Source organism: Bacillus sp. FSL K6-1106 (assembly GCF_038005245.1).
In the GTDB taxonomy this organism is placed as follows: Bacteria; Bacillota; Bacilli; order Bacillales; family Bacillaceae; genus Bacillus; species Bacillus altitudinis.
This window is the reverse complement of the sequence record NZ_JBBOSV010000001.1, coordinates 2420316-2477986: the sequence shown is the minus strand read 5'-3', so window position 1 is coordinate 2477986 and position 57671 is coordinate 2420316. Positions and strand designations below refer to the sequence as shown.

The window sequence follows — 57671 nt, the reverse complement described above, 5'->3', positions numbered from 1 at the left end:
TGGGTTTACCAATTGCCGGCCCGCTATTCTCTTGATGTGCTGTGACATTTTCCATCGTAGACCAGATCGTCGTTTCTGTAGGTCCGTACAAATTGGTAATGTCGCATTGAAGAGATTGCAGTGTGTGCAAAAGGGAGGCAGGAAGTGCTTCTCCTCCAACAAGAACACGCATACCTGTGATCACGTCAGGGTATTCATCTGCCAATGCATGCCACAACGTTGGTGTTGCCTGCATGATTGTGACATGATGAGAACGAATCATGTTTGAAAGCTTTGCTGGTTCTTGTATCGTTTCTTTTTTTGCCAATAAAATAGCAGCCCCATGTAAGAGTGGGAGGAACATTTCTAGCCCGGAAATATCAAAGGCTATGGTCGTTACCGCTAAAAGCTGGTCTCCTTGATCTAATAAAAATGCATCTTGCATGGACAATATAAAGTTAATTACATTTCGCTTTGTTACAACAACACCCTTTGGTTTGCCTGTCGATCCTGAGGTGTATAGGATGTAGGCGGGGTGATGTGGAGAGCCCTCGCTCCAGGTAGGATTGAGATGCGGACTGCCTGCTATCTCCTGATGAACAGTTGCATCATCCAGCTGAACGATGTGTGGATAGTCCAAACCGTCTGCTGTCTCATTGATTGTGAGCAAGCACGCTGGTTTGGCATCTTCTAGCATATAGGCGACACGATCGTTAGGATAATCAGGGTCTAGTGGCAGATATGCGGCTCCCGTTTTGACGACGGCTAATAGACTTACGACCATATCGATGGATCGAGGCAGAGCGATTGCGACGAATTGTTCTGGTCCAATGCCACGATTTTTCAAATAATGAGCTAACTGATTTGCCCGCTGATTCAACTCTTCATAGGTCAAAATGATTCCTTCAAACTGTAATGCTTTTGCTTGCGGCGTTTTGCTCACTTGTTTTTCAAATAGTTCCCGTAATGATTCTTTTGGTAATTCTCGTTTTGTATCATTCCAGTGCTTGAGAATGTTCTCTTTTTCTTCAGACAAAAGAAGGTTGAATTGACTGATTGTCTGATCTTGCTCTAGTCCGGTTATTTCCTCCAGCAATTGAAGAAAACGATGTTGATGAGCGTCAACGGCTGTCTCTTTGTAAACAGCAGGGTTTGCATCAAAGTCGATTTGAAATCCGTTTCCATCCGCACGGTCGTATATGTTGATCGATAAATCATCTACCGGTCCTGCTGAGAGATTGTGTGCTCGACCAATGCTCTGATCGAACTTGAGATCATAATCAAATGGCATGATATTGATCTGTGGACCGAATAATCGTTGATTTCTTCCGATGAGCTTAAAGTCTCTCCGCATGTCTTCATGACGATATCGTTGATGAGGACGAATGGCTTTCAGTTCATCAGATACTTGACGAACAAGTGCTGAGAGCGTCATTTCTGGTTTGCATGTTAAACGAAGCGGTACCAGGTTCATGACCATTCCAGGTGTTTGCAAGGCGCACGATCCAAGGCGCATCATCACAGGTAATCCTAAAACAATATCATGTGCACCCGTCATACGATGCATATAGAGTGCGGATGCGGCAAGAATCATTTCATGCCACGTACTACCGAAGGCTTGGGCGTTTTTTTTCATTTTGCTTACCTTTTCGGCATCGTATCTAGCCGTTTTCCGGATAAAATGATCCGACGTTCTTGGGGCAAGCTCAGCAAGGCTGACAATTTCCGGTTGATCAGCAAAACGATTTTTCCAAAATGCTCGATCATCTTCAAATCGATTGGACTGTTGATAAGTGATCTCTTCTTGGACTACATCATGTAAAGCTCCAAATGTTTGAGGAGGCACAGGTGTCCCTTGCGATAGGGCTGAATAGACCTCAGCAACACGACGTGCAATGAGCGAAAAGGCGAATCCATCAATGGCAATATGATGAATGCGCTGATACCAAATAAATTGGTCGTCAGCAAGTTGAAAAAGCACTTCACGGAATAATACATCTTTCTCTAAAGAGACTGGTGTGGAAAGGTCGGCTTTCATCCATGCTTTAGCTGCATCAAACGGCTGTTTTTCATTTTGTAAATTGACATATTGAAATGGGATCTCTTTCTTAGATGTCATCCATTGCTTTGGACCGTCAGTATCCTCAACGAATTGCATATACAAGGAATCTGCTTCTAAGACAGTCTTTCGAATGGCTGCTTCAAAGTGTATGGGATCAATAGGACCTTTAATCTCTATATACTCAGCTGTATTGAAAATAGGGTTAGATGGATCAAGCTGCTGCGCATACCAAATGCCTGATTGGGCACCGGTTAGTGGGAATGAATCGACGGACTGGATCGACAAGGGCTTAAACCTCCTTTACAAGTAATCGATATTTGGGATAGATGGCTGTTTTTCTGGGAAAAGAAGAGTCCGCCAAGACATGAGCGTTGGATTTGCTGCAAGCTCAACGAAATTGACTGTTGCTCCTTGCTGTCTCCACTTTTCCGCTAGGCTCATCATTCTAATTGAATCAAGGCCAAGGTAGACGAGATTCTCGTCAAGCGGTATTTCATTTGGATTGATTTGAAGATACTCAGCTACTTGGTGAACGATGGCATCAAAGGATAGGTCATCACTGTTTGCTTCTTGTCCTGTTAAACGACTGATGATTTGGTTTGTCGTTGTGGTGACTGCACAGCGTTCAGCTGCATAGGTCATTGCCATTTTGTGATGCTTAAGTGAAAAGTCAGCGACGGCATCGGCGACAAAAAAGGTTTCAATATCGAACATGAATGCTTCTGCGGCTGTCAGCATACATCCAATATGTGCATATACGCCAGTAATGATCAGTTGATCACGTCCGCCTTCGTGAAGAAGATCTAAAAAGTTGGATTTTTTGAATGCGCTATAACGCCATTTTGTCAGCATTGTATCTGATTCAGATGGAGCAAGCTGATCAATGATTTTTGTCAATGCTTCATCATCACCAAGACCAGGTCCCCAAAAATCTGTTAATAAGGCACGATCCTTCGGGTCTTGATCACCAGGTTGAGCTGTATAGACGACTGGAATGCCGAGTTCTTTGCATGTATCACGTAATTGTTCAATATGCTGCACTAACTCTGTAATCGGTGAAGTATCTTGTTGAAATGCATTTAAAAAATATTGCTGCATGTCATGTATCAGCAAGACAGCACGTTTCGGATCAGGGATCCAGTTCACTTTATTTTCGGGTAAATCATGTATGCTTGGCATTGGATACGAAGGAATAGTAGGGATTGCCATGGTTTTCACTCCTCTTTTTTATACGTTGGCAGTATGGATTGCAGCTAATTCTCTTAATGCTTTTTTACTGATTTTGCCTACACCTGTTTGTGGGAACGCATCAATCCATTCAATGCGGTCAGGAATTTTATAGGCAGCGAGCCCACGTTCTCTTAGAAATAACTTTAAGACATGCGGTGCTGGTTTGTTGTTTCCTTTCGCAATAACAAAGGCACATGAGCGTTCGCCAAGAAATGGATCTGGCATGGACACCATGGCGGCATCATGAATGTCAGGATGCGCAAGTAAATGGTTTTCACCTTCTTCAGCAGCAACCTTTTCGCCACCACGATTGATTTGATCCTTGTCTCTGCCTTCTACAACAACATTTCCTTCTTTGGTTAATCGCACGATGTCACCTGTTCTGTAGAAGCCATCGGGTGTAAATGCTTTTTTGTTTTGTTCATCGGCTTTATAGTAGCCGCGAATCGTATAAGGTCCTCTTGTTAAAAGGTGTCCAGCCACTTCATTCGGGACGGGCTTGTCCTCATCGTCTACCACTAGTACCTCATCATATTCAGACATCGGGCGTCCTTGTGTATGGATAATGACATGTTCAGGATCATCCAATCTGGTATAGTTGACCAGACCTTCTGCCATGCCAAAAACTTGCTGTAACTTACACCCAAGGGCAGGCATCACTCGTTTTGCTGCCTCAGCACTTAATTTAGCACCACCGACTTGTAAGACCTCAAGACTCGATAAGTCATCTGATCGATGAGGAGCGGCTTCGAGCCAAATCAATGCAATTGGTGGAACGACAGCGGTAATAGTCGCCCGTTCTTTTTCAATGAGTGGAAAGACGACATCAGGGCTTGATCCAGGTGCAAGAACGACTCTTCCACCAGCGTATAATGTCCCAAGAACACCAGGCGAGCTTAATGGATAGTTGTGTGCAACTGGAAGTGTAGCTAGATACACACTATGTTGTGTGAGCTCGCACACCTCATTGCTTTTCCAAAGACTATAAATATAGTCATCATGTGTACGAGGTATGAGCTTAGAAAGGCCTGTGCTTCCTCCAGATAACTGAAGAAACGCAATGTCGCTTGCCTCTACATGTATTTGTGGATCGAGCGCTGGGTCCTTGCGCAAATCATCCAAGTCTAGGAATTCCTCAGCTTCTCCTGCAACAATGACATGAGGTAATGAGGGAAGTTTTTCTTTCACTTGACGTGCGAGTGATCGATAATCAAAGCCGCCATCGATATCTGTTATGACATATGCGTCTGCTTCGGCAAATTCAATAAAATAAGTGATTTCACTGCTTCTATGAGATGGCAGTGAGAAGACGGGTAAAGCACCGATACGAAATAAAGCGAAAACGACTTCAAAAAAAGCAGGAATGTTAGGAAGCTGCACGACAACTCGACTTCCCTTTTGAATTCCAAGCTGATGAAAACCGGCGGCAAGACTGCTGACGCGCTCATCAAGTTCTTGATAGCTCATGTGTGTATCAGCGTATGTAATCGCTGTTTTATTCCCTAACGATACGGCGCGTTCACGAAGCATCCCGCTAAAGGTTTCTCCACGCCAACAGCCGTTTTCACGGTAGCGTTTTGCAAATTCTTCTGGCCATGTAGGTGGTTGAACAAACATGTCTTTTGTCATCTCCTATGTATTTTTATAGCTGATGGATGCCCATCGCATGAAGCATCGTGTTGAATTTTGCAGATGTTTCGGCTAGCTCTTCTTCTGCCTTTGATCCTTTGACCACTCCTGCACCAGCAAAGAGGCGAAGGGAGTGACCTTCAGCTTCTGCACAGCGAATGGTGACAATCCAATCTCCATCACCATTTGCATCTGCCCAACCGACCATTCCTGTGAAAAATCCTCGATCGAAGGGTTCAATCGCTTGAATGGCTTCACGTGCATCTGCTGTAGGTGTTCCGCATACTGCGGGTGTTGGATGGAGGCTAAGCGCTAAATCAATGGAGGACACATTGGAATCTGTTAATTCACCTTTGACCACAGTAGATAAATGCCACATCGTTTCTGTCTGTATGACGGATGGTGATGCAGGTACATCTAACGTATGACAGTAAGGAGCAAGCGCTTTAGTGACAGCATCGACAACTACTGCATGCTCGTGTAAATCCTTTGCAGAAGTAAGAAGTTCATCGTGACGACGCTGGTCTTCTACGGGGTCTGAACTGCGTGGCCGAGAACCAGCGAGTGGATTGGAAATCACAGATGAACCAGTTTTTGAAAGAAGCAGCTCAGGGCTTGCCCCAAGAAGTGTGCGCTTTTGGGAAGATTTCGGATCAGCTACGTTTGCAGCAAACGTATAACCAGTTGTATTATGACGAGCCAGTCGTTCGAGTATTGTTTTCGTATGAATGTCTTGATTTGATTTGAGATGGAGAGATCGAGAAATGACGATTTTGCTAAGCTCTCCTTTTTCAATTTTAGCTAACCCTTCGTTCACACCATTCATGTAGACTTCAGGAGAAGGGACAGGTGTCACCTCATAGGATGGTGATGTCACTTCTGATTCCTCATCACCTTGATGAAATTCGAGTGGATCACTAAACTGTACATGGACTGGCACATTTAAACGAACGGGTTGCGCCGGATCAAACGGAACAGCACCAGCAACAATCGGTGCTTGAATACCAGCTTGTTTGGCAGTCTCAAAAACATGGGCTACCTTTGTGGATAGTTCATCGAGTTGATTGGTTTTAATATGCTGGAATATCCCCTCTGCAAGTAACGCTCGTTTAGGAGAAGCAAGGAAAAATGCGCCTGGCTGATAGTCTTGGATCAGCTGTACTTTTTCTTCTGTCGACAATAATGAATGTTTCATGAAAAGGCCTCCTTTTTGATAAAATGTTAAATTCCGAGTGTTGCACCACCATCAATTGTGAGATTCTGCATCGTAATATGACTGGATTGCTCAGATGCAAAGAAGATGACTGCATCAGCAATCTGTTGAGGGTCAGCGATTTTTTGTAAAGGAATACCGGTTTTATACGTCTCTAACGAACCTTTAATCACCTGATCTGCTCCTTGCTCATCAGACCATAAAGCCCATTGCATAGGTGTTGCGGTAGAGCCGGGCGAGACGACGTTGCATCTAATGCCATAGGTAGCCAGCTCTAATCCAAGCGTTTTTGTAAAAGAAGTAGCTGCTGCTTTTGAAGCAGCATAGGCAGCCATATTCATTCTAGGAATGGCACCTGCGTTAGAACTGACAGTCACAATGACCCCTTCTGATCTTTTCATCATGTATTTGGAGACAGCTTGGGATATGTAAAAGAGACCATGTGTATTGACTGCGAAGGTTTGGTGCCAATCATCTGCACTAATCTGATCAATCGAACTAATCCGAAGAATGCCTGCTACATTGACCAGTAAATAAATGGGGCCAAGCTGCTTTTCAATTTGATCGACAATGTGCTGAACAGATGCTTGATCGGTAATGTCACCTGGATAGGCAAAGGCACGTATGCCTTTATCATTCAACTTCTGCACGTTGCTTTGCAGCTGATCTTCATTTGTGTCAACTGCTGCAATGATCGCACCTTCATCTGCTAGTCTTTTGGCGACTGCTTGTCCGATACCTTGCCCTCCGCCTGTAATAAGGGCAATTTTATGAGACAGACTACTCTGTTTCATGCGTTCACTACCTTTCTTTCAAGTCTGTAGTTGTTAAAGGGTCTTGATGATAAAATGCAAAACGAAAAGCGTCATTCATCAGCACCGGTAAAACAGACGTATGTCCTTCTTCAGGAAATTCGTGATAGGTCGTATGCAAGCCATACGAGGATAAAGGCAGCATACGATTGGCTAGAGACTTTGCATGAGCATTCATTTGACATGGATGATGTTTTTCTAACTCACCTACACCTACAAGTAGCCTTACATCCATAGGCACTTGACGGATGCGGTTGGTAAATTGGTGTTCTTTTTCTAGAAATAATTCTTTGTTCCAGTGGATAGAAGGACTGCCCGCAATATATGTCTGATAAGCGTCAGGGTGCTCAAATAGTGTGTGTAATACAAAAAGCCCGCCAAGAGAATGGCCAAATAGTGTTTGACGACTCTGATTAATCGGAAAGCGCTGCTCAATGTATGGCTTAACCGTCTTTTCTAAAAAAGAAAAGAAAGCAGAGGCGCCGCCATATGTATGGATGGAGAAGTCCTTTCTTTTACCCCCAATGGAAACGTCAGGGCCGGTAAGAGTGAGATCATAATGCCTAAGCGGATGATAGGGCGCTTCTGTCTGATAGCCAATTCCAACAATAATAGCAGGTACGACACCTGTTTTTTCAGGTCTTCTTGACTGTAAACGTATAGCTTCGACCATTGTGCCAAAAAGTGAATTCCCATCAAGCACGTACATGACTGGAAAACCAGTTTCGGGAGGAGTGGTATTCGGTTTAAATATAAAAAGTCTGTATGGGTGTGTTGTGATATCTAGTTGCTCCGTCCCAGGTATAAAAAAAGGACGGCTTTCTCCAAAAAGTGAATCATCAGTACCCATTCCTTCAGTGCGTTTGGCCATATGTGAAAAATCCCCTTTCTCAAATTGACCTCATATGATGATAAAAGCAGGCTTGCGGATAGTGGATGAGTGTAGTAATAAAAATTTAAATGAAAATGATTCTCAATTATCACGCAAGCAAATCAAATGATAATGTTTATCAATTAGGAAGTCAAATGTTCATAAAGTGGTATAATCGATAATTTGATCTAAATATTCAGAAAATAAAGGACTAACTAACTACCAAATGATTGGAAATAGAGAATGCCGGATTGTGTCATTAAAACAGAGTAAAAATGCCAAAAAACCTTGGCGATCTCAAAATATTTACCATTTTCTTCTGTTTGAATCATGATTAAATATAGGTTTTTCTTCTTGAAATAATTTTGAGAAAAATAAGTCTATAGACCTTCTTGTGTTTTTAGAAAAAAAGAGGTGGATTTTGGGGGAAGTTAGTGTTCTTAATTCACAACTTATTCAATATCATGCTTAAATTCATAGAAAATCTCTATGGAAGACAAGATCGTAGGGGATGTAGGCAGAATGATACCCCCATTAGGAAAACTGAGGCTAAATCTGCTTGAAAATCAGCTCAAGCTGAAAAATACGTTTACAGTGGAGGAATATCATGCAGTGAAGCAATCATGACAAGCACTGTAGAGTGGCGAAATAACATATAACATCAAAAATGAGACAATAAAAAAAGTAAGGGATGTGCCCTTACTTTTTGATCAATTGGTGTACATATCTGTCAACATCATTCACTTAAAATCCATCTGTGACATCATATTCGTAACGGATATCGGCTTTGACATTGCTCATAGTAGATCTCGCCGTAGCTTTTGCGTTGTACTTAAAGCTCCATTTTTGAGCGACTCTTAATTGATCATCCAGAGATATACGATAAGAACCACTTGTTGCAGAGGAGAAAAGTGATTGATACCAAGTGTTACTATCACTAGCCATCAGTTTGTGTGTGACATTCCCTTGGTTGGGTGTTTGAGTGCTAGTTGTCGTAATTGATTTAACTACAGCGCGTTTAGGAACTGTGGAATTATTCGTTAAATCCATTGTAATGACTGAAGAGTCAACTCCTAAAAAATTTAAAGAAGAATTCCCCAAGTTCGTAGCAGTCCCTGTAAAATTGAATGTCCCATTTCCAGATTTAATACGATCTTCAATGGAAACAGTAAAATACATGTTACCGGTATATGTACCACGGGTTACTTTCACAAAATAAGTTTCTGAAGTTGAAGTCACGTCACCAGTATTTGCAAAAATAAAAGGCGTTACTGAATCAGGATTTATAACTTCGGATCCTGTCCTAGAATATTTCGAATTATACACCTCGATGTTCATCCCTGTATATTGCTTATTATATGAACTTCTGACATAAACTCTTTCACCTTTATTGATTGTAAACTGATAATACGCTTCATTTTCACCTTCAGGTAAGATTGTCGTGTCTGAACGACTATTTTTCCAATATCCCATTGAACTTGCAGTGTTAGGGCTGTTATTCCCCGTAATTGCTGCTTCCGCTGAAGTAGGTGCAAAAAAACTAGTAACAAGCGCCAATAATAATGCTGGTAATAATAAACGTTTAAAGATAGTATTTGTCATATATTAACCCTCCTTGTAATAATTACTATATCGACATTGAACTAACAAATTTTAACTGAAATGCCGATATATTTAATAATCACTATTTTCTTAAAAAAGGAGAATCAAAATGAATATTAATACGTCATATACAGCCCGTGCTTCGAACAATTTGAACCAAATAGACGCTAAAGGTCAATCAGCTATTAAAAGTACAAACGAAGTGATGACCGAATCTGATAGACGAATGAAAATATTAGATGAAAAATACGAAAAAATAAATGAACAAAATAAACGATTCAAAGATCCTCAGAGTCATATATATGATAAGTATCGAAATCCATACTCTTCTTATTTCAGAAGTGATCTAACTAAAGTGGAGAGAGAAGCTGCTTATACGATGGAAATGAGTTGGGCAAGGAATAATAAAGGTGGACAATATGACTTCAATGATGCTATTTTCCGTAATGAAAAACGGTACGATCCTACCCAAGAAAGTGTAGAAAAGAAACTATTAAATCGTCAGAAGGTAAACGAACAACTGCAAGCTTTGTTTTCTACCAATGGTTTGAACATTCCTAAAAACGCCAATTTAACTTTTACCATTGATCCGAATCATTTTAAATTAGTGGTGAGTGGATCAACTGACGAGTCGCTGGTCAAACAAATAGAAGACATATTGAATACAAGCAACAATACAAGAGAACTATTTTTTCATATTATGAAAAGTAGAAATGATGATTCGACTCAATTCACGCCGGATTCACTTGCAAAGTTCCACCTTGTCAATCAAATCAAAACGGTGACAGGCTTCAATTTAAAAGATTTAAGCATTGTAAACGGTCAATTTGTAACGGATACCGGAGCGAATATTTTTGATATCTACAAAGAAGAACTCCTGAAAAACCCATACACAGCAGAAAATGCCCGTATTGCTGCATCACATTATGGTGCGCAGCTCTTTGATCTAGCGAAGAACGGGTATGATTCTATTCCCGATTTGGTGCTATCTATTGGGTATGAAAACGGGTCTTTATATGACATTGGACAAAAGGTGAATTACGGAGTTAAGAAAACGATAGATTAAAAAACGCACCTGATATTTTCAATATTTGATCATGGGCGTGTACATGCCATGTTGGAGTATCGATCACATGTGTGAACAACAACAGCTACAAATCCCATTAGCGATACAAAGGACTCTATAACAATTTATGTTACAGAGTCTTTTCTATTTGAAGTGTGTTGTGTCGCTGTTCAACGAAACATCGACATGGTAATTTTGACTATAGTTGATGTTTTTCACTTTTTTATTGATGAAAATGTTAAAATGATGAGTAGCGTATTTTTTTATGAAAGGACGGTGCTTGGCATGACGGAACTTCTCGATGACCGGCTGCCGCCGCAAAATATAGAAGCCGAGCAGGCCGTATTAGGTGCTGTTTTTTTAGAACCATCTGCGCTAACGCTCGCTTCTGAGGTATTAATTCCAGAGGATTTCTATAGAATGTCGCATCAAAAGATTTACAATGCGATGCTTGTACTTGGTGATAGAGGGGAACCGGTTGACCTTGTCACGGTGACATCAGAACTTGCCAATACAGACTTACTAGAAGAGGTAGGCGGGATTTCGTATTTAACAGATATTGCGAACTCTGTCCCAACTGCCGCAAACATTGAATATTATGCAAAAATTGTAGAAGAAAAATCCATTTTAAGACGTCTGATCCGTACAGCGACAACCATTGCACAGGATGGATATACGCGTGAGGATGAAGTAGAAGATCTATTGAGTGATGCTGAAAAAACCATTATGGAAGTGGCTCAGCGTAAAAACTCAGGAGCTTTCCAAAACATTAAAGACGTTCTTGTTCAGACATATGATAATATTGAACAGCTTCATAATCGAAAAGGTGATATCACTGGGATTCCAACGGGTTTCTCAGAGCTTGACCGGATGACAGCTGGCTTCCAGCGAAATGACCTGATTATTGTAGCGGCTCGTCCGTCCGTAGGGAAAACAGCCTTCGCGTTAAATATTGCACAAAACGTTGCGACCAAGACAGATGAAAGTGTCGCCATCTTTAGTTTAGAGATGGGCGCTGAGCAGCTGGTCATGCGTATGCTTTGTGCCGAGGGAAATATCAATGCACAAAACCTAAGAACCGGTAATCTCACAGAAGAGGACTGGGGTAAGCTGACAATGGCGATGGGTTCGTTATCAAACAGTGGGATTTTCATTGATGATACACCTGGCATTAGAGTCAGTGAAATTCGCTCGAAATGCCGCCGTTTGAAGCAAGAAAACGGGCTTGGCATGATCCTGATTGACTACTTACAGCTCATCCAAGGGAGTGGACGGTCAAGCGATAACCGTCAGCAAGAGGTATCTGAAATTTCTAGGGCTTTAAAGTCACTAGCAAGAGAACTTGAAGTGCCGGTCATTGCCTTATCACAGCTTTCTCGTGGGGTAGAGCAGCGTCAGGACAAACGTCCGATGATGTCTGATATTCGTGAATCAGGAAGTATTGAGCAGGATGCCGACATTGTGGCGTTCCTTTATCGTGATGATTACTATGACAAAGAATCAGAGAATAAGAACATTATTGAAATTATTATTGCGAAACAGCGTAACGGTCCAGTTGGAACGGTATCACTGGCTTTCGTGAAAGAATATAACAAATTCGTCAATTTAGAAAGAAGATTTGACGATGCGGGTGTTCCGCCCGGTGCTTAAAGCCCAGCTCAAGAAGCTGGGCTTTTTTTTTGATTCATCTACATCGAAAGAATGACTGAAAAACAGTCGAAATGAGGAGGAGTGGGAGAAAAAGAGAGCGTATACTAAAGGGAGAGAAAAGGAGTGATGACTGATGAAGTTTCAACAATTCGAAGCCGCTCAATTACGCATCGCACGTCCGACCGTCAACATGAAAGAGGTTGTTTCTTTTTATGAAGAAGGTTTAGGGCTGAAACGAATAGGCTCATTTGATCAGCATGAAGGGTATGATGGGGTCATGCTTGGGCTTCCTCACCAGCATGTTCATCTGGAAATCACCAAACATGAAGAAGACGAAAGCTTGCCTGTTCCCCACCCAGAGCAACTGCTTGTATTCTATATTCCGGCTGAAGAAGAATTTCAGCAGATGAAAAAGAGACTGATCGCATTTGGCGGACGGCAAGTCACCTCTACAAACCCGTACTGGGATCGAGGAGGCGTGACGATTGAAGATCCAGATGGATATCGAGTGGTGCTCATGAATACAGAAGGAATTACACCTGATTAAGAAAGACTCCCATCTCGTGGGAGTCCCAGCCTGTAGACAAACCCTCGCATTCGGTGTCAGTCCTGCGTGCTGGTGCTCACGAATGATAAATTCGCTCCGCGCCAGTACTCGTCCTTCCTAGGGCTGCAAAGGTTTTCTATCACGCTGAAAAAGAAGACAAAGGGCTAAAATCAAGTTCATTTTAGCCCTTTGTCAACAATCTGATACTCCCATCTTGTGAGAGTCTCAGATTGTTAGCAACGAGGCGTGACACGGAGCTTCAGTGATTTTAGTCCATACATACCGCTGCTTGTCATTGGGACGTAAGAGAGAAGCTCTAGTGATTCATATCGTGACTGTATGGCTTTGATGGCAGTGCAGGCTTCCAGGCGAGCAAGTGGTGCGCCTAGGCAGAAATGAATGCCGTGGCCGAAGCCAATATGAGGATTAGGGTGCCGGTGTATATCGTACTCATGTGCGTTTGGAAATTGACGCTCATCCCGGTTCGCAGACGCAAGAAAGACAATCACACTGTCTCCCTTTTTCAAGACTTTCCCTCCAAGTTCGGTGTCTTCTGTGACATACCGGACAATGGTAGGCGCAGGGGCACGGAAACGGACAGCCTCCTCCACAGCACGAGGAATGAGGTCAGGTGATTGAGCGAGCGCTTCATACGACCCCGGATTTTCTAACAAACTAAAGATCATATTGGAGATCAGGTTGGTGGTCGTTTCGTTGCCTGCTAACAGGAGAAGATTGCAGAAAGGAATTAATTCGTCTGCGGACAGCTTGTCTCCCTCTTCCTCCGCTTGAATTAAAAGCGAAATCAAATCATCACTAAGGTTCTGCCGCTTCTCTTCAATGATGTCAGCAAAAAACGCCATCATGTCCGCTTCGCCTTGATCCCGTGTTTTTTGCCATTCAACGACATCTCTTTCTTCTTCACTTTTAGGCATGCTGACGAGAATATCGGACCATTCTTTAAAGGATTGTTTATGTTCTGTTGGCACACCTAAAAGCTCTGCAATGACAATCACAGGAAGCGGATAGGAGATGTCTTGAACCAGATCAATCTCTTCCTTACCTTCTATTTGTGCAATGAGATCATCCATTAACTCTTGAATGCGTGGTTCCCACAATTTCATCACCCGGGGTGTAAAGGCTTTGCTCACAATGGAGCGGATTCGTGTATGTTTTGGCGGGTCCATCATGACCATTGTTTTCATCAGTGAATGTTTCCGGTGGTCTTGAGGAGGTTGACTAGAAAAGGTATCTTTATCGATGGTGACGCGCTTTGCTTCTTCATAGGTGAAGACACTCCATGTTTGGCTGTGTTCATCAAAATAAACAGGAGATTCTTGACGCATTTTGGCGTACCAATCAAATGGGTGATACGGGTCCTGCTTATTTTTCCCTCTTAATAACGCTTTCTGAACGGCACTAGGTGTTGTTGTTTCCATGATCATCACTCCTTATGGGTTGTCAGATGATTCCTTTTTTTCACTGTGTTAGATTTAAAGGTAATTCATCAGGAGAAAGGATTCAACCAACAGAAAAGCGAAATCTGTTGAAGAAAATGGGAAGGGGAGAGCGGCTTGTGGCGGACTGCTACAGAGGGGATAAGCGCGCAACTGAATCAAAGCAACAATTAAGAAAAGCGTTATTTCAGTTATTAAAGGAGAAGGAATGGGGGAAGATTTCTGTACAAGATTTGACGAACAAGGCAGGAATCCATCGCACCACCTTCTATCAGCATTATGAGGATAAGTTTGACTTAGCTCAGCAGGTCATGGATGAGATGTTTGATGTCATGAAAACCGCTATTTTTGCTCCTGTACATGAAAGTGAGTGGAAGAGCGATCATGCAGCATATGTGTATATTTATCGCTTTTATCAGCATTTGCAGGAACATGAAGAGGAGTATCAGATTCTCTTGAAAAGGGGAAGAGAGCTTAATATTCATCAGACGGCCAGTGCTTTTTTTGAAGAAAGCTTTACTTTAGGGCTAGAAGAAGTCACAGGTTCACCACCTGATCCACAACACGTTCCTCTCGAGATGCAGAAGCAATTTGTCATTTCTGCTTATGTTGGAACAGCTGAGTGGTGGCTGAGAAAAGGTAGACCATATTCACCCGACTTTATGGCAAGTTCGATGATTCAATTGATTGAAAATCACTGAACAAACGGTAATGAGAAAAACAGTAATTTTGATCGAAATCTTCTTGTTTAAGCGTAGAATGAGCAATTAAAGCGCTTTTCCTCACATGTAAAACGAACAAAATTTGATTTCGAGATATTAATGTTCGGATTTCACGTTGACTTTTTCATTGTGCATTGATAAAATAAATGTGTTTGAAAGAGATAACGTTTTGAAAGGTTAACGGAGGTGCACGATATGTCTTCAGTAGTCGTAGTAGGTACGCAGTGGGGTGACGAAGGGAAAGGGAAAATTACCGATTTCCTTTCAGAAAATGCAGAGGTGATTGCCCGTTATCAAGGGGGAAACAATGCAGGTCACACAATCAAATTTGATGGAGTGACTTACAAGCTACACCTCATTCCGTCCGGTATTTTTTACAAAGAGAAAACTTGTGTCATCGGTAATGGAATGGTGGTTGATCCTAAAGCGTTGGTCACTGAGCTTGCGTATCTTCACGAACGGAATGTGAGTACAGATAACCTCAGAATCAGCAATAGAGCCCATGTCATTCTGCCTTATCACTTAAAATTGGACGAGGTAGAAGAAGAGCGGAAAGGGGCTAACAAGATCGGTACGACGAAAAAAGGAATCGGACCAGCTTATATGGACAAAGCTGCCCGCGTCGGAATCCGTATCGCAGATTTATTAGATCGTGAAGTATTTGAAGAGAAGCTTGCCCGTAATCTAGAAGAGAAAAATCGTCTTTTAGAGAAAATGTACGACACAGAAGGCTTCAAAATTGAAGATATTTTAGATGAGTATTATGAATATGGTCAGCAAGTGAAAAAATATGTCGTGGACACATCTGTTGTATTGAACGATGCTCTAGATGAAGGCCGCCGTGTTCTTTTTGAAGGGGCACAAGGCGTTATGCTTGATATCGATCAAGGGACATATCCGTTCGTGACGTCATCTAACCCAGTGGCTGGAGGCGTGACGATTGGTTCTGGTGTAGGTCCTACGAAAATTCAACATGTGGTCGGCGTATCAAAAGCTTACACAACTCGTGTAGGTGATGGCCCATTCCCGACAGAACTCCATGATGAAATTGGCGATCAAATCCGTGAAGTTGGCCGTGAATACGGTACGACAACTGGCCGCCCGCGCCGTGTTGGCTGGTTTGACAGTGTTGTTGTCCGTCATGCACGCCGTGTGAGCGGAATTACAGATTTATCTCTTAACTCCATCGATGTACTGACAGGGATTGAGAAATTGAAAATCTGTGTTGCTTATAAATTGAACGGAGAAATCACTGAAGAATTCCCAGCAAGTCTAAATGAATTAGCGAAATGTGAACCTGTCTACGAAGAAATGCCAGGTTGGACAGAGGATATTACAGGCGTGAAGAATTTAAGTGAACTGCCTGCAAATGCCCGTCATTACTTAGAGCGCATTTCACAATTAACAGGTATTCCACTTTCTATTTTCTCAGTCGGACCAGACCGTTCCCAAACGAACGTTGTCCGCAGCGTGTACCGTCCATCATTATAGACTGATCAGACACCAGTAAAATGACACATTTTACTGGTGTTTTTTTTGTTTAAATATTCCTTAATTTCTACGGAACGCTCTTCCTGTCATTACCAAAATATGATAACTGTATAAAAGGGAAGGAGCGTTCTAGTGAAAGAAAGAATACGATTATTAGATATTTTACGAGGTTTTGCGATATTAGGTACATTGGGTACAAACGTCTGGTTTTTTGCATACGCAGGGGATACCTTTGTGACAGATCAGATTGCGGATGAATATGAAAATGGTAGTTTTCTTGAAAGTCTTGTCTCTATGTTCGTTTATGGCAAAATGTTATCGCTGCTCACAATCATGTTTGGCGTAGGGCTAGAGCTGAAATACCAGCAGGCGAAAAGAAAAAATATGACTTGGCCGGGTACATATTTATGGATTCTTTTATTCTTATTGATTGAAGGCTTTGTCCATTTTGCGCTAGTGATGGAATATGATGTGCTCATGAGTTACGCCGTCACGGGTTTGCTTGTGGCGTTTATTGTCCGTGGAGGAAGTCGGCGCATCAAAAAAGGCATGATTGTCTCGGGTGTCATTCATTTGTTGGTGACGGCTTTTCTCGTTGTATTTTCTTTCTCTGAATTGGAAACTGAATCCTATGACGAGAGCAGTGAACCAGCGTACGAAGAACAACTGCCGGAGACATGGATATCTCAAGTTCAAGACCGATTACAGCACTTTTTGATGTATCGAGAAGAAGCGATCTTTATTATCCCAATGAATACCTTTTTGTTTTTATTAGGTGTGCGGATGATGAGAGCCGGTGTATTTTATGCAAATGAGCGTGGGCAATCTCTGCGGAAAACATTGTTCCGAATGGGTTTGTGGATTGGACTGCCGCTGAATGCGCTCGTCTTCGTACCAAATGACATAGTAGAATTTGTGGTGCGCTATGTGTTTTCGCCATTCCTCTCTATTTTCTATATTGCTGTCGTGGCGAAGCTTCTAGCACGCACGGAGTCATGGTTCATGTGGACTTGGTTTGAATATGTAGGGAAAATGGCGCTTAGCTGCTATATCCTGCAAAATGTCATCTGCTCGCTTCTTTTTTACAGCTGGGGATTGGGTCTTGGCGGTCAAATCAATGCGCCCCTTATCGTCTTGTCATGGTTGTTGATCTCCCTGCTGCAAATCGCCATTTCAGCCCTTTGCTTACACGTCTGGCGAATTGGGCCAATGGAGTATATCCGATCACGGGCACTTCGCCGTGTGACAATGAAGAAAGCATCTTAAAGGGGAATAGATACAATGTTTTTCAAAAAAACGACGAAAAGAGAACAAGCCAATGCACAAAAAGCAGCAGGATCGGCGTTTGTTTTTTATCTTCTAGCATTAGGAGGACATGCGTCTTACGCTTTTTTTCAAGGTGAGAGTACACCTGTGACTTTCGTGATTTTAATGACAGGTCTTCTTGTGTTTTTCACCGCAGATTGGCTATACAATAAAAAACATTCATAAAAAAAAGCTCTCCGATGAGAGCTTCAGATTGTAGAGAAACTCATGTTTTTCTACAATCTTTTTTATTTTCATCGTAATGATGATGGATGAGATTGAATGAAAAAGGCCTCCCACACACCTAACCTAGCTTCGCTAGATGTGTGGCAATCTTCTTCATGTTCTGACAGGCAGCTGTGAGAAGAACTTGCTCACTCACATTTTGTTTTCCCCTCAACCGGCAGTAGCGAAGCCCGTGCAGTTGTTTTGAATCTGCAAAGCTTCGCTCTATTTTTTCTTTTCTTTTTTTATATAGCTCTTTTCCAGAGACAGATAGACGATTTTGTCTGATCTTTTCTTTATGTTCTTCCCATATGTGTCTTGAGATGACTTTTTGATGATTTTTCGACCTTGTGCATCTTTCAAGGAAAGAACACGATGCACATTTTTTAGGATCTGATTTGTAGAATCGATAACCCTTTCGATCAGTTGTTGTATATAATAGCTTCTCACCATTTGGGCATATGTAATGATCATGTTCAGAGTCATACTTGAATTTCCACTTCTCAAATAAACCTCTTGTTGGATGAAAGCGTCTATGTGCGATGACACCAAAAATACGGCGATCTGATAAACCTTTACAGATTGGGGTCGTCAAATAACCAGAATCAAGGGCAACAGCTTCTACTTGAAAACCAAATCGTGCGATTTGGTGATCCAACCGATCAAGATACGGAACAGAATCATGGACATTACCGGGCGTGATGTGGGCATCCGTGATGATATTGTACTTCATATCCGTTGTACGGTGGTCTAGGTAGAAAAAGCCTTCCGGTTTGTTTTCACGATAAAGATAGCCACTTTCAGGATCAGTCGTACTTTGACGAATGTCTTTTTCCGTTTTCACCTCCTCTTTTACCTTTAAGGGCTTTTTTCCGTGTGCCACCCGATCTTCTTGGATCGCTTCTTCTAAATCATTTATATAGTTCTGGGTATCTTGTTCAATCGTTTTTCTCATATATTTATGTTTATTGGCATTGGCTTTAAGATGAGTTGAATCAGTAAAAAGAACGCGGCCTCCTACCATATCATGATTGATAGCTTGAAGCACAATCTCGTCGAAAATGTCTTGAAAAATCGTTGTATCTTTGAATCGAGTACGACGATTCCAGCTAATGGTCGAGTGATGAGGAACGGGGTCATTGATGTTCAAACCTAAAAACCATCTATACGCCATGTTATAGTAAATTTCTTTTTCAAGTTGTCTTTCAGAACGGATACCGTACAGGTATCCGATAAACATCATTTTGAACAAAATAAGTGGATCAAGAGAAGGACGACCTTTATTCTCGCTATAATACGGTCTTACTTTATCTACGATAAATGAAAAATCAATGTACTGATCAATTTTACGAAGCAGGTGATCCTCTTCGACCAGTTGATCTAGCAATACAAATTCAGCTTCGTGCTGAGAAGAATTTCTAGTGTGGAACATGAGAAAAACACCTTCCTTTAGTGGGCTTTTCTCTATTATAAAATGAGGAGATGTAAATTTTAAGGAAAAAAATAAAGCTGTCGAGATTTTCTCGACAGCCTGAAGCTCTCCGATGAGAGCTTCTTTTTTATTTTAGGCTTTTATATTGGCCTTTTAAATTTTTACGAATGTATTGAATGATTTTGCGTAGTTCGTTGGCATGCGGTCTGCCAAATGGACTTGTTTGTCTTTGCTGATAGAGGACTTGGCCTTTTTCATTTAATAAGAAATAAGCAGGTTCTCCGTGCACCCCGTGGTCTTCATATGGGGCATCTTCCCCGTGATAGAAGACTTCATAGGCTTTCAATGATGTGAGGTCTTGGTCAGACATGATGGGGAAAGAAAGTCCCTCTTTGTCTGCAAATTCTTTTAAGTCTTCAGGATTATCCGTTGAGATCGTCATTAAGTGAATATCCTTGTCTTGAAAATAGGATTGCTGTTTTTCCAGCTCTTTTAATTCCTCGACACATACTGGGCACCATGATCCTCTAAAGAAAACGATGAGGTGCCAGCTTTGATGCTCCTCTAAATGTTTGTAAAACTCAATGTGATCGCCCTGCACTGTTGGCAGTGAAAAATCGGGCATTTTATCTCCTAATTTAAATGAACTCATCCTATGCTTCCTCCTTTTTCAATCACCATGCTGTTTGTTTCTTGTATAACCAATATTGGTCGAAATAAAACGTTTCTGTGTGCTGGATTGGGCAGTAGCCATTGATTGAATGAAGGCGCTTTCGGATTTAGGCGATGTAACAGAAGATATCAAATCCGACACTTTTTTTAAAAAAATGTCGAAAAACGTATTGCCATATGTAATTACTCTATGATATTATAAATCTCGTTGTTGCAAAGGTCTCTGAAACTTGTTAAGATGCGATTTTCCAGCTTTTAAAGCGATTGGTTTGACGCAATACAGCTTCTTCAGATTCACTTTTCACAAACCGAGAGCCATTAGCTCAGTTGGTAGAGCATCTGACTTTTAATCAGAGGGTCGAAGGTTCGAGTCCTTCATGGCTCACCATGTTTTGGCCCGTTGGTCAAGCGGTTAAGACACCGCCCTTTCACGGCGGTAACACGGGTTCGAATCCCGTACGGGTCATTGATTTACTTTAGCGTTAAGCTAATTTTTCCTCACTTGCTTGAAGGAGCACCACGATTGCTTTTTCGGGCAAGTTACTGAGGTCCGGTAGTTCAGTTGGTTAGAATGCCTGCCTGTCACGCAGGAGGTCGCGGGTTCGAGTCCCGTCCGGACCGCCATTTATACATATTCATCTTTTGATGATGGCTCGGTAGCTCAGTTGGTAGAGCAACGGACTGAAAATCCGTGTGTCGGCGGTTCGATTCCGTCCCGAGCCACTTCCAAACGCATCTGCAATCGCAGGTGCGTTTTTATTATGAAAAGAAGGCATAAAAAGGGAGAAGCCGGACCTAGGTAGGGCCCGGCTCCATAAGAAGAAGACGTTACATGTATATAGACGTTTGGTGACTGGAAAAGTTTCAATAAAAAAGGAAAAAGTCATCAAATCTTTTGGGTGAAGTTCTTCTATCCAACGTTTACTAGCAAAGAAAGCCGTTATTATTTTTATCTTTGCCTCGTAAAACGTTATAATAGACAGTGAGCCTTTTTTTCGTAAATGAAAAAGGCGTAATGAGACATGCAAAATGGAATGACATAGATGCTAAAAATGCAGGAGGAAATCACAATGGAAAAAAAGATTCTTGTCGTAGATGATGAAAAGCCGATTGCGGATATATTGGAATTTAACTTAAGAAAAGAGGGCTACGAGGTTCATTGTGCGTATGATGGAAATGAGGCCCTTGAAATGGTAGAAGAAATTAAGCCAGACATTATTTTGCTCGACATTATGCTGCCGAACAAAGATGGCGTTGAAGTATGCCGTGAAGTGAGAAAGAAATATGACATGCCGATTATCATGCTGACAGCAAAAGACTCTGAAATCGATAAAGTCATTGGTCTTGAGCTTGGCGCAGACGATTATGTCACAAAGCCATTCAGTACACGCGAGCTGCTTGCACGTGTAAAAGCAAATTTAAGAAGACAGACGGCTACTCCGCAATCAGAGGAAGAATCTGAATCAAATGATATCGAGATTGGTTCACTTGTGATCTACCCAGATGCGTATGTCGTGTCTAAGCGTGACGAAACGATTGAGTTAACGCATCGTGAGTTCGAATTGCTTCATTACTTAGCGAAACATATTGGACAAGTCATGACACGTGAGCACTTACTGCAAACGGTTTGGGGCTACGATTACTTCGGAGATGTCCGTACAGTAGACGTGACAGTCCGCCGTCTTCGTGAAAAAATTGAAGACAACCCTAGCCACCCGAGCTGGATCGTAACAAGACGAGGCGTCGGCTACTATTTAAGAAACCCAGAGCAGGACTAAGATTCTTATGAGTAAAGTAGGTTTTTTTCGCTCGATTCACTTTAAATTGACCTTGATTTATGTGCTGCTGATCATTGTCGCCATGCAGATCATTGGCGTGTACTTTGTGAAGCAGCTAGAGCAGTCCTTAATTAATTCCTATGATAATTCCTTGAATCAGCGAATCTACTCGTTATCGTATTACCTAGAACAAGATTCATCGAAAAGCAAGGCAGAATTAAAAGAGGATGCTCAAAAGATATTAAACGATTTTAACAACAAAGATGAGTCTAATGAAATTTCTGAAGTCAGCTATATTGACGAAAGCAGAGAGGTCATTGCCTCTGTGAATAATGGCAGTCAAGAGATTGCCGGGAAGAAAATCACAGATCAAATCATTAGCCGTATTTTCGCGGTTGGCAAAGACTACGAGAAAAAATTCTATGACCCAGAATCGAATAAACGAGTCCGCATATCAGCGACAGCCGTGAAAAATGAGAACCAAGAAACTGTTGGTGTCATTTATGTGGTCTCATCCATGGAAAGTGTTTTTAACCAAATGCGAACGATCAACACCATTTTGGCGACGGGTACACTCATCGCACTTGGGACGACCGCTCTACTTGGTATATTCATATTCAGAACCATTACACACCCAATTTCGGATATGAGAAAGCAAGCGATCGAGCTCGCCAAAGGGAACTTTTCCAGAAAGGTCCGAAAGTATGGACATGATGAGATTGGTCAGCTAGCGACGACATTTAACCATCTGACGAGAGAGCTGGAGGAAGCGCAGCTGATGACAGAGGGTGAGAGGAAAAAGCTTTCTTCTGTTATCGCCTATATGACCGATGGCGTCATTGCCACGAATCAAAACGGGGCCATTATTCTATTAAACAGCCCGGCACTAGAGCTTTTGAATGTTTCACGTGAAACAGCTCTAGAGATGCCGATCACATCCTTGCTTGGCTTAGAAGAAACTCATACATTTGAAGATTTAGTCGAAAATCAAGACTCCATGCTGCTAGAAATTGAACGCGAAGATCAGCTGTCTGTTTTGCGTGTCAATTTCTCAGTGATTCAGAAAGAGCATGGGAAAATTGATGGTTTAATTGCAGTCATTTATGACGTAACCGAGCAGGAAAAAATTGATGCGGAACGTCGTGAATTCGTGGCGAACGTATCGCATGAGTTGCGCACACCGCTTACGACGATGCGAAGCTATCTTGAGGCACTCGCTGAAGGTGCGATTGGTGATAAAGAGCTTGCGCCAAGGTTCCTCAGTGTCACGCAAAATGAAACAGAGCGCATGATTAGACTTGTGAATGACCTGCTCCAGCTGTCTAAGTTCGACAGCAAGGATTATCAATTCAATCGTGAGTGGACGAATTTTATCAGGTTTATCTCGCTCGTCATTGATCGTTTTGAAATGACGAAGGAGCAGCATGTCGATTTCATCCGCAACTTGCCGCAGCGTGAAATATATGTGGAAATTGATCAAGATAAAATCACTCAGGTGCTCGATAATATCATTTCCAATGCTATGAAATACTCGCCAGAGGGTGGACACATTACGTTCACTGTCGATTTGGATGAGGAGCAAGGTCTTGTGTTATTCAGTGTCAAAGATGAAGGAATCGGTATTCCGAAGAAGGATATGGATAAAATCTTTGAACGTTTTTATCGAGTGGATAAGGCAAGAACAAGAAAGCTTGGCGGAACCGGCCTAGGCCTTGCGATTGCAAAAGAAATGGTTCAGGCTCATGGCGGAGATATTTGGGCTGACAGCATTGAAGGAAAAGGAACAACGGTAACCTTTACCCTTCCGTACAATGAAGAACAAGAGGATGATTGGGATGAAGCGTGAGACCTTTAAAACCATTATATTGACAATCCTAATTGCGATCAGTCTTGTGTTTACGTGGAATATTTGGATGTTCCAGCCCGTCATGCAGGATCAGGCGGATGCCGGCACACAGGTCGTGGAAACGAAGAAGATTTCAAGCGACGAGCCTCGGAGTCTCATTGATGTCGTGAAGCCGCGTGAGATGTTCATCCATTCCAATGGAGAGCATTTCAAAGTGGATCAAAAGGAACTCTTCCAAAACTTTTGGAATGATGTGAGCCTGTGGGATGTCAAAGAGATTGCTGATGTGTCGGACCAATATTCCGAGCAGAAATTTAAGAATTTCTTCTATGGACGCGAGGGGCAAGGCAAAACATTGGATCTTGTGTTCAATGATCCGATTCCGATTGATATTTTCCAAGCGCTGTTTAAATGGCCGAATAAATCCATTGAATACAACTCGTTTGACCGGATGATTGTGCCGTTCGCTCAGCCGGATAAGGCCAATAAGAAAGTTTATTTGGTTTCATACAGCAAGGAATCGGTGCTTGAGCTGACGATTGAATCTGCCAACTATCGTAATCTGATGGATAGTATTGCAGCCGCTCAAAACGAGATGCCGCGCTATGATCTATATACTTTCTCTACGAATTCAAAACGAGATTTCCTTCTGCCGCAGAAGCAAAAGCAGCTTGAAGCGAAAATGTTCTTTATCGAAACGATTAAGACAAGCAAATTCAAGGACGCTTTGTTTACAGACCCAAGTCTAGTTGGGGAGGAGTCTAATTTAAACCGGACGGTATATACAGATGGAACGAGTCGTCTTGAAGCAAATCAAAAAGACCACCGCATCCAATATCAGCATCGTAATATCAATTCTAGTACCGTATTCCAAACGGGGGATTTGATCAAGCGAAGCGTGAAGTATTTCAATGATACCGGAAGTTTTACCGATAATTATCAATACTTCGGCATCAACAGCAACCAGCAGCTGTCCTTTAATATGTTTATGGATGGACTGCCGATCGTCAACAGCACAAAACATCCATTTGGTATGACATCACTTGAAGTACAATGGGCGAATGATGACATCTTGAGTTATAAGCGTCCAAACTACATTCTCGGCAACAAAGCGAGTCAGAGTGAACAGGTCAAACTGATGAATGGGACAGAGCTGAAAAACTTGATCATCAAGCAGACGAAGTATGATGATTTAGAGAAAATTGAACAGATTTTCCCTGCTTATCAAGCGACATCCACGGCATCAGATCAGGATCAAGCGATGTTTGTCTGGCTAGAGCCGGTATGGTGTATGAAATATAACGGAAAAACCGTCATTTTATCGAATGATTTGCTGACAGAGGGGAGCGAGAATCATGGAGTGGAATAAGACCAAAACGATCTTTATCCTAGCCTTTCTCGTTCTCGATATCTTTCTAGGTTTTCAATACTTTGAAAAGCGATCGACCGATCATTTTGCGATTATCGAAAAAACAGATACGCTGGAAGAAATGAAGGCAGACGGAATCAAATATGGCAATCTATCAGATGAAGCGAAGATTGGATACCGCATTACAGCTGAGAAAAAGCAATATACGAAAAAGGATGTCGACGGATTAGCTGATCAAAAGACGAAAAGCACATTCCCGAAAACCGAGAAAGATGATCCTGTCACCCTGCTTGAAATGACCTTCAATAAACCAGTCGCATTGCCGAAAAAAGATATGAAAACAGCAGCGACCAATCTTGTGAGCCAGCGTTTACTGGATGGCAAGAATTATAAGCTCTGGAGCATCGATGAAGAAACAGGTGAAATCGTCTTTTTCCAAACGTATAAAGGAAAATACATCTTCCAAGAAGGTCTTGATGACACCGAAACCATTGGAAAGATCACATTGGATGTGAACGATCAAAACGAGGTCGTCTCGTATCGGCAGTCGATGGTGACATCGATTAATGAAGTGAGAAAAGAAACCCTTGTCCCGGCGCTTGAAACGGTGAAGGACTTATATACACAAAATATGCTGAGCCAAAACACGACAGTGAAAAAAGTGGAGCTTGGCTACTACACGCAATACCCAGGTGCAAGCACTCAAGTAATGGTTCCTGTATGGCGAGTAGAGATTGAAGGCGTGGCAACTGGTTCAAAGAAAAAGACAGAAGAAGAATATTTGATCAATGCCATTGATGGCTCAACACTTGATCATATAGAGAAAGAAGACAAATCTTCATTGGAGTGAGAGAACATGAGCTTGCAGTTCAGTGTACTAGCGAGCGGAAGTACGGGGAACGCTTTTTATTTAGAAACCGATGAGCATGCTTTTTTAGTAGATGCAGGCTTAAGCGGCAAACAGATGGTGGAGCTGCTTGGTCAAATCGATCGCAAGCCGGAAGACTTGGACGGAATTTTTGTCACACACGAGCACTCAGATCATATTAAAGGACTCGGTGTGATGGCAAGAAAGTACAAGCTTCCTGTCTATGCAAATGCAAAAACATGGAAGGCGATGGAGTCACATATTGGGAAAGTGGATACGGAGCAGAAATTCCACTTTGATATGGAGACGGTTCAATCATTCGGCGGTCTCGATGTTGAATCATTTGGCGTATCACATGATGCGGCAGAGCCCATGTTTTACGTATTCCATTATGGCGGGCGTAAACTTGCCCTTATGACGGATACAGGCTATGTGAGTGACCGGATGAAAGGGATTATTAAATCAGCCAATACGTTCGTATTTGAGAGCAACCATGATGTCGGCATGCTGCAAATGGGGCGCTACCCATGGAGTATTAAACGCAGAATTTTGAGCGATGTCGGACACGTATCCAATGAAGATGCAGCTCTTGCTATGACAGACGTGATTGGAGACGCCACCTCACGCATTTATTTGGCCCACTTGAGTCAAGACAACAACATGAAGGACTTAGCCCGTATGGCGGTCCAGCAGACGCTTGAAATGAAGGGCTTTGTTGTAGGGGACGGCTTTGATTTATATGATACGGACCCGAAAAAAGCAACCCCGCTTTGCGCCGTATGATTTTTACAATCGTATGATTAAGATAAGAGCTTCTTACCAACACTATATACATCATCTATTCACTGAAAGGAAGGAAACATAGTGGATTATCGCGATGTAGAGTGGAAGCCGAGACGAAGCAGAAAAGGATATTTCCTATCTGGTCTGATCGGTGTATTGGTAGGAGCTTTTTTAATGGGATTCTTTTTCCCCTATGTGTCTGGACAAAGCGGCAGCCCCTTTGGCTGGCAGTCAGCTGGAGATCATCAGGCATCAGATGGCCCTTTAAAGACCGTCAATGTGAACGTGAATGATGCGGTCACAAAAGTGGTATCGAGTATGTCAGATACAGTTGTCGGCGTCATTAACATTCAAAAGTCGAGCTTTTGGGAAGAAGGCGGTGAAGCAGGCAGCGGGTCAGGTGTGATTTATAAAAAAAAGGGTGACACCTTTTATATTGTGACCAACCATCATGTCATCAAAGGCGCAAACCAGCTTGAAGTGAGCCTTCAGGACGGGACAAGGATCGGGGCAAATCTTGTCGGCAGTGATCAGCTTATGGATTTAGCGGTACTCACGGTCAAAAGTGATAAGATCAAGAAAACCGCCGCCTTCGGCAATTCAGACCATGTCAAACCAGGTGAGCCTGTCATCGCCATTGGAAATCCATTAGGCCTTGAATTTGCTGGCTCCGTCACACAAGGTGTGATTTCTGGAACGGAGCGTGCGATCCCTGTTGATTCTAATGGTGATGGACAGACGGATTGGAATGCGGAAGTTTTGCAAACGGATGCCGCCATTAATCCTGGGAACAGCGGCGGAGCCTTGATTAATATGGACGGGAAAGTGATCGGCATCAATTCAATGAAGATTGCTGAGTCAGAGGTGGAAGGGATTGGGCTGTCTATTCCTGCGAATCTGGTGATCCCTGTCATAGAGGATTTAGAGCGCTATGGAGAGGTGAAGCGTCCGTACCTTGGCGTTGGGATGAAATCACTAGCAGATATTGCGAGCTATCATTGGCAGGAAACGTTAAAACTGCCATCAAAGGTCACAACCGGAGTCGTTGTGATGAGTGTCGAGCCTTTGTCTCCAGCAGGAAAAGCGGGGTTAAAAGAGCTGGATGTCGTGACGTCATTTGACGGCAAGGAAGTACAAAATATCGTCGATCTGCGTAAATATCTTTATCAAAAGAAAGTAGGCGACAAGGTAAAGGTGCAATTTTACCGAAGCGGAAAGAAAAAATCAGTCGAGATCAAACTCTCCCAAACCGATCAGTTCGGTGGCTAGCCAGTTCCTATAAGGGACTGGCTTTTTTTACATGCCCGGCATATGATAAAGAAAAGGGGGAGATACGATTGGTCACATTACTACCAATGTCGCAAACAGATTATGACGTCTTGATAGAGAAGGCCATTAAGCGGTACGCAGAAGAAAAGGTACACGCAGGGACATGGAATCAGGAAGAAGCGCAAAAGAACGCAGAGGAACAATTTGACCGGCTGCTTCCTGAAGGACTTCAGACAGAAGATCATGAGTTGTGGAACATCTTACATGGAGAAGAAGCCATTGGATGGGTATGGCTTTGCTATGATCCAGATCATCCCCAGCATGAAGGATTTATTTATAATTTTATTTTGTTTGAAGCGTATCGAGGAAAAGGATTGGCAAAACAGGCCATGACGGCATTAGAAGAGCAGGCAAAGTCATTAGGTGTGAAGAAACTATCGCTGCATGTCTTTGCCCATAATCAAATCGCCCGCTCACTTTATGAGAAAACGGGATTTGCTGAGACTGGGATTTACATGAGCAAACCTTTATAAAAAAAGAGAAGTACCGTGCAGTGGGGACTGACCCCCGTTTTTGAGACAGGAATCAAAACACCTTTATACAGCCAATTGCCGATAGTTTATCGGTGATTGGTTGTTTAGTTTCGTTTGAATACGAATGTTGTTATAATAATAAATGTATTCTTTGACAGTGCGTTCTACGATGGTGGTCGTAGTGCGATCAATCCTGTTAAGATAGAACGTTTCGGACTTTAGTGAGGAATGAAACGATTCGATGGAGGCATTATCAGCGGGCGTCCCTTTGCGGGACATGCTCATGGTAATGCCTTTTATATGAACAGCTTTCTGATACTCGTAAGATGTATACACAGAACCTTGATCGCTATGTAACACGCAATTCTCAGGCAGTGCTGGGAGCTGATTAAGTGTGTTTAAGATAAAGTCTGTGTCCTGCTTATCACCAATCGTAAAAGCAATCACTTCTCCATTATATAAATCCAATATACTGGAAAGGTACAATTGTTTCTGTCCATAAGGCAAATACGTGATGTCCGTGACTAGTTTTTCAAGAGGGCGATCAGACTGAAAATTCCGATCCAGTATATTACCGGCTACGGCATAAGGCTGCCCACTCTTCTTACGCTTTTTCATTTTAACCCGGCATTGCCACTGGTTTTTCTGCATGATACGTTGAACAGTTTTATGGTTAATACGCATTCTCATTTTTAGTATGGCTGTGATTTTCCGATAACCATATCGATATTTGTGCTTTCGGCACAACGTGCCGATCTGTTTCTCTAGTTGTCTTTTAGAATGAGTCTGAGTCAAATTCTTTTTCCATCTATAATACGAAGTACGTAAGATGCCTAAATGGACACAGATGTCCTGTACCGTCATCGTTTTGCACAATTCTTCTACCAGTTTGATTGACGTTTCCTTATCAACTTCCTTTCCAATTCGTTGTACTTTTTTAAAACTTCATTCTGTTGACTCAAATAGCGATTTTCTGCCCGCAGTCTCTCTAATTCAGAAGAGTACTCTGGACCCTTTCCATAGGTATATTGTTTTCCAACAGGTTGTTCGAACCTGTGTGTATCCCCAGTTTTATGCCATCTCACCCATGTCTGAACCTGCGTCTTATTCTTGATATTCAATTCCTGCATGATCTCTTTCATAGGTACGCCTGCCAATCTCATTTCCACAGCCTTCTGTTTAACTTCAACCGGATAACTCACTCTTGTCCCCATAGAAAAAACACCTCCATGTTTTATTTCGGATCACAACGATCCGTTTTCAAACTTGAAGGTGTTTTTTATTTGTCTCATCTTAGGGGGTCAGTCCCGTGAGCGTACGGTACTTTTTTATGTGGACATCATGGCATCTTGCGCCGTGACTCGGTATAGGTCGACTTTGCATTTCACAAACGCACGGATGATGGCTGGGACTTGAGCTTCTGAACGAATCAACAATGAGGTCTCGTCATCTCTGATCACAAGGTCTGTTCCCACACTTTGTAAGTACTGCGTGAGAACAGGCTTCACCTCATCATCAATCCATGCATGCTTGAAGGTGGCACGAATGGTTGAGGACGTGATGGTTTTCTCTTGAGGATGAGTACTTGAGGACACGATTTTTCCTTCAGATATGAAAGCTGTTTTGGTACAAATAGGCTGGGTGAACCTTGGCTCGTCTGCTGTTAAGAAGACGGTTTTTCCTTCAAATTTTAACGATTCAATCACCCGCTGGATATGTAAGATAGAATCTGCATCAATATCCGCAAAAGGCTCATCAAGTAAAATAAAGTCAGGCCGATGAGCGATGGCCTGAGCCATTCCGAGCCGCTTCTTCATCCCAGGTGTAAAGGCACCGACTTTCTCTTGATGATAACGATGTAAGCCAACAAATTCGAGTAATTCTTCATAATAGCTCGTTTTCTGGCGAGTACCCGTAATTTTCGATAAATAGGCAATATGCTCAATAGCAGTCAGCCCTTCATATAAATCTGTATATTCAGGCAGAACACCGATATGATGACGTACTTTTTTTAACGACGTCATGTTCATCATGATAAACGTGCCAGAGGTGGGGCGGGAGATCCCTGTAATGATATTAAAGAAGGTTGTCTTACCAGCACCCTTCGGTCCAATGAGGCCGAAGATATCCCCTTGATGGATATCAAGATCAATATGATCTATTGCGACTTTTGTCCGATATTTTTTTGTCAGCCCTTTTGTGTGAAGCACTTAGACATCCCTCCTCTGAAACAGTAGTGCAGTTCCAACGAGTAAGACAACAGTCAATGCGGCATTCATCAGCACATAGGTCAGCGGTTCACTCCTGCGCGCATAATAATAAGGCGTCACGTATTGGAACCAGTGAATCAACCGTTCTGAAGAAAGAACAGACATCATGCTCATGATCGGAAATAGAAAGGAAAACAACATGCCAACAAACATCGATTTCTGTGGTGTTGGAAAGAGCATGGATAAAAACAAAGCACAGGAGATGCCGACACTGATAAACGTTAATATTTTTAAGGCATCAGAGAACAGAAAACGATGTGAAATCACCATATTTAATATATATGTGGTCATAATGCAACTGAGCCAAAACAGCATCAGCCCAAGATATTTCCCGATGACAATGTTTAAACGGGTCGTTTTGCTGACGAGAAAACGAATGGTTTTCAAATGAATTTCGCGGCTCAAAATATCATGAGATAATAAAAAAATAAGGAAGAAACCAAATAACGACATTACTAGTTCATTCCCAATGGAATAAGGGTCCTTTGCCTGTTCCCACTTCCCTTGATAAGCAGCTATAAATGGAAGACTTGATACAAAAGTAGATAAAATGAAAATAATAACAATAGTTAAGATGGATTTTGTGCTTTTGAAGAGCTGCTTAAATTCATTCATACAGATGGTCCACACACACTGTACCTCCCTTCATCTTTATTATACCGCTAGAAAAGAAAGACACCATATCTCGCTCTTTAACATTTGCTTAAATTTTATAAAAAAGAAGACTCTTCCAGAACAGTTAACTCATTTTTAAAAATGTTCAGAAAAATATCTTGATTTATCAAAAAACATCATGTATGATAGCTTTAATTCAAGATAGTTAAACAGGCAATGACGAGAGAAAGTACAATCATCAATTTTTCCACAGAGAGCTTCGGCAGCTGAAAAGAAGCAAAAATAATGATTCGAAAAATGGTCTCTGAGCCTCGTGCTGAACATATCCATGATATTAGTAGGTGACGACGAGAGTTGGTACTCGTTATCAAAACCACAGTATATGAGCCAAATTGGAGCTTTGTACTTGTAGAGGCTGTTTAGCGCGAGCAAACAGTAAATAAAGGTGGTACCACGAGACAAATACCTCGTCCTTATGATTCATAGATAAGGATGGGGTATTTTTTATTGTCCACTTTTTTTCATACAAATGTTCAAATGTTCCACGTGAAACACCACAACCATTTTTTCAAATGAAAGGGAGATTAACATGAGTGAACATGCATTGGTTTTGCAATCAGATTTCGGTATTGATGATGGAGCGGTCAGCGCAATGTACGGCGTAGCCAATACAGTGAGCAGCGGCATCCGCATTTTTGATTTAACTCACAACATTCCCCAATACGACATTTGGGAAGCGTCTTATCGCTTGCTTCAGACGGTCACATATTGGCCGGAAGAAACGGTATTTGTCTCCGTTGTTGATCCAGGCGTTGGATCAGAGCGAAAGAGCCTTGTCGTCAAAACAACAAGCTCACACTACATCATCACACCTGATAATGGGACACTTACGCATGTCGCACAGGATATTGGCATCGTGGAGGCTCGGTATTTAGATGAAACCATCAATCGTCTGCCGAAGTCAGGAAAATCACATACATTCCATGGTAGAGACATTTACGCCTATACAGGCGCGAGAATTGCTTCAGGTGTGATTTCTTTTGAAGAGGTCGGGCCAAAGGCGAATATAGAGGACATTATTCACCTTCCAGTCGTACAAGCTTATGCGGAAGAAGAAGTGATCACAGGGACGATTGATATTTTAGATGTGCGGTTCGGAAACCTATGGACAAACATTCATCATACGTTATTTGAACAGCTTTCAATCAATTATGGGGATGCAATAGAAGTTACCATTGCCAACGGGCCAAAAAATGTGTATAAAAATATCATGACCTATGGACGATCTTTTGCCGATTTAAAGGTAGGCGAACCACTCGTATATGTCAATTCACTCGATCATTTAGGCGTGGCGATCAATCAAGGGTCATTTGCAAAGGCTTATAACATCGGTACAGGCACAGGCTGGCGCCTTTCGATTCGCAAAGCTCCGCGCATTATATATGAATAAGAGGAGGAAACATCATGGCAGGTAAACAACTTTCAACGAAAACTGTCGTTGCCATCGGAATTGGCGCAGCCGTCTTTGTCATTTTAGGACGCTTCGTCTCCATTCCAACTGGGATTCCGAATACACAAATTGAAACATCGTACGCGTTCCTTGCGTTAATGGCCGTGCTATTTGGTCCTATTGCAGGCGCATTGATTGGATTTATTGGTCATCTCATTAAAGATGCCACCACATTTGGACCTTGGTGGAGCTGGATTATCGTTTCGGGTGTTGTTGGTTTATTGATCGGCCTCATTTCGAACCGTTTAAAAGTAGAAGAGGGCGACTTTGGCTGGAAAAAAATCACGCTCTTCAACGCCGTCCAAGCCGGCGCACAAGCATTAGGCTGGTTTGTCATTGCGCCGGTACTCGACATTGTGATCTATGCAGAACCTGCAAATAAAGTGTTTGTTCAAGGCATCGTAGCAGGAATCTCAAACATCATCACAGTCGGTGTACTAGGCACCATCATTATTGCAGCTTATGCGAAAACAAGAAGCAAAAGCGGCAGTCTATCGAAAGAAACATCATGAAGCAAGGTGGAACACATAAATGAAGAAACCGATGATTCAATTCGAACATTTCGGATTCAAGTATCGCAGTCAGGCAGAACCGACATTGAAAGATATCAACCTGACCATCTACGAAGGAGAAAAAGTCCTCATCGCAGGCCCGTCTGGATCGGGAAAAAGCACACTAGCCCATTGTATCAATGGGCTAGTTCCTGCGTCTTATAAAGGTTCTATGGAAGGAAGTCTTCACATCGGCGGGAAAAATGCAAAGAAAGAGAACATTTTCTCCCTCTCACAGCTCGTCGGAACGGTGCTGCAAGATCCTGATGGACAATTTATCGGGCTGACCGTTGGAGAAGATATCGCGTTCACACTTGAAAATGATCAAGTCACACGCGAAGAAATGAAAACACGTGTCGAGAAAGCGGCAAAATTAACAGAGGTAGACGGCAAACTGGCATCATCCGTTCATGAGCTGTCAGGCGGTCAAAAACAACGTGTCGCCATCGCAGGCGTACTTGTCAACGATGTCGACATTTTGCTGTTTGATGAACCACTGGCAAGCCTTGATCCCGCAACAGGTAAAGAAGTGATCGATCTCATTGACCGTCTGCAAAAAGAAACGAAAAAAACGGTCGTGATGGTGGAACATCGATTGGAAGACGTCCTCTTCCGCCATGTCGACCGCATCATCGTTGTCAATGACGGCACGATTGCAGCGGATATGACACCAGATGAATTGCTCGCCTCAAATGTATTAGAAGCGGCGTATTTACGTGAGCCTTTATATGTGAGAGCGATGAAATATGCAGGTATTCCGATTGCAGCAGGAGATCAGATCGCTAATTTACAGCATCTCACCTTAAATGACGAGGCAAAAGAGAAAATCGAACAATGGATGGAAGCATCTGAGCCATCAGTCGAGCAGAATGCAGCGCCGGATTTACTAGAAGTGCGTGAGCTGAGCTTTGATTATCCGACAAGACCAAACACGCTGAGCAACATCTCTTTTACCGTCAAAAAAGGAGAAATGATCAGCATCGCCGGTGCCAATGGCGCAGGCAAGACGACACTATCCAAGGTGCTCTGTGCATTTGAAAAGCCAACAAAAGGGACAATCCTTTTAAATGGCAATGACATCACCGGAGACACCATCAAACAGCGCTCCGAACGAATCGGTGTCGTCATGCAAAACCCGAATCAAATGATTTCAAAACAAATGATTTTTGATGAAGTAGCACTCGGTCTCGTTTTAAGAGGCGTGAAGGAAGACGACATCAAGGAACGAGTGGAGCGAGTCTTAAAAGTATGCGGACTGTATCCATTTCGAAATTGGCCGATCTCAGCCCTCAGCTTTGGACAGAAAAAACGCGTCACCATTGCATCCATTCTTGTGTTAGAGCCAGAAATCATCATTTTAGATGAGCCAACGGCCGGTCAAGATTTTAGACATTACACAGAGATGATGACGTTTTTAGAGCAATTAAATCAACAGGGCGTCACGATTTTGATGATCACCCATGATATGCATCTCATGCTCGAATACACAACAAGAACCATCGTCATTTCAGATGGAGAAAAAATCGCAGATGATACACCAGCCAAAGTGCTGACAGATCAGCTGCTAGTCCAAAAGGCGAGCTTAAAAGAAACGTCGCTCTATGAACTGGCGCTAAAAGCAGACTGGCCGAATCCAAATGAACTCGTGGATCGCTTCATTGAGGTTGACAGAAAGGAACGAATGACATGGCTGTAGACATGCTGTCTTATATCGATCGCCCGTCGCCAATTCACCGGCTGACAGGCGCCACCAAACTCATTTGCTTTATCCTCTGGTCATCCGCAGCGATGCTCACATATGATACAGGCGTATTAGTGTTTATGCTAGTTGCCAGTATCATGTTCTTTCAGCTATCAAACGTACGATTTCGTGATATCTCTTTCGTAGTGATTGTCTTGGCGATTTTCCTTGTCATCAATAACATCGCCATTTACGTCTTTGCGCCTCAGCAAGGTGTCGCCATCTATGGAGCGAAGCACGAGCTGTTTCACATTGCAGGCTGGTACAATGTCACACTTGAACAGCTTTTCTATCAATTGAACATTACACTGAAATACGTTACTGTGATGCCAGCGGCGCTTTTATTTATCGTGACAACAAATCCAAGTGAATTCGCCTCATCGCTCAGCAGAATCGGGGTCAGCTACCGGATTTCGTATGCGGTAGCGATTGCTCTGCGCTACATTCCAGATATTCAGCGTGATTTTCGAACGATCGCGATTTCTCAGCAAGCAAGAGGCATTGATTTATCGAAGAATGAAAAACTGGGAAAACGGATTAAAAATGCGCTGTCGATTGTGATGCCGCTGATTTTCTCCAGCCTAGAGCGGATTGAAACGATCAGCAATGCGATGGAACTGCGCGGGTTTGGAAAGCATAAAAAGCGCACATGGTTTACGGCGAAAGACTTTCAAAAAGCAGATTATGCGGCGTTAATCTTTGTTGGAGCGGTACTGATTGTGTCGCTAGTAATTACATTTGTTAGAGGAACGAGATTTTACAATCCGTTTTGATAGAAGGAAGCCTTCACAGGAGTGGAGGCTTTTTTATTTGGTTTGTGGATAAAAGGTGTGGAAAATGGTAAAAGACTATTAACATGTGAATAAATCGGTTATATTGAACAATGAGCGAAACACTTGTGAATAACCAAACAACATATTGGAGGAATTAGAAACTTATGAACAAATCACTTTATGCTTGTGCAGAACATATAGAAACCGTACTAGACATGTACATAGATGATCACGAAACACCGCCAGAATTCAGAAAAATCGAACATACACACAGCTTATCCACAACCTGTGAATTGTGCGATGAACCTGCAATATATATAGTGGGGAACGAATGATCGGACACAAAATACACAAATTTTATCCACAATTGTTGATAACTTATATGAATAACTTGTTCTTAAGGTGGGGATGACCTGTGAATATATCAATTATCACAGTAGGAAAACTAAAAGAGAAATATTTAAAGCAAGGCATAGCCGAATACACAAAACGATTACAGGCATACGCAAAAATCGAGATCATTGAGCTCGCAGACGAAAAAGCACCCGAGAATCTCAGCGAGCAAGACATGAAAATCATCAAAGACAAAGAAGGCGAACGCATCCTAAGCAAAATCAACCCAGACGCCCACGTCATCGCCCTCGCCATCGAAGGAAAAATGAAAAGTTCCGAAGAATTAGCCGATACAATAGATAAGCTGGCAACATACGGAAAAAGTAAGGTGTGTTTCGTCATAGGCGGATCCCTTGGGTTAAGCGATGCTGTCATGCAGCGCGCGAATGAGAAACTGTCATTTTCGAGGATGACGTTCCCGCATCAGTTGATGAGGTTGGTGTTGGTGGAGCAGATTTATCGGGCGTTTCGGATTGTTCGGGGGGAGCCGTATCATAAGTAGATGAGGTTTTTTTAATCATTCCTACCATAATTAATAGTATCTTGATGTAAAAGGTTCAGCTTAATGTTCTATAAAAGATGTCTTTGCTAGACATTGTAAACTTAAATCTTATGAGTATCTGATAATGATACATTAAACTTTCCATTCGCTGTCTTCTCTGTTTTATCTTTTGTTGATGCATCATAGGAAAATCATTGAATTTTTCAATAACCAATATTTTTTCTTTTTAAAATCGCTAGGTTTATTCTTACTGTTAATTTTTTATGTCTAATTCCATAACTTATTTAAACAATAGTGAGTAGAAGAATATGAATGATAATGAACCTATTTTGTGAAATCGTAGAGACTAACAATTTCTGTTAAAATATTATTCGATTGAATGAAGCTTTATTGAAATTAGGTAATGGAAAATTAAATAATAGGAGACACAACTTGAAAAAATAAAATATTAAATAGATATGGATATCGCACTTGAACAAGCATTAAAAATATCTGGTGTAAAGATAGAAAGAGAAAGCTTTCTGACCAATACCTTTTCAGAACTTGTATCTCCAGCACATTATCCATATTGATTTACAAGATAGCATACTAGTAAAAAATTAATAATTCTAATTATTAATCGGTAGTATAAAGTAAATGTATTAAAAGAAAGGAGAATAAATAATGGCTACATCTATAGAAGTAAATAAACAGAGTGTAAAGCAACTATTAGAAACAGGAAAAGTAAATAAATTTATTATTCCTGAATATCAACGTCCGTATGCATGGACTGACGAACAGATTCAAACGCTTTTTGAAGACTTAACAGAGTATACAGAAAATGATAATGGAAGCACTTATTTTCTAGGAACGATTGTTTCTTATGAAAATGATAGTGGTGAACAAGAAATTATAGACGGTCAGCAGCGAATCACGTCTTTATTCTTATTGTTACGAGCGCTTTACTTCAAACTTAATTCAATGAAAGAAACAAAGGAAGTAGCAAACTTTAAAGCACAAATAGAATCAGCATTGTGGGAACAAGATGAATTAACAGCTGAGGTTAACTTTGAAAAAGCTCTAATTGAATCTAGAGTTATAAGTGATGAGGGAAACAAAATTTTTGGTCAGATTCTTGTTAACGGGACTACTAAAGAAACTGCAAAAGATAACTATTCACTTAACTATAAATTATTTACAGAGTTAATTGAGAATTATGCTTCAAATGAACCGGAGTTATTTTTTTGGTTTATTAGGAATGTTTTAAACAAGGCAATCTTATTACCAATCACAGCTGATTCCCAAGATACAGCTTTAACGATCTTTTCAACTCTTAACGATAGAGGACTAGCTTTATCCGATGCTGATATTTTTAAAGCGAAAATCTATAATAATTTAAGTGTTGATATTAGAGCTGTTTTCATTGAGCAATGGCAACAACTTGATGATGAAGCGAAAGATGCTGGTGAAAGCATTCAAAAACTATTCTATTATTATATGTTCTATTTAAGAGCCTTAGAAAATGATCGAAATACTACAACTCCAGGTCTAAGAAAGTATTATTCAAGAAATAATTTTGAACAGTTATATAAAACTGATATTATTACAAACTTAAATTCAATGCTGAATTTATGGAGGGTGGTTAACAATCGTGTGGAAATAGAAGATGAGAATTGGTCTAAAAATATCGAGATTAAACAAATACTTGATGGGTTATCTTCGTATCCAAATGAATTTTGGAAGTATCCAGTAGTTATTTATTATCTTAATTATTATAATTTACCAAATTTCGAAAACCTTTTTTTACGGTTTCTTAAAAATTTACTTGCTGTTTTGGCAGCGCGTTACATAGTTACGCCAACTATTAATGTAGTCAAGCGAGGGATTTTAAATCTAAACTCTGAAATTATTAATTCGCCTACACCTATATTTAATTTTAATAAGTTGGATGAACAAGAGCTAAAAATTAAGATTAAAACTGCGCATCGTAATACTGTTCGGATGATTTTAAAGATACTTGCATATCAAAAGCAGGAGGAACTCCTTCCTGATAAATGGGAAATAGAGCATATACTACCTAGAAAATGGCAATCCAGTTATTTTCCAAATAATTCTGAGGAAGAGATAAAAGAACTTGTGGAGCATTTGGGAAATAAAATACCTTTTGAAAAAAAGCTTAATATCATTGCAAGTAATGGATATTTTAAAAAGAAACAAGACAGCTACAATAAGTCTAAAGTTCAAATCTTATTAAATTTATCTAGCGAACATAAAGACTGGGGAATGAATGAAATTCGAGAAAGAGACATACGAATTTCTGACGAGCTATTAAATGTATTTAATGATTGGGGATTAAATCAACCCGATTTTCTAAGTAAAAGTGAAGAACAACCAACCCCAACCCCTGAAGATTTAAGAGCAATAAGGGAATTAAAAAGAAAAGGTCTAATTTAAAATTTATTTTTTAGAAGCTATGAATTTGAGTGACTTGTGTTAATTTCATAGCTTTAAATATACTTAAAACCGCACTTAGATACGTCACGGAATTAAAAACATCAAATTAAATGAACAGTTAATAGAAATTAATTTTAAAAACTCTTAAAGGAGAACAAGATAATTAAATCATTTATTATTACTTTTATTATATTACCTTTAATATTAGGAGCTGCAATGGCATTCACTGTAGAAATACTTCCCTTTATATGGAGTATCATTACACAAAAAGGGACAAGCTTGGCATTTAAAGATTTAGTAATTACATTTGTTTTAGGCTATGTAATGTATCTGGTGTATATTGTATATAAAGCGATCATTCACAAATTCAATAAAAATAAAAGTCACTAAAAATATATACAGATACAAAGCGAAATTTTAACAAAAAGCTCTTAAATTATTAATTTAAGAGCTTTTTTGAGTTTTCAGCTATCTTTCTAACGAACATCACGATCACCATTCTTTAAATAATCCTATATAATGTAATAATTTACATTCAAACAATCCAGATTATTCCGATATATGGTTTATAAGGATAATAGAGGGGTGTAGTATGAATGGCAATTACATTACCAGAAAGTATTAAAAGTACTGCTACTGCAGGAGAACGAATTTTATTTCGAACATTAAAGGAATATCTACCCGAGGATTATATTGTTCATTATGAGCCTAATATCAATGGGTTTAGACCAGACTTTGTGATAATCGGTCCGGATCTAGGAGTATTAGTTTTGGAAGTAAAAGATTACACCAAAAATACAATAAGAGAGCTAAACGATAATACCTGGGGCATTTTAAATTCTTCTGGTGATTTACATAGAGTGAAGAGTCCTCTAGTTCAATCGAGAGAGTATGCTTTTAAAATAAAAGATATGCTTGAGAAAGACATTGATTTAATCAATACAGAAGGGAAATATCAGTTTAAATTAAAGTTTCCTTATGGTTATGGTGTCGTCTTCACTCGGCTTCATGAAGAACAACTTTTAAAAAATAAAGTATATGAGGTTATTGATCCACATTTTATTTTATCGCGTGATCAGATTGATCCGGATAATGACCATTTTGATCCTGAGATCTTAATAGAAAAATTGTTTGATATGTTTCATGTGCCTTTCAAGTTAAATACGCCACTATCATCTGACGAATTAGAAAGGATTCGTTATCATCTATACAAAGAAATACGCGTTGGAGCAGATGTTGAACCAGTCCCATACCAAGAAAAACTGTTATTATCTTTTCGAAACATCAAAACGATGGATCTGCATCAAGAAAACTTGGCTAAACAGATTGGTGATAAACATCGGCTAATTAGAGGAGTAGCAGGAAGTGGTAAAACCTTAATCTTAGCGACTCGAGCAAAAATGTTAGCTGAACAACATCCGAATTGGAAGATATTAATACTCTGTTACAATGTAGCTTTGAAACAAAATATTAAACAAATGATTCATTCTAAATTTACAGAACCAGATGATTTTCTGACATCCGATCATAGAAAAACACCAAATTTAAATAATATACAAATATTAAATTTTCATCACTGGATTAAAAAAGATCATGGTATTTCAGAACTTGAAATAGATGATTACATTGAAAAAATAGAAAATGATGCTTTAACTCCTGTAAAGTATGATGCCATTTTAATTGATGAAGGGCAGGACTTTGAAGGGAGCTGGCTGCATCTCATCAGCTTATGCTTAGATCAAGAGACGCAATCTTTACTTTTAGTAGAAGATAGAGCGCAAGATATCTATCGGAAAAGTAGAAGCTATGTGAAAGATACGGGCCTTGATTTTAGAGGTAGATCTAGAATCTTAAATATAAATTATCGTAATACGTCACAAATTGTGGATTTTGGATGGAAATTTTACGATAGCCATAGAGCTTTAGATCTTAAATTAAAACAAGAACAGACAGAGACAATCGAAATCATCCCTCCAAAAAAGACGAAACGTAAAGGGCCAGAAGTAGAGCTTTTAAGATGTAATACCTTTAAAGAAGAAATAGAGGAGATTACTAAACAAATAGTGGATCAACATAATGAAAAGAACATACCTTACTCTGAAATGGCTATTTTATATCGTATAAAGGGATATAATAACCATTATATATCAGCGATTCAATCTGAATTTCAAACAAAGAATATTCCTTACAATTGGATAACTGAAAATGGTGCAACCAAACATAAGTTCAATCCAGAGGAAGAGACAGTCAAAATTTGTTCTCTCGATAGTAGTAAAGGTCTTGACTTCCACTCAGTTTTTATTGTGAAAGCTGATCTGATGCCATTAAAGTATGAAGAGGATCAAGAAAAAGAAGTGTCTTTAATGTATATAGGAATGACTCGTGCTAAAGAGTACCTATCAATATCTTATTCAGGTGTTTCTTCGTTTACTCAGTATTTTGAGGTTGCAAAGCAAAAAGAGCCGACATTTAATCAATAATTTTAAATAGTAAAAGGTACGGGAATTATTCATTTCTCATACCTTTTTTCATGTAAGAAGAAAAGAAGACTCTTCTTAATAAATATCGTATTATATATAATGAAAACTTAGTTCAAGAAACGATTACAGCAGGTATTGGGAACGATCACATATTCAATCTACAATTACTCAAAGGAGACTTTCATGGGTTTCAAAGCTGACTTTAAACATGAAATACGTAACATAATAAAAGATGTAGAAAAAGAAATAAATAAAACATGGGAAATTGAATATAAAGGGCATTCTATAGAAATTACAAACCAAATAAAAGAAGAGCAACTAATCATTGATGGTGTGACAGTTGATAAAAAACAACGAAAAAGTTTATTGACTCATATGATCCCTTATTCAAAATTGTCAGGGATATTGGAGCTTCAAGATGGTACGCAACACAAAGTGTCCGTTAAACTTGGTGGGTATGTACGATTTCGTTGTATGGTGAAGGTAGATCGTGAAACGGTTTTAGATGATTCAATGAAGATAGAATTTCTACCATGGGATCATAAAGAGAAAATCGTTCCCTTTATTCAACAACAAATTCAATCACATCATAAAATAGTAGACGACCGTTTACCCGATGAAGATTATTTATTTGACGAAAATGAACCACGATTGGCTCCCGGTTTATCTGATTATTATGTAGATGAACGACCTGCCCCTTTTTATGTGAAGAAGCTATTGAAGCTTTTTGAAATACAACTGAATCATCCTACAAACGAAACTAGAAAAAAAACATATGAAAAAATCATTTCTAACAATATGGCGAGTCGCAACAGTGAGCTAATTGAACGATTTCAGCAAACACAATGGGATGAATCCCGTGTACAGCAAGAAGCGTTATGGCTTCTTGAGCATGCAGCGCATCGGGAGGTCGTCAAATTTGCAGTCATGATACTGGGATGTACGAACTGTGAAAAATACAAAGAGCTTTTATTCACAATAGGTATGCATGAAGAATTTACTTCTTATGTCGTGTTTGCATTGAAGAATGGCACAATTCAAGGAAACGAACATGTTTGGCGTCTTGCAAAGTCTGTTGATGGAAGGGGAAAAATTTCGGCTGTTGAGCAATTGGAAGCCTCGACGCCAGAAATAAAACGTTGGTTACTAACAAAGGGCTGCGAAAATACAATCATGAATGAATACTTAGCTTATACTTGTGCTCTTAATGGTGATCTGGAAACAGCTTTATCAGAAGATGAAATTTCCAAAGAATTATATGATGGAGCGAGTCTCATCATTCAAGCATTATTAGAAGATGAGGTTTCTATCTACGGAATCGATGAGTATTCAAATGCAAGCTCAGTTCTCTGCCGATTTATTCACCATGCTCATAAGCACTGCCAAACAATTGAGGATTTTTATCCAATATTGAAAATAAATGAGTTTTTAAATGATGAACAAGAGATTTGGGAAGACCGATTGAATGATTCATGGAAACAGGACGATTATAAGGCTATCCAGGAAGCTGTTCAACCGTTTATCAATGACAGTAGATGGCCAAAGCTTGCAACCGATTCGTTACAACAGGGTTTTAGCTCCCAAGCACTTGAGATCGCTCTCTTTTATCGTTTAGATGTGACTGAGCATCTATTTGCTTTACTTGAGAAAGATCCGACAAATAGTGAAATATACTTTGCTGTGATGGACACAAATCATCACCAGCATATTAGAGAGCTTTGTACATTTGCAGAAACACATTTATCGTTATCAAACCTCTCAGATGATGAAGTGGCTTGTCTACAATATATTGTGCAAGATTTATATGAACACGAAGGTGTAGGATTGCCATTGATTCAAGCTGCACTTAGATCAGATGATGGAAATTTACAGTATCATGCTTTAAGTGTATTAAACGAATGGTCTCCTTCGTATTCGCAGCAAGCGGCCACAAGAGAATTGATTAAACATATTGCCGTGAAGACAAAGGATAAGGAAGATCGAAAGTTATCCAAATACTTATTAAAGAAATAGGATTCGGTTTACCTTCGCCCTACGAGAATAAAATCTAAATATTAGAAAGCAGGCACACCATGCACACAATCAAAAAAATAGGCAAAACCTTCTCTTACATCACACCAGTATCACTCACCGACCGCCCCATCCTAGGCATGGTCGTAGGCAATAACAAAACATTAATGATCGATGCCGGTAATTCAGAAGATCATGCGAACTATTTTATCCAAAAGACCTTAAAACAAGAGAACGCCACGCCCGATCTCGTTGTCCTCACGCATTGGCATTGGGATCATATTTTTGGTCTGCCGGCGCTTCCTGATTCGGTTTCAATTGCTTCTGCAAGAACCAGAAAGGAAATGGAGAAGCTTCTTCCGTTTTCTTGGTCAGATGAGGCGATTGATGAGCGGGTGAGGGAAGGAACGGAGATTGAGTTTTGCGCGAAGGCCATCAAAGAAGAATATAAGAATCATCGAGAGATTCAGGTGGTTTTACCGGATGTCACATTTGACCGTCGGATGGAGATTGATCTTGGCGGGGTCACTTGTGTTGTGCAGCATGTTGGGGGCGATCATGCTGCTGATTCAGTGATCGTGTATGTGAAAGAAGAGAAAATCCTTTTTCTTGGTGATTGCATTTATCCGAAAATGTATGCAGAAAAAGTACATTTTACGGTAAAAGAAATTGTGCGTCTTTTAGATGAGTTAGATGCTTTTGATGCGGAGACGTATATTCCATCGCACCAAAGACCGTGGACAAAAGAGGAGTTTCGTCAAGAAAGAGACAAGCTTCGGATGATGGCGAAATACACTGATCTTTATGGGGGAGATCAGAAGAGAATCAAGAGTGAATATCAAACACATGTGAACAGAGAACTAAAAGAAGATGAGTTAGAGACGATCGCTTATTTTGTAAATGGTTATGAAGGATTAGCAGAGGGATAAACCTCTGCTTTTTTTATTTTCATGGCTCGTCCTTTTCCCTGAGTTTATATCAAGTTTATATACAGGCGATATACTCGAACCGGTGAGAAAAGGAGGAGAACGATTAATGAAAGTATTCAGATCATTTATTGATAAAATGTCTACAAAAAAAGGAGCTTGGCTGACTGTTATCATTTGGCTTGTTTTCATGATCGGGTTGAGTGCTGGGCCTAAATTGGGCGATCATAAAGTGAGCAATTTTCAATCTTTACCTAGTGATGCTCAGTCCATCGTGACACAAAAGAAGTTAGATCAGTATTTCCCAAATGATAAAGGGACTCCGGGATTATATGTGTTCCATAACCCTAATGGAAAGCTGGTTATTCAAGATGTAAAAACGATCATTCAAGGAATCAAAGAGGCAAAGATTGAGGGGATTGAAGATATTGCCGATGTGTCCGCATTGCCTCCTCAAGCGTTATCCGCTTTTTTATCAGAAGATGAAACGACCATGATTGTGCCAATGAATTTGAAAGCGGGATTAGGCAATGCTGATTATGCAAAGATTAATGATGAGACAACGGATGTCGGTACAAACATAGCGAAAGGGCTAGATGCTGATTTTTATATTACGGGTCCAGCAGGTATAGCGGGGGATACGGTGAAGCTGTTTGAATCTGCCGACTTGAAACTGCTATTAGCTACTGTTGCAATCATTTTGGTTTTATTGATCGTCATTTACCGTTCTCCGTTATTAGCGATCATTCCATTGTTCGCAACGGTCATTGTCTATCAAGTGGTGAATCAAGTTGTGGCTTTACTTGGCGTGGGTGGACTTGAAATCAATAACTCAACCACCTCGATTATGGGCATTTTGTTATTTGCTGCTGTGATTGATTATTCATTGTTTGTTTTCTCTCGTTATCGTGAGGAGTTACAACATCATGAAAATCAATTTGAAGCGATGAAAGTAGCGATGCGTTCAACAGCCAAACCGGTCTTATTTGCTGGCGGTACAGTATTTGCGGCGATGATCATTTTATTTGTGGCGGATTTCCGTGATTATCAAAACTTTGCGCCAATCTTTGGTGCTGCGATGGTGGTCATTATGTTGGCTTCTGTCACACTGATTCCAGCCTTGTTTGCATTATTTGGCCGCAAAGCATTTTGGCCGAAAGTACCGACATATGGTGAAGCAAAAGAAGCAAAACATGGCATTTGGGGACCTCTTGCCAAATTCGTGGTTCGAAAACCAGGATTAATTGGTGGTGCGGTCTTGCTATTTTTACTTGTGACAGGTGCGAATATTTTCAATTTACATTATGAATTTAACTCGGTGAAAAATTTCCCGAAGGATTTACCTTCTCGTGTTGCATTTGAAATCGTTGAGGAAAAATTTAATAAAGGTGATCTAGCCCAGACAACAGTACTTGTGACTGGTCAAAAGCTAACTCAGGAACATTTACAAGAAATCTCCGCCCAATTCTCAGAAAATGAAGAGATAGGATCGGCTCGTCCTTCGGGGGTAACCAAAGATGGAGAGCATGGCAAAATGACGATATCATTAAAAGTGAATCCATACAGTATAGAGGCTATTGAATTTTTAGGAGATTTCCGTACAAATCAAGCCACCTATCGATTATCAGATGGTCAAAAGGTTCAGTTATCTTTTGCTGGCACAACAGCTAAATTAGTGGATGAGCGACAAGTGAATCAATCCGATATTAAAAAGATCGTATTACTGGAAACATTACTCATTCTGATCTTGTTACTCGTTTTGACACGTTCCATGAAAATGTCGATTTATATGATGGCGACGATTTTAATCTCATTTGTGTCTGCATTAGGCTTAGGTATTTTCTTAGTCGATGTGTTATTTGGATATGATGCGATTTCAACTCGCGCCCCTGTGTATGCCTTTATCTTTCTCGTGGCATTAGGAATTGATTATAACATCATCCTTGTGAGCCGTTTCTTAGAAGAACGCCAAACGTTACACGTCAAAGCTGCATTAGAAGTAGCGATACGAAATACAGGCGGGGTGATTTCTTCAGCGGGGATCATTCTTGCTGCAACATTTGCCGCATTAATGACCATGCCGATTACGGATTTATTTATCTTTGGATTTATTGTCGCTATTGGGATTATCATCGATACATTTTTCGTGCGAGGAATGTTGCTGCCGGCACTCATATTATTCTTTGAAAAAGACAAAGCTAAGGAAATAAAGGAGGAAGGATAATTGCATGTATTGGTTGTGGATGATGATGAAGCCATTTTGCAATTAGTGTCCATCCATTTAGAGCAGGCGGGGTACCAAGTGACAAAAGCAAGCAATGCTGAGGCAGCGCTTGCTTTTTTGCAACAACAGTCATTTGATCTCATGATTATTGATGTGATGATGCCTGGGATGGATGGCTTTCAGCTGGCGAACATTGTGACGAAACAATATGAACTGCCTGTCATTATGCTGACAGCGAAAGGGCAGATTGAAGATAAGCAACAAGGATTTGAACAAGGGATTGATGATTATATCGTCAAACCATTTGAAACGAAAGAACTGCTATTTCGTGTAAATGCGATTTTACGACGATATCGTAAATCTATAGAAGCTATAACGACTGCGGGAAATGTTCAAATTGATACGAACCGTTGGGAATTAACGATTGCGAATCAGCAATATATCTGGCCCATGCGGGAATTAGAAATTCTGTATTATCTGCTGCAGCGGGCAAACCGCAATGTAAGCCGCTGGGATTTAATTGATGACATTTGGGGGGATACGTTAGATCAACCCGAATTCACATTAAACACGCATATTAACCGCATACGAGAACGTTTAAAAAGGGCGGAAGCGACGGTTGAAATTGTCACAATACGTGGTTTCGGCTATCAACTTGAGGTAAAAGAATGAAACTACAACAACGTTTTATGCTATATACGTGTTTGATTGTTTTGATTAGCATCTTCATTGGATTTATTTGTTCTAACTTGATCTACAATCATGTTGTCAAAGAGCAAATGAATGATCGATATTTAGCCATTGCCGAGCAGTTATCTAAACAAATCAAAGAACATGAAATTACCTTGCGAGCATCTTCTGATTTTTTGCAAACCATGAGCGATCTAGGGTACCAAATCGCTTTGGTTAAAGAAGATGGGGAGATGAAGATGTTTGGCGAACCATTTAAAACGAAAAAATGGAATGACCAAATGCACGCCTTATTTGAAGGCGGTAAAGCGTACAACGGGATCAAATCCTTTAAAAATTCATACTTAATCATGAGTCATTTCGCAAATGATATACAAAATACAGTGGGGACGAAAATAGAAATTGACGGGGAAGAATGGGGCTTATTTTTACGCCCAAATAATATCAGTTTCTTTACAGAGTTCCATTTGATTATTTTTGGATTTATCTTCGCCGTTTTTGTGAGCAGTATCATTGGCATTTTATTTATGTCTCGAAAGGTCACCCAATCTCTTTCAGAATTGACGAGTGCGACGCAAGAGATGGCAAACCATAATTTTCAGTATCCATTAATGATCAATCGAAAAGATGAAATTGGTCAGCTTGCTGATCGTTTTCGGATGATGCAGCAGAAATTAGAGAATACCGATCAAGCAAGGAAGAAATTTGTGAATAACGTCTCGCACGATTTTCAGTCACCACTATTAAATATACGAGGGTATTCTGAATTACTAAATGAGGAGATTTCATCAAGCGAAGGGAAAAAATACAACCACATTATTCAAACAGAAGCAAAGCGATTATCTAACTTAACGAAACAACTTCTCATTTTAACCTCTATTGATCAAGGGACATATCCAACGAATAAACAAATCGTCAGGGTGGATGAGCAGCTTCATCAAGTGGTCCATTCGATGCTATGGCGGATAGAAGAGAAAGGTCTAGAAATTAAGTTGGATCTACAGCCTGTTTCGGTATATGCGGATCGGACTTTGTTGATCAATGTTTGGGAGAATTTAATTGGCAATGCCATTAAGTACAACAAAGAGTTTGGGGAAATCAGTATTCATTGTAATGAAAATGAATCGAAAGCGGTTGTGACGATTAGAGATACGGGGATTGGCATAGAACAACACACATTAGAAAAAATATTTGAACGCTTTTACCGGGTAGATCAGGCACGAAATAAAGAGGGAATGGGTCTTGGATTATCCATCGTGCAAGAAGTCCTGTCGTACCACAATGCTTCTATTGAAGTAGAAAGCAATGAAAAAGAAGGAACGACCTTTACGACGGTTTTTCCAAAGAAATAGCATTTGAGAAAAGTCTCGTTTGCGTGTGTCAAATGAGACTTTTCTTTTTAATGTTTATGGTAAACCTACAAAGTCTTCTGCATCACGAACTGTGATAGACATCTGTTTTGCATTTACAATAATGACACAATCCCATGTCGGCTTTATTTGCAGTTCATCATTTTCATCAATACGGATCATTCCTTTAAATTCAACCGTTTGTTCTAGAAAAACCATTTTCTTTTCTGTATCATCTTTGACTGCTGTTAAATGGTCAGGATAGTGAATCGTCCAATCATAAAAAGCGGTTTTCTTCATAGTTCCTCCTATTTTCATTCGTACACATCTCCGAATACTTCTTTTGTTTGCCGAATTGTCAGTGATTTATTGGTTGGATCAATTGAAATGACACAATCCCAAGTAGGTTTGATTTGTAGCTCGTTGTTGTCATCCATCCAGATGATGCTATTTAGTTCAACAGATGGCTCTAAAATGACCATTTTCTTTTCATAATGATCGGTAATCGCTGTTAAGTCCGCTTGTAAATGGACGGTCCAGTCAAAAAAAGTGATTTTTTTCATTGTTTCTCCTCTCATCATCGCTTATATTTCCATTATAACTTGAGTGTTTCCTGATACAATTTTTTATCAAGTCTTCCATTACTAGAGAGGTAACTTACAGATGGATAAAATAACTAACCCATACGACACGTTCAAAACCAAAATATCGAAATATCTTATTGAACATAAGCATTGGCAAGCCTTTAAAGATGGAACAACGATTAAACAATTAAAAGCGGGTACATGCATAATCAAGGCTGGCGATCCGGTGAAGCATGCCTATTTCTGCATAACAGGTCTCTTCCGTCTCTTCTATTTGTTACCGGATGGCAGGGAGTACAACGTGGCTTTTACGTTGGAAGATGATTTTGCTACTTCTTATGCAAGTATGATCAACGGGCAGCCTTCTCCTTATTCGATTGAAGCGATGGAGGATTCTATCGTGATTGAAATTCCGTATGATCTACTTCAAATGTTGATGGACAGAAGTCATATGTGGGAGCGGTTTGTTCGGGTGAGTGTAGAAAGACTGTATACGAGAAAGGAAGAGCGTGAGAGGGAACTGCTCTATTTGCCAGCCATTGAGCGATATCAGGCATTTTTATTGAAATATCCCGGGTTACATCAGCGTATCGCTCAATATCATATTGCCTCATATATCGGTATTTCTCCAGTTTCGCTGAGCAGGCTGCTGCATCCTGCTGAACATTAACCTATGTTAATGCACATTCTCTAGATCTGGCGTACAATCATCACATCATAGAAGAATCGAGGGGCTTGATGATGAAATATATGATGGTTGTTTTATTAGAGTTCTATCCATCTTGGCTTGCTTTACCACGAGAGGAGCGTAGAACCCATGCGGCTTCGCTGCAAGAGTTGATGCAGAAATATGAGGAACATGTGACGGTGCGCTTTTTTGATGCTGAAGCTCTTCCAGGTAAGGATTACACAGATTTTGTGATGTGTGAAACAGATGACCTGAAGTTCTATCATTTTATGTGGGAAGAGATTAGAGATTCTATTCCTTACACAAGTGGTTATGTCAAAATGAAAGAGGTCATCATGGGAATGGAAGATGCTTTTCAAACATATGAAAAAGAATCTCTGAAAATGGATCAGTAATCGAAAACCACCTGCTATCAGGTGGTTTTTTGCACATTCTATCTTTTGGTATAATCAGGGGTAAGGGAAGAACGGATAAATTTTTGAACTGAATCGGAGGTACTTATGAAGCAGCTGTATATGAAGCAAAAGGTATTTAGTCTGAGCGGCAGGTTTACGGTAAAGGACCAACAGGAGAATGATGTATATGTGGTCGAAGGCAGCTTTATGAAGGTGCCAAAGACGTTTACCATTTTGAATACAGAACGAGAAGTCATCGCTGTAATTACGAAGAAAATGTTTAGCTTTTTACCGAAGTTTTTAGTAGAAGTCGGTGGGCAAGAGGTATTGACGATCAAAAAAGAGTTTACGTTCTTCAAAGCAAAATATTCAATTGATGCTGCTGGTATCGAAGTACAAGGGAACTGGTGGGATATGAATTTCCAAGTGTTGCAAAGCGGCGAAGTGATCGGTCAGGTAAAGAAGGAATGGTTTACTTGGGGGGATAGCTACAAGGTGGATATTTTGAAAGAAGAGATGGAGCCTGTGATGATTGCATTGGTTGTTGCGATTGATTGTGTGAAAGCGGATGAAGCGGCGTCTAGGTCTTCGACGACGACGATGAATAATTAATTGGAGGGTTTAAAGTTGGACAATCTCACCCGCATTTTAAGATTAAGAGATGCAGAGATATGGGAGTATGAATTTCTCGATAATAAAGACATGATCGTCTATTTCTCGATTACAGATTTAAATAGAAAAGCAACGATTCATGATAACCCTCTGGCCACTCAAGAAGAACTGGATGAAAGAGATAATTACATATCAATGGATGTGCACAGCCATCTAGATCTCAAGAAAACGCTAGAAGAAGATATATTTGATGACTTTATCACCAATATCTCAGCTTTAGTAGAGCATATGCATGATTTTCACAATGCGCATGTTTTTATTCATATGCATGTTCATGACAAAATCGATTTAACAGATTTTCAGTTAGAAAAAGATGAAGAGATGCATGGCGATGAAAAAGAACAACTCTATACATTTAAACGTTTATGGATTCAGCAGGCATGTTTTCAATTGGTCGAACAACAATTAAATCGAAAAATCACAGACATGTCTAACAGTAGGTTTTGCCAAGATCTAAAGTGAGGTGAGCAAACAAATGACATTCCCATACAAAGTATTTCAAACAGTCGTCGAATGCGGTAGCTTTACAAAAGCTGGTGAGAAGCTTGGGCTGACGCAGTCTGGGGTGAGTCATAATATGGCGAAGCTTGAGTCAGAGCTTGGGATTGTGCTGCTTCATCGGAATCGAAACGGGCTGTCACTGACAGATGCAGGTGAGCGGGTGATGCCGCATATTCGCCAAATCATTCATCATGCGTCATTGCTTGAGCAGGAGGCGGCGTTGATTCAAGGGATGGAAGTGGGGAGTATCAAGATCGGCACGTTTTCTAGTTTTTCTTCAAAAATGCTTCCGCAGCTCATTCATCGTTTTACGAAAAGTTATCCCAATATCCAATTGGAATTATACGAAGGCGGCTATGAAGAAATTGAAGAGTGGATCGCATCTGGCACAGTTGATCTTGGGTTTTTAACACAGCCATCTAGAGATTTGGAAACTGTTCCACTGTTTCAAGATGAATTGGTGGTGCTCATGCAAGAGAGTCATCGTTTCCATACAAAGAAGGTGATGGAAGTGGCTTCGTTCCAAGATGAACCATTTATTATTCCAAAAGCGGGCTGTGATCAACTCATTAAGAAAATATTAAAAGAAAGAGGCGTAAAACCCCATGTTTTATTTGAGATTGGGGACAACAATACGCTCATCTCTATGGTTCAGGAAGGCCTTGGGCTCACGATCATCCCGAAGATGATTTTGCCGCCTCAGGTGCCTCATGCGAACGTGATTCCACTTGAGACCAGTGTTTATCGCGAAATCAATATGGCGTTTAAATCTTTTAACGCAGCCTCTCCCTCTACTAAAAGATGGATTGAAGCAGTCAAAGATCATTTTAAATAGATTCAGCTTGAACGAGAGTCTCTGTTCAAGCTGATCAATTTATAGCGTGATCACCCCACGAATGGTAATAAATGCTGCACCTGCTACTTTAATGACAGGCTTTGCTTCATTCGGAATGACCGTGATACGAAGCAATCCTGGTCTGCCGATTGCATCACCTTGAGCAATGCGCAGATGAGTGGTTTCTTGCTGAGGAATGATCCCTTCCAAATAAAGATATCCGGCCAATGCCCCGTTGGCTGCTCCCGTTACAGGATCTTCGGGTATACCAATGCCAGGTGCAAAATCCCTTGTATAAAGATCACAGTCCTTTGTGGATTGAAACGTATAAAGATGAGTCGTTGTGATATCCTGCTCTTTATTCATTTTTCCTAAAGCTGCTAGGTTTGGTGCTGCTTGATCAATGTCATGCTGGTGTTTCAGCGGAACCAGGAGATGCCAGTTTCCGGTGTTTGCTAATTTTATAGGATAGGATGGATCAATCCTGTCACTGCTTATACCGAGCATGTCACTAAGCTCTTCTACATCGATGATAAAATCTCGCGTCTTTGGCGTGACCTGTGTCATCTCCACATCCACAACTTTGCCATTCTCTTCGTGCCATACAACGGGAACATGGCCGATCTTTGTTTCTAACACAACCCCTGATTTTTCTTTAGCCATTCCTAGCTCCGTCGCTAAAAGCCAAGTCAACCCAACCGTCGCATGCCCGCAGAAATTGACCTCTTCCGTTGGAGTGAAATATTTCACTCGATAATCGGCTGACTCATCATGTGCCGGCAGCAAGAAAACGGACTCGGGTAAGTTCAACTCCTTGGCGATATTCTGCATCTCATCCTCCGTTAACCATTCCGCATCCAACACCATCCCAGCGGCATTACCTCCAAATTTCTCAGTTGTAAACGCATCGACATGATACACCCTAATATCTTTCATCTGACGAATCCTCCTAAACATGTTGTTATGTTCATCATAAGTGTGTAGGATGCATTCGTAAAATGAATCTTTTTGATGTGATGTATTGGAATTGTTCATGTAATATCAAACAACTAGGCGCTAAGGTGGAAAGGTCTTACCGTTACAGGAAAAGGAATGTCAGAGAGTGGTAAGACGGTCAAGATGTTTAAGGCTGAAAAAAAAATAATGATAGATCAAAAGGCAGGTTCAAAGAGAATCTGCTTTTTTGTAGTATGCTTGAACAAAACAAAAAGAAGGCGAGGGATTCAGCATAGCTTTAGGAGGATATATCAATATTGGATTGGTATTCTATGATGACATTCATTTAATAACCACTTTTCACAAACTGATTGACTATTTAACAAAGAAAGGCATTTCAATAACAAAAGTAAAGTTTAGTCAGGACGCTAATGGCGAAGCATGGATCGAACATGATGTAAAAGAGAATAAAATCAAAAACAATTACTTGGAAGGCTATTATACAGAATTTGAATTGACGGGAACATGCCTAAAACATACGACTATCAATATACAAAAAGAAGCTGGTTTTGTGGGATTCGTTCTATATTTAAAGTGGACAGAGGTTGTTTCACATGATGTCGTTCGTATTCAACAGGAGATCGTACAGTGTCTTGTAGAACTTTATCATACTCTTACGTTCGAGTATGCATTCATTGGTCATGAAATGGAAGTCGAGCTTCATCCAGATGATGTTGAAAAGAGTCTGCAAGAACATCATGCTTTTCCAGTTGTTCTTATAGGTAAAGGGGATTATTTAGTCATTTTTTATGGTGATACTCTCATTGACGGGCTAACTACTCAAGAGAGAGGGAAGAAATATTTAAAGGTTAAAAGAGAACAGTAGAAAAGCCTCCTGAATGTATCAGGGGCTTTTTCCTTTCATCACCCATAATAATTATTCGCCTGAATAAAAAATTGGGATTGCATGTAGTTATACGTGATTTTCGAGAAGTCGAAGGGCTGGCCGTTTGTGAGATGAAAGACGGTTTCGACGCGAAGAGCAGGATCATTTTGCTTAAGTCCGAGGTGCTTCGCTTCAGTTTCGTTTAGTTTGCCTACTTGTAAGTACATATCCGAGAAGCCAACTTTGAGCCCAAGGCCTTCGCTGATAAATTTAAAAACCGAATCGGCTGCAATTTCTGTGTTGAGGTAAGGAATAATGGTTTTCCGGTAATAGGACTCTTCTAAACATAAAGTTTGTCCATTGATGTAACGAATGCGTTTAAGGTAGAAAACATCCTCATCTAGTTCAATATTTAAATTCAGCGCAGCTTCTTCTGGCGGTTTGACGGTATCTAACGTGAGAACTTCTGATGTCAGTTGAAATTCCTCTAAATCTTTTTTAAACCCTTGGTTGGATAATAGGCTAATATAGCCTTTGCGCCTATGCCTTCTCACAAAGATGCCGCTGCCCCTCACCTGATAGACAATCCCTTTTCTTTCGAGTAAATCTAATGATTTGATAATTGTACTTTTGCTCACAGCAAATTGATTCATGAGCGTCTCAAGCACAGGGAGTTTGTCTCCTTGCTGCAGCTCATGTGTGACAATATATTTTTCAATATCGCTCGCAATTTGTTGATACTTTAACATAGCCATTCCTCTTTGTTTTCACGATTTATTGTCTTTGTATTATAGCACATCCCGATTTCTCTTTGATATGCAAACTCAAATTATATATGTATTGATAAATTGTACCGGTATAATTATAATGTACATATACTAGTAGTGATAAAGGGGGGGTTTATATGTCAAAAGTGAGGGATTATCAAAAGCTTGCAGAAGACATCTTAGAAGCAGTTGGCGGAGAAGAAAATGTGGTGAGTGCCGCAAGATGCGCCACGAGGCTGCGTTTGGTGCTGAAGCGTTCTAATCCAAAGGCAAAAGAAGCAGTCAACGCCATGCCTGGCGTCATTACAGTGGTGGAAAACGGTGGTCAGTTTCAGGTTGTGATCGGTCAGCATGTAGGTGAGGTATATGAGCATTTTTCCAACCTTGTTCAGCTCCAAACGTCGGATGATGACCAGCCGAATGAAAACAAAGGAACGATACTGAATCGGGTCATTGCGACCATGTCCGCTGTGTTTGCGCCATTTGTGTATATTTTAGCCGCAGCTGGTATTTTGCAAGGTGCACTTATTTTAATAAATTTGATATTTCCAAGCTTCTCGAAAACAGGCACTTATGAAGTGTTTAGCTTTATTTCTTGGGCACCGTTTACGTTCTTGCCCATTTTCATTGCGATAACTGCAGCCAAGCATTTCAAAACGAATATGTATATTGCGGTTGCTTGTACAGCAGCGCTTGTCAGTCCTTCTTGGACAGAGATTGCTGGACGTGTAGCATCAGGGGAAGGTGTGACCTTTTTAGGGATTGCGTTATCTGAAACGGTTTATACATCATCCGTCTTGCCACCGCTTTTCTTAGTATGGATTCTTTCCTATGTAGAAAAATTCTTAAACAAACGAATTCATGAGGTCGTCAAACCGCTATTTGTCCCATTTTTATGTATGGTCGTCATGGTTCCGTTAACCATACTATTAATCGGTCCTCTTTCGACAGCAGGTGCAAATGGGATTGCAAACGGATACAATGTTTTAGCTGAAAATGTACCAGCTCTGGCAGGGGCCATTATCGGCGGTTTCTGGCAAGTACTCGTGATTTTCGGTGTTCACTGGGGCATCACGCCAATGGTGCTTGCGAACTTTGAACAATATGGACGTGACTCTTTTCAGGCATATCAAACCATCGCTGTTATCGCTCAAGTCGGTGCGGTGCTGGGAGTTATTTTAAAAGCAAGAAATCGGGAAACACGGAAAGTTGGGGTTTCAGCTGGAATCACAGGACTCTTCGGTATTACGGAGCCTGCGATTTACGGTGTCACCTTACGTTTTAAAAAGCCGTTTATTTTCGGGTGTATTTCTGGAGCGGTCGGTGCCGTTGTAGCCAGCTTCTTTACGCCTTATTACTTTGCATATGCAGGGCTGCCTGGCCCGCTGACCATTGTGAACGGAATCAGTGCAGATTATCCAACGTCTATCATTGGTATTTTGATTGGTGTGGCCATTGCGCTGATTTTACCAGTTGTGCTTATTCAAATGTTCGGATATGGAGAAGATACAGTAGAACAGTCAGCTGGTGAAACACCTCTTAAAGATCAAGACGGAGAAACGCCAAATACTTCTATGAACAATGAAGAAATGATCACGGCTCCACTTTCAGGAAAAGTGCTTTCGTTATCTGAAGTGCCAGATGCCGTATTTAGCTCTGGGGCGATGGGGAAAGGCTTTGCCATTCATCCGACCGATAACAAACTGTTTGCACCGTTTGACGGCAGTGTCGTCATGCTTGCACCAACAAAACATGCGATTGGTCTGCGTTCTGAATTTGGTGTAGAGTTACTTGTTCATGTAGGAATTGATACGGTCTCTCTAGATGGATCGGCATTTACACTCAATATCAAAGAAGGCGACAAGGTGAAAAAGGGTGACTTGTTGATGACATTTGATCAGGAAGCAATTGAAAGCAAAGGATTACAAACAATCACACCTGTTATCATTACCAATACCCAAGCATACGAAGATGTGATTGTAGAGAAACGTTCGACATGTCAGCCAACTGACGTGATGATGACAATTGTGAAATAGGAGGAATAGATAATGACTTTACCAAAAGATTTCTTATGGGGCGGGGCATTAGCCGCTCATCAATTCGAAGGTGGATGGAATGCAGCTGGCAAAGGGCCGAGTGTTGTAGATGTGATGACAGCAGGTGCTCATGGTGTACCAAGACAGATCACGGAAACGATAGAAGAAGGAACTTTTTATCCAAACCATGAAGCCATTGATTTCTACCATCGTTACAAAGAAGATATCGCCATGTTTGTTGAAATGGGATTAAAATGCTTGCGAACATCGATCGGCTGGAGCCGAATTTTCCCTAAAGGGGATGAAGATGAGCCGAATGAAGCAGGCTTACAGTTTTATGATGATGTGTTTGATGAACTGATTAAACATGGAATCGAGCCTGTCATTACGCTGTCTCATTTTGAAATGCCCCTTCATTTGGCAAGAGAATACGGCGGATTCCGAAGCAGAAAAGTCGCTGAATATTTCGCGAAATTCGCGGAAGTATGCTTCA

Annotated in this window: 52 protein-coding genes, 4 tRNA genes and 1 other annotated feature (2 of these 57 cut by a window edge); of the genes, 39 read left to right on the top strand and 17 right to left on the bottom strand. The window is 40.7% G+C overall.

Going from position 1 to position 57671, the window contains the following annotated elements:
- The 7 genes from MHI20_RS12910 to MHI20_RS12880 form a co-directional block, all read right to left on the bottom strand.
- A protein-coding gene (locus tag MHI20_RS12910) for an amino acid adenylation domain-containing protein (RefSeq protein ID WP_340938840.1) crosses the window boundary here: on the bottom strand, positions 1-2326 show its beginning. Its footprint begins 4823 nt before the window's first position; only the first 2326 of its 7149 coding nucleotides appear in the window; its start codon is at positions 2324-2326; the stop codon falls past the left edge of the window.
- Positions 2327-2341: 15 nt separating this feature from the next.
- Positions 2342-3250: an isochorismatase family protein gene (locus MHI20_RS12905; RefSeq protein WP_340938838.1), complete on the bottom strand. Its 909-nt coding sequence runs from the start codon at positions 3248-3250 to the stop codon at positions 2342-2344.
- Between the two features lie 18 nt (positions 3251-3268).
- Positions 3269-4888 (bottom strand): (2,3-dihydroxybenzoyl)adenylate synthase, encoded by a 1620-nt coding sequence (locus tag MHI20_RS12900; protein WP_340938836.1) that lies wholly within the window; start codon positions 4886-4888, stop codon positions 3269-3271.
- 25 nt (positions 4889-4913) lie between these two features.
- Complete coding sequence (gene dhbC, locus MHI20_RS12895) at positions 4914-6095, bottom strand: isochorismate synthase DhbC (protein ID WP_327872228.1); 1182 nt, start codon at positions 6093-6095, stop codon at positions 4914-4916.
- A gap of 26 nt (positions 6096-6121) precedes the next feature.
- Entirely contained in the window at positions 6122-6907 is a 786-nt protein-coding gene (locus MHI20_RS12890; RefSeq protein WP_045034904.1) for a 2,3-dihydro-2,3-dihydroxybenzoate dehydrogenase, read from the bottom strand.
- A 7-nt stretch (positions 6908-6914) separates the two neighbouring features.
- The gene (locus MHI20_RS12885; RefSeq protein WP_047946690.1) at positions 6915-7796 is read right to left on the bottom strand and encodes an alpha/beta hydrolase; all 882 of its coding nucleotides are present in this window, start codon (positions 7794-7796) and stop codon (positions 6915-6917) included.
- Between the two features lie 744 nt (positions 7797-8540).
- On the bottom strand, positions 8541-9398 hold the full coding sequence (locus tag MHI20_RS12880; RefSeq protein ID WP_340938833.1) for a hypothetical protein: 858 nt from the start codon (positions 9396-9398) through the stop codon (positions 8541-8543).
- Between the two features lie 109 nt (positions 9399-9507).
- On the opposite strand from MHI20_RS12880, the gene MHI20_RS12875 reads away from it, so the two are divergent.
- The 3 genes from MHI20_RS12875 (at position 9508) to MHI20_RS12865 (ending at position 12661) form a co-directional block, all read left to right on the top strand.
- On the top strand, positions 9508-10464 hold the full coding sequence (locus MHI20_RS12875) for a DUF4885 family protein (protein WP_163116132.1): 957 nt from the start codon (positions 9508-9510) through the stop codon (positions 10462-10464).
- Positions 10465-10749: 285 nt separating this feature from the next.
- The gene (gene dnaB / locus MHI20_RS12870) at positions 10750-12114 is read left to right on the top strand and encodes a replicative DNA helicase (protein ID WP_003214779.1); all 1365 of its coding nucleotides are present in this window, start codon (positions 10750-10752) and stop codon (positions 12112-12114) included.
- A gap of 133 nt (positions 12115-12247) precedes the next feature.
- Positions 12248-12661, top strand: coding sequence for a VOC family protein (locus tag MHI20_RS12865; protein ID WP_096882123.1), 414 nt, complete (start codon positions 12248-12250; stop codon positions 12659-12661).
- A 233-nt stretch (positions 12662-12894) separates the two neighbouring features.
- Here the strand turns inward: MHI20_RS12865 and MHI20_RS12860 are convergent, their stop codons facing one another.
- Positions 12895-14100, bottom strand: a complete 1206-nt coding sequence (locus tag MHI20_RS12860; RefSeq protein ID WP_340938831.1) for a cytochrome P450 — start codon at positions 14098-14100, stop codon at positions 12895-12897.
- Between the two features lie 137 nt (positions 14101-14237).
- Here MHI20_RS12860 and MHI20_RS12855 point away from each other — a divergent pair, with 137 nt between their 5' ends.
- The 4 genes from MHI20_RS12855 to MHI20_RS12840 all read left to right on the top strand — a co-directional run bounded on the left by MHI20_RS12855 (position 14238) and on the right by MHI20_RS12840 (position 17822).
- On the top strand, positions 14238-14819 hold the full coding sequence (locus MHI20_RS12855; protein ID WP_282746253.1) for a TetR/AcrR family transcriptional regulator: 582 nt from the start codon (positions 14238-14240) through the stop codon (positions 14817-14819).
- A gap of 216 nt (positions 14820-15035) precedes the next feature.
- On the top strand, positions 15036-16331 hold the full coding sequence (locus tag MHI20_RS12850; RefSeq protein ID WP_007497400.1) for an adenylosuccinate synthase: 1296 nt from the start codon (positions 15036-15038) through the stop codon (positions 16329-16331).
- A 132-nt stretch (positions 16332-16463) separates the two neighbouring features.
- Complete coding sequence (locus tag MHI20_RS12845) at positions 16464-17597, top strand: DUF418 domain-containing protein (RefSeq protein ID WP_340938825.1); 1134 nt, start codon at positions 16464-16466, stop codon at positions 17595-17597.
- A 15-nt stretch (positions 17598-17612) separates the two neighbouring features.
- Positions 17613-17822: a hypothetical protein gene (locus tag MHI20_RS12840; RefSeq protein WP_024718463.1), complete on the top strand. Its 210-nt coding sequence runs from the start codon at positions 17613-17615 to the stop codon at positions 17820-17822.
- Between the two features lie 118 nt (positions 17823-17940).
- Here MHI20_RS12840 and MHI20_RS12835 read toward each other — a convergent pair whose 3' ends face one another.
- A complete protein-coding gene (locus MHI20_RS12835) occupies positions 17941-19293 on the bottom strand; it encodes an IS1182 family transposase (protein ID WP_096880954.1) in 1353 nt (450 codons plus the stop codon).
- A 127-nt stretch (positions 19294-19420) separates the two neighbouring features.
- On the bottom strand, positions 19421-19945 hold the full coding sequence (locus MHI20_RS12830) for a peroxiredoxin family protein (RefSeq protein WP_007497396.1): 525 nt from the start codon (positions 19943-19945) through the stop codon (positions 19421-19423).
- 332 nt (positions 19946-20277) lie between these two features.
- On the opposite strand from MHI20_RS12830, the gene MHI20_RS12825 reads away from it, so the two are divergent.
- From MHI20_RS12825 to MHI20_RS12775, 11 genes are all read left to right on the top strand, one after another.
- Positions 20278-20353, top strand: a tRNA-Lys gene (locus MHI20_RS12825).
- Positions 20354-20359: 6 nt separating this feature from the next.
- Positions 20360-20431: transfer RNA gene (locus MHI20_RS12820), tRNA-Glu, on the top strand.
- A gap of 81 nt (positions 20432-20512) precedes the next feature.
- Positions 20513-20589, top strand: a tRNA-Asp gene (locus tag MHI20_RS12815).
- 26 nt (positions 20590-20615) lie between these two features.
- Positions 20616-20688, top strand: a tRNA-Phe gene (locus MHI20_RS12810).
- Between the two features lie 347 nt (positions 20689-21035).
- Complete coding sequence (gene yycF, locus MHI20_RS12805) at positions 21036-21743, top strand: response regulator YycF (RefSeq protein WP_096882120.1); 708 nt, start codon at positions 21036-21038, stop codon at positions 21741-21743.
- Positions 21744-21750: 7 nt separating this feature from the next.
- Positions 21751-23589 (top strand): cell wall metabolism sensor histidine kinase WalK, encoded by a 1839-nt coding sequence (gene walK, locus MHI20_RS12800; RefSeq protein WP_007497390.1) that lies wholly within the window; start codon positions 21751-21753, stop codon positions 23587-23589.
- Positions 23579-24958, top strand: coding sequence for a two-component system activity regulator YycH (gene yycH, locus MHI20_RS12795; RefSeq protein WP_024718466.1), 1380 nt, complete (start codon positions 23579-23581; stop codon positions 24956-24958). The genes walK and yycH overlap by 11 nt, the downstream gene beginning before the upstream one ends.
- Entirely contained in the window at positions 24945-25808 is an 864-nt protein-coding gene (locus MHI20_RS12790; RefSeq protein ID WP_024718467.1) for a two-component system regulatory protein YycI, read from the top strand. The genes yycH and MHI20_RS12790 overlap by 14 nt, the downstream gene beginning before the upstream one ends.
- Positions 25809-25814: 6 nt before the next feature.
- Positions 25815-26609 carry an MBL fold metallo-hydrolase gene (locus tag MHI20_RS12785; protein ID WP_007497388.1) on the top strand — a complete coding sequence of 265 codons (795 nt, stop codon included), beginning with the start codon at positions 25815-25817 and terminating at the stop codon, positions 26607-26609.
- 78 nt (positions 26610-26687) lie between these two features.
- On the top strand, positions 26688-27878 hold the full coding sequence (locus MHI20_RS12780; protein WP_414642600.1) for a S1C family serine protease: 1191 nt from the start codon (positions 26688-26690) through the stop codon (positions 27876-27878).
- 68 nt (positions 27879-27946) lie between these two features.
- Complete coding sequence (locus MHI20_RS12775; RefSeq protein ID WP_017368440.1) at positions 27947-28411, top strand: GNAT family N-acetyltransferase; 465 nt, start codon at positions 27947-27949, stop codon at positions 28409-28411.
- A gap of 63 nt (positions 28412-28474) precedes the next feature.
- On the opposite strand, the gene MHI20_RS12770 is transcribed toward MHI20_RS12775, so the two are convergent.
- The 3 genes from MHI20_RS12770 to MHI20_RS12760 form a co-directional block, all read right to left on the bottom strand.
- A protein-coding gene (locus MHI20_RS12770) for an IS3 family transposase (RefSeq protein ID WP_340937443.1) occupies positions 28475-29625 on the bottom strand; the annotation gives its coding sequence in 2 pieces (ribosomal slippage) (positions 28475-29352 and positions 29352-29625; 1152 coding nt in all).
- Between the two features lie 114 nt (positions 29626-29739).
- Positions 29740-30621 carry an ABC transporter ATP-binding protein gene (locus MHI20_RS12765; protein WP_017359972.1) on the bottom strand — a complete coding sequence of 294 codons (882 nt, stop codon included), beginning with the start codon at positions 30619-30621 and terminating at the stop codon, positions 29740-29742.
- Positions 30622-31311 (bottom strand): ABC transporter permease, encoded by a 690-nt coding sequence (locus tag MHI20_RS12760; protein ID WP_340938815.1) that lies wholly within the window; start codon positions 31309-31311, stop codon positions 30622-30624.
- Between the two features lie 192 nt (positions 31312-31503).
- Positions 31504-31774, top strand: a binding site (T-box leader).
- A gap of 111 nt (positions 31775-31885) precedes the next feature.
- Here MHI20_RS12760 and MHI20_RS12755 point away from each other — a divergent pair.
- The 13 genes from MHI20_RS12755 to MHI20_RS12695 all read left to right on the top strand — a co-directional run bounded on the left by MHI20_RS12755 (position 31886) and on the right by MHI20_RS12695 (position 48881).
- Entirely contained in the window at positions 31886-32746 is an 861-nt protein-coding gene (locus tag MHI20_RS12755; protein ID WP_007497378.1) for an SAM hydrolase/SAM-dependent halogenase family protein, read from the top strand.
- Between the two features lie 14 nt (positions 32747-32760).
- The gene (locus MHI20_RS12750) at positions 32761-33318 is read left to right on the top strand and encodes an ECF-type riboflavin transporter substrate-binding protein (RefSeq protein WP_024718471.1); all 558 of its coding nucleotides are present in this window, start codon (positions 32761-32763) and stop codon (positions 33316-33318) included.
- 19 nt (positions 33319-33337) lie between these two features.
- Complete coding sequence (locus MHI20_RS12745; RefSeq protein WP_340938812.1) at positions 33338-35053, top strand: ABC transporter ATP-binding protein; 1716 nt, start codon at positions 33338-33340, stop codon at positions 35051-35053.
- Positions 35044-35871 (top strand): energy-coupling factor transporter transmembrane component T family protein, encoded by an 828-nt coding sequence (locus tag MHI20_RS12740; protein WP_340938810.1) that lies wholly within the window; start codon positions 35044-35046, stop codon positions 35869-35871. Before MHI20_RS12745 ends, MHI20_RS12740 begins: the two co-directional genes overlap by 10 nt.
- A 164-nt stretch (positions 35872-36035) precedes the next feature.
- The gene (locus MHI20_RS12735; RefSeq protein WP_008360116.1) at positions 36036-36206 is read left to right on the top strand and encodes a CxxH/CxxC protein; all 171 of its coding nucleotides are present in this window, start codon (positions 36036-36038) and stop codon (positions 36204-36206) included.
- A gap of 80 nt (positions 36207-36286) precedes the next feature.
- Positions 36287-36766: a 23S rRNA (pseudouridine(1915)-N(3))-methyltransferase RlmH gene (rlmH, locus tag MHI20_RS12730; RefSeq protein WP_041508068.1), complete on the top strand. Its 480-nt coding sequence runs from the start codon at positions 36287-36289 to the stop codon at positions 36764-36766.
- A gap of 663 nt (positions 36767-37429) precedes the next feature.
- Positions 37430-39199: a DUF262 domain-containing protein gene (locus MHI20_RS12725; RefSeq protein ID WP_256688879.1), complete on the top strand. Its 1770-nt coding sequence runs from the start codon at positions 37430-37432 to the stop codon at positions 39197-39199.
- A 596-nt stretch (positions 39200-39795) separates the two neighbouring features.
- A complete protein-coding gene (locus MHI20_RS12720; RefSeq protein WP_340938806.1) occupies positions 39796-41679 on the top strand; it encodes a 3'-5' exonuclease in 1884 nt (627 codons plus the stop codon).
- Between the two features lie 183 nt (positions 41680-41862).
- Positions 41863-43692, top strand: a complete 1830-nt coding sequence (locus MHI20_RS12715; RefSeq protein ID WP_340938804.1) for a hypothetical protein — start codon at positions 41863-41865, stop codon at positions 43690-43692.
- A 59-nt stretch (positions 43693-43751) separates the two neighbouring features.
- Complete coding sequence (locus MHI20_RS12710; protein WP_340938802.1) at positions 43752-44618, top strand: MBL fold metallo-hydrolase; 867 nt, start codon at positions 43752-43754, stop codon at positions 44616-44618.
- 106 nt (positions 44619-44724) lie between these two features.
- Complete coding sequence (locus MHI20_RS12705; protein ID WP_340938800.1) at positions 44725-46839, top strand: MMPL family transporter; 2115 nt, start codon at positions 44725-44727, stop codon at positions 46837-46839.
- Positions 46840-47511: a response regulator transcription factor gene (locus tag MHI20_RS12700; RefSeq protein ID WP_159145278.1), complete on the top strand. Its 672-nt coding sequence runs from the start codon at positions 46840-46842 to the stop codon at positions 47509-47511.
- Entirely contained in the window at positions 47508-48881 is a 1374-nt protein-coding gene (locus MHI20_RS12695; RefSeq protein ID WP_096882113.1) for a sensor histidine kinase, read from the top strand. Before MHI20_RS12700 ends, MHI20_RS12695 begins: the two co-directional genes overlap by 4 nt.
- A 54-nt stretch (positions 48882-48935) precedes the next feature.
- On the opposite strand, the gene MHI20_RS12690 is transcribed toward MHI20_RS12695, so the two are convergent.
- Positions 48936-49178, bottom strand: coding sequence for a hypothetical protein (locus MHI20_RS12690; protein ID WP_024718482.1), 243 nt, complete (start codon positions 49176-49178; stop codon positions 48936-48938).
- 14 nt (positions 49179-49192) lie between these two features.
- Positions 49193-49441, bottom strand: coding sequence for a hypothetical protein (locus tag MHI20_RS12685; RefSeq protein ID WP_039164835.1), 249 nt, complete (start codon positions 49439-49441; stop codon positions 49193-49195).
- 100 nt (positions 49442-49541) lie between these two features.
- Between MHI20_RS12685 and MHI20_RS12680 the strand changes: the two genes are divergently transcribed.
- The 5 genes from MHI20_RS12680 (at position 49542) to MHI20_RS12660 (ending at position 52553) form a co-directional block, all read left to right on the top strand.
- The gene (locus MHI20_RS12680; protein WP_138279210.1) at positions 49542-50132 is read left to right on the top strand and encodes a Crp/Fnr family transcriptional regulator; all 591 of its coding nucleotides are present in this window, start codon (positions 49542-49544) and stop codon (positions 50130-50132) included.
- Positions 50133-50203: 71 nt separating this feature from the next.
- A complete protein-coding gene (locus MHI20_RS12675; RefSeq protein ID WP_039165381.1) occupies positions 50204-50545 on the top strand; it encodes a darcynin family protein in 342 nt (113 codons plus the stop codon).
- A gap of 105 nt (positions 50546-50650) precedes the next feature.
- Entirely contained in the window at positions 50651-51157 is a 507-nt protein-coding gene (locus tag MHI20_RS12670; RefSeq protein ID WP_039164840.1) for an LURP-one-related/scramblase family protein, read from the top strand.
- Between the two features lie 15 nt (positions 51158-51172).
- Positions 51173-51679 (top strand): hypothetical protein, encoded by a 507-nt coding sequence (locus tag MHI20_RS12665; RefSeq protein WP_340938790.1) that lies wholly within the window; start codon positions 51173-51175, stop codon positions 51677-51679.
- Positions 51680-51692: 13 nt separating this feature from the next.
- On the top strand, positions 51693-52553 hold the full coding sequence (locus MHI20_RS12660; RefSeq protein WP_340938787.1) for a LysR family transcriptional regulator: 861 nt from the start codon (positions 51693-51695) through the stop codon (positions 52551-52553).
- Between the two features lie 39 nt (positions 52554-52592).
- Here MHI20_RS12660 and MHI20_RS12655 read toward each other — a convergent pair whose 3' ends face one another.
- Entirely contained in the window at positions 52593-53489 is an 897-nt protein-coding gene (locus tag MHI20_RS12655; protein WP_340938786.1) for a PhzF family phenazine biosynthesis protein, read from the bottom strand.
- Between the two features lie 322 nt (positions 53490-53811).
- On the opposite strand from MHI20_RS12655, the gene MHI20_RS12650 reads away from it, so the two are divergent.
- A complete protein-coding gene (locus tag MHI20_RS12650) occupies positions 53812-54375 on the top strand; it encodes an Imm64 family immunity protein (protein ID WP_326112095.1) in 564 nt (187 codons plus the stop codon).
- 38 nt (positions 54376-54413) lie between these two features.
- On the opposite strand, the gene MHI20_RS12645 is transcribed toward MHI20_RS12650, so the two are convergent.
- Positions 54414-55124 (bottom strand): GntR family transcriptional regulator, encoded by a 711-nt coding sequence (locus tag MHI20_RS12645; protein WP_017368418.1) that lies wholly within the window; start codon positions 55122-55124, stop codon positions 54414-54416.
- 155 nt (positions 55125-55279) lie between these two features.
- On the opposite strand from MHI20_RS12645, the gene MHI20_RS12640 reads away from it, so the two are divergent.
- On the top strand, positions 55280-57178 hold the full coding sequence (locus tag MHI20_RS12640) for a beta-glucoside-specific PTS transporter subunit IIABC (RefSeq protein WP_340938781.1): 1899 nt from the start codon (positions 55280-55282) through the stop codon (positions 57176-57178).
- Positions 57179-57187: 9 nt separating this feature from the next.
- Positions 57188-57671, top strand: partial view of a 6-phospho-beta-glucosidase BglA gene (gene bglA, locus MHI20_RS12635; protein ID WP_340939352.1) — the 5' portion only. 956 nt of this gene lie beyond the right edge of the window; the window shows 484 of its 1440 coding nt (coding positions 1-484); it begins with the start codon at positions 57188-57190; the stop codon falls past the right edge of the window.

Excerpts from the sequence above, each read along its gene's own strand:
- MHI20_RS12720 (WP_340938806.1), top strand. The coding sequence starts at position 39,796 with ATGGCAATTACATTACCAGAAAGTATTAAAAGTACTGCTACTGCAGGA.
- MHI20_RS12735 (WP_008360116.1), top strand. The coding sequence starts at position 36,036 with ATGAACAAATCACTTTATGCTTGTGCAGAACATATAGAAACCGTACTA.
- MHI20_RS12715 (WP_340938804.1), top strand. The coding sequence starts at position 41,863 with ATGGGTTTCAAAGCTGACTTTAAACATGAAATACGTAACATAATAAAA.
- MHI20_RS12900 (WP_340938836.1), bottom strand. The coding sequence starts at position 4,888 with ATGTTTGTTCAACCACCTACATGGCCAGAAGAATTTGCAAAACGCTAC.
- MHI20_RS12890 (WP_045034904.1), bottom strand. The coding sequence starts at position 6,907 with ATGAAACAGAGTAGTCTGTCTCATAAAATTGCCCTTATTACAGGCGGA.
- MHI20_RS12640 (WP_340938781.1), top strand. The coding sequence starts at position 55,280 with ATGTCAAAAGTGAGGGATTATCAAAAGCTTGCAGAAGACATCTTAGAA.
- MHI20_RS12750 (WP_024718471.1), top strand. The coding sequence starts at position 32,761 with ATGGCAGGTAAACAACTTTCAACGAAAACTGTCGTTGCCATCGGAATT.
- MHI20_RS12680 (WP_138279210.1), top strand. The coding sequence starts at position 49,542 with ATGGATAAAATAACTAACCCATACGACACGTTCAAAACCAAAATATCG.
- MHI20_RS12835 (WP_096880954.1), bottom strand. The coding sequence starts at position 19,293 with ATGTTCCACACTAGAAATTCTTCTCAGCACGAAGCTGAATTTGTATTG.
- MHI20_RS12860 (WP_340938831.1), bottom strand. The coding sequence starts at position 14,100 with ATGGAAACAACAACACCTAGTGCCGTTCAGAAAGCGTTATTAAGAGGG.
- MHI20_RS12785 (WP_007497388.1), top strand. The coding sequence starts at position 25,815 with ATGAGCTTGCAGTTCAGTGTACTAGCGAGCGGAAGTACGGGGAACGCT.
- yycH (WP_024718466.1), top strand. The coding sequence starts at position 23,579 with ATGAAGCGTGAGACCTTTAAAACCATTATATTGACAATCCTAATTGCG.
- MHI20_RS12755 (WP_007497378.1), top strand. The coding sequence starts at position 31,886 with ATGAGTGAACATGCATTGGTTTTGCAATCAGATTTCGGTATTGATGAT.
- MHI20_RS12830 (WP_007497396.1), bottom strand. The coding sequence starts at position 19,945 with ATGAGTTCATTTAAATTAGGAGATAAAATGCCCGATTTTTCACTGCCA.
- MHI20_RS12905 (WP_340938838.1), bottom strand. The coding sequence starts at position 3,250 with ATGGCAATCCCTACTATTCCTTCGTATCCAATGCCAAGCATACATGAT.
- MHI20_RS12705 (WP_340938800.1), top strand. The coding sequence starts at position 44,725 with ATGAAAGTATTCAGATCATTTATTGATAAAATGTCTACAAAAAAAGGA.
- yycF (WP_096882120.1), top strand. The coding sequence starts at position 21,036 with ATGGAAAAAAAGATTCTTGTCGTAGATGATGAAAAGCCGATTGCGGAT.
- MHI20_RS12655 (WP_340938786.1), bottom strand. The coding sequence starts at position 53,489 with ATGAAAGATATTAGGGTGTATCATGTCGATGCGTTTACAACTGAGAAA.
- MHI20_RS12875 (WP_163116132.1), top strand. The coding sequence starts at position 9,508 with ATGAATATTAATACGTCATATACAGCCCGTGCTTCGAACAATTTGAAC.
- MHI20_RS12865 (WP_096882123.1), top strand. The coding sequence starts at position 12,248 with ATGAAGTTTCAACAATTCGAAGCCGCTCAATTACGCATCGCACGTCCG.
- MHI20_RS12685 (WP_039164835.1), bottom strand. The coding sequence starts at position 49,441 with ATGAAAAAAATCACTTTTTTTGACTGGACCGTCCATTTACAAGCGGAC.
- dhbC (WP_327872228.1), bottom strand. The coding sequence starts at position 6,095 with ATGAAACATTCATTATTGTCGACAGAAGAAAAAGTACAGCTGATCCAA.
- MHI20_RS12725 (WP_256688879.1), top strand. The coding sequence starts at position 37,430 with ATGGCTACATCTATAGAAGTAAATAAACAGAGTGTAAAGCAACTATTA.
- MHI20_RS12695 (WP_096882113.1), top strand. The coding sequence starts at position 47,508 with ATGAAACTACAACAACGTTTTATGCTATATACGTGTTTGATTGTTTTG.
- MHI20_RS12740 (WP_340938810.1), top strand. The coding sequence starts at position 35,044 with ATGGCTGTAGACATGCTGTCTTATATCGATCGCCCGTCGCCAATTCAC.
- MHI20_RS12670 (WP_039164840.1), top strand. The coding sequence starts at position 50,651 with ATGAAGCAGCTGTATATGAAGCAAAAGGTATTTAGTCTGAGCGGCAGG.
- MHI20_RS12880 (WP_340938833.1), bottom strand. The coding sequence starts at position 9,398 with ATGACAAATACTATCTTTAAACGTTTATTATTACCAGCATTATTATTG.
- MHI20_RS12710 (WP_340938802.1), top strand. The coding sequence starts at position 43,752 with ATGCACACAATCAAAAAAATAGGCAAAACCTTCTCTTACATCACACCA.
- dnaB (WP_003214779.1), top strand. The coding sequence starts at position 10,750 with ATGACGGAACTTCTCGATGACCGGCTGCCGCCGCAAAATATAGAAGCC.
- MHI20_RS12790 (WP_024718467.1), top strand. The coding sequence starts at position 24,945 with ATGGAGTGGAATAAGACCAAAACGATCTTTATCCTAGCCTTTCTCGTT.
- walK (WP_007497390.1), top strand. The coding sequence starts at position 21,751 with ATGAGTAAAGTAGGTTTTTTTCGCTCGATTCACTTTAAATTGACCTTG.
- MHI20_RS12885 (WP_047946690.1), bottom strand. The coding sequence starts at position 7,796 with ATGGCCAAACGCACTGAAGGAATGGGTACTGATGATTCACTTTTTGGA.
- MHI20_RS12850 (WP_007497400.1), top strand. The coding sequence starts at position 15,036 with ATGTCTTCAGTAGTCGTAGTAGGTACGCAGTGGGGTGACGAAGGGAAA.
- MHI20_RS12840 (WP_024718463.1), top strand. The coding sequence starts at position 17,613 with ATGTTTTTCAAAAAAACGACGAAAAGAGAACAAGCCAATGCACAAAAA.
- MHI20_RS12745 (WP_340938812.1), top strand. The coding sequence starts at position 33,338 with ATGAAGAAACCGATGATTCAATTCGAACATTTCGGATTCAAGTATCGC.
- MHI20_RS12660 (WP_340938787.1), top strand. The coding sequence starts at position 51,693 with ATGACATTCCCATACAAAGTATTTCAAACAGTCGTCGAATGCGGTAGC.
- MHI20_RS12645 (WP_017368418.1), bottom strand. The coding sequence starts at position 55,124 with ATGTTAAAGTATCAACAAATTGCGAGCGATATTGAAAAATATATTGTC.
- MHI20_RS12690 (WP_024718482.1), bottom strand. The coding sequence starts at position 49,178 with ATGAAGAAAACCGCTTTTTATGATTGGACGATTCACTATCCTGACCAT.
- MHI20_RS12675 (WP_039165381.1), top strand. The coding sequence starts at position 50,204 with ATGAAATATATGATGGTTGTTTTATTAGAGTTCTATCCATCTTGGCTT.